Source organism: Micromonospora sp. NPDC051227 (assembly GCF_044455385.1).
GTDB lineage: Bacteria > Actinomycetota > Actinomycetes > Mycobacteriales > Micromonosporaceae > Micromonospora.
Genome location: NZ_JBITET010000010.1, coordinates 95,679 through 150,677 on the forward strand (window position 1 = coordinate 95,679; position 54,999 = coordinate 150,677).

Here is a 54,999-nt window from a genome sequence, read left to right on the forward strand (position 1 = left end):
GTGCGGGGCTCGCAGGATCGGCTCACTCCTCGCGCTCACGGTGCAGCCGGTTCGCGACTGCGGGGCTCGCAGGATCGGCTCACTCCTCGCGCTCACGGTGCAGCCGGTTCGCGACTGCGGGGCTCGCAGGATCGGCTCACTCCTCGCGCTCACGCGGCGGCCACCCGGCGGCGGGGCACCCGATGGCGCAGTTCGGCCAACGGCGGGCGCTCCTCGATTGACACATCGCTGACCACGATCTCGCGGTCCAGGTTCGGCAGCGTGTCCGAACCACCGCGACGGAACTGGGTCAACAACGCCTCCGGCGCGAACCCGGGGGTCGCCCAGCCGCGCCGTTGCAGCCGGGACCAGGCGGTCAACATGATCTGCGCGGACATCCGGCCCAAAGCCGCGGTGTCCTGGTGGCGGTGCTTGCGTTCACCGAGGTCGACCTGCGCCAGCGCGTCCAGACCGACCAGCTCGAGCAGGTCGATCATCATGGCCGTCTCCACCCCGTATCCGGAGACGAACGGCACCTGGGCCAGCACGTCCCGGCGGCCGGCGTACTCGCCGGCGAGCGGCTGCACGAAGCCGGCCAGCTCGGGCCAGAAGAGGTTGAGCAGCGGTCGGGCCATCAACTCGGTCACCCGGCCCCCGCCGTCCTGCTCCACGCTGGCGGTGCCCACCAGGGGCCGGTGGTAGAAGCCCTTCACGAAGTCGACCGACGGGTCGGTCAGCAGCGGGCCGAGCAGCCCGCTCACGAAGTGCGGCCGGAACTCCCGCAGGTCGGCGTCGATGAACGCCACCACGTCTCCCTCGGCGGCGGCCAGCCCGGCCCAGAGCGCGTCGCCCTTGCCGGTGAGCCGCGGCAACCCCCGGGTCATCGCGTCCTGACTGACCACCTCCGCGCCGGCGGCACGGGCCACCTGCGCGGTCCGGTCCGTCGAGCGGGAATCCACCACGATCAGCTCGTCGACCAGGGCCACCCGATCCATCAGGTGCTCCCGGATGGTCGACACGATCGCGCCGACGGTGGCCTCCTCGTTGCGCGCCGGCAGCACCACGCTGACCCGGGTCTCACCCTTGGCACGCATCAGCCGACGGGTCGGCCAGTCCGCCGCCGACGTCGTCCGGTACGTGGCCCACGCCTCCACCACCGGTGACACGCTCGATGTCGCATCCCGCACGGGCACCCCTCCGTTCGTGCGTGAAAAAACCAAAATTGGTTGTTCCCATTCCTCATCACGCGCTAACCGCATTCTCGGCAACAGCTTGATCACAGTGGTGACGACAATGCGTTCCCGGGTGATGAACGTTTGATTGCGCACACCTCAGGGGACTGGTCCCACCGCAGATGAAAAGTCTTCGAAGGGGTGTCGGAATGCGGAACTGCCGGGTGGGTCTGGTCGGAGCCGGCGGCGTGGCACAACGCCACGCGCGGGTACTGGCCGGGTTCGACGACGTCGAGCTGGTCGGCGTCACCGACGTCGCGCCGGAGGCCGCGTCCGCGCTGGCCGCACAGCACGGCGGGCGGGCCTGCGCCGACGTCGCCGAGCTGCTGGCCACCGAGCTGGACGCCGTGTACGTCTGCGTGCCACCGTTCGCGCACGGCCCCGCCGAGGAGGCGGTGGTCGAGGCCGGGGTGCCAATGTTCGTGGAGAAGCCCGTCGCGGTCGACCTGAGCACCGCCGAGCGGATCGCCGACCTGGTCGCGCGGCGTGGGCTGCGCACCGCCGTCGGACACCACTGGCGCTACCTGAGCGTGCTCGACCAGGCCCGCGACCTGCTCGCCGACCGTCCGGTCCGGATGGTCAGCGGCGCCTGGCTGGACAAGGTGCCCCCGGTGGCGTGGTGGTCGCGGCGGGACCGCTCCGGCGGGCCGGTGGTCGAGCAGGCCGCCCACGTGCTCGACCTGATCCGCGTGCTGGCCGGCGAGGTAACCGAGGTCACCGCGTATGGCAACGGCACCCCACCGCCGGTCGACGGCGCCGACATCGACTCGGTGACCACCGCTGCGCTGCGCTTCGCCGACGGCGCGGTCGGCACGCTCAGCGCCGCCTGCGTCCTCGGCTGGAAGCACCGCGCCGGCCTGGAGATCCTCGCCGACGGGCTGGCCCTCGCGATCACCGAGGACGGGCTGTCGATCCGCGACGCCGACGGCGAACGACACGTCCCCGCCGACCCGGAAGCCGCCCGGGTGGCGGTGGACCGCGCCTTCGTCGACGCCGTCCGCGGCATCGGCGACGACGTGCGCGTCCCGTACGCCGAGGCCCTCGCGACCCAGCGCCTCGCCCTCGCGGTGGCTGACTCGGCCCGGACCGGCGCCACAGTGCGGCTCGCCACCGCGACCGCGTCGGTGGTGCTCAGCAGCGGGGTGACCGTCGATGCGTGACAAGGTCGTGGTGGTCACCGGCCCCGGCCGGGTCGACCTCGTCGAGCAGGACGCCGCCCCGCTGCGCCCCGGCACGTTCCGGGTCGAGACGCTGTTCAGCGGCGTCTCCGCCGGCACCGAACTGAGCTACGTCAAGGGCACGAACCCCTACCTGAACGTCACCTGGAACGCTGACCTGGGCCTGTTCCAGCCGGGCGCCGCCAGCACGCCCTACCCGGTGACCCGACTCGGCTACATGCAGGTCGGCCGGGTGGTGGAGAGCGAGACCCCGGCCATCGCGGTGGGCACCGTCGGCGCGATGACGTACGGGCACCGCACCGGCTGGCTGGCCGACCCGGTCGCCGAACGGTTCGTGGCGCTGCCCGACGACCTGGACCCGCTGCTCGGCGTCTACGTCGCGCACATGGGCCCGATCTGCGCCAACGGTCTGCTGCACGCCGCCGCCGACCTGCACGGCACCGACGTCCGCACGCTCGCCGACGGGGTACGCGGCCGACGGGTAGCCGTCGTCGGCGCCGGTGTGGTGGCGCTGCTGACGGCGTTGTTCGCCCGGCGCAACGGCGCCGCGTCGGTGGTGGTGCTCGACCCCACCCCGCAGCGCCGCCAGGTCGCCGAGGCGCTCGGTTTGGAAACCCTCGACCCCGACGCGGACGACCCGGCGGTCGTGCTCAAGACCCGTTGGGCGCACACCGCCGGCGACCGGGGCGCCGACGTGGTGTTCCAGTGCCGGGGGCAGGCGTGGGCGTTGCACCTCGCCCTGCGGCTGCTGCGGCCCCAGGGCACGGTCATCGACCTCGCCTTCTATCAGGGCGGCGCGGACGCGGTCCGCCTCGGTGAGGAGTTCCACCACAACGGGCTGTCGCTGCGCTGCGCCCAGATCGGCCGGGTGCCGCGCGGGCTCGCGCCCACCTGGGACCGCGAACGGCTCTCCGCCGAGACCGTCGACCTCCTCAGGACGTACGGCGACGCGATCCGCAAGCACCTCGTCTCGGCGGTGGTGCCGTTCGACGAGGCGCCTGGCCTCCTCACCGACCTGGCCGACCGTCGCCGCCAGGAGCTTCAGGTGGTGCTCGCGACCTGACCCGCCTTCGCCGCGTGCCAGGGGCGGCTACCGTTCGCGACATGAGCACCGTGCAGGACCGGCCGGTTTCCGGCGACACCTCGACCGACCGGCCGGTCGGCGGCAGCCCAGGGGGCCGGTCGGTCGGCCTGGCCGCGTTGCTGCCGTACCTGCGGGAGCACCGCGGCACCCTGGTCGTGGTCGGCGCGCTGTCGCTGATCGGCTCGGCGGCGTCGCTGGCGCAGCCGCTGCTCACCCGGTCGGTCCTGGAGCGGATCGGCGCCGAGCAGGGCGTGTCCCGGCTGGTGGCGGTGCTGGTGGTCCTCGTGGTGCTCGGCGCGGCGATCGGCGGGCTGCGCGACTACCTGCTGCAACGCACCGCCGAGGGAGTGGTGCTGGGCACCCGGCGCCGGCTGGCCAGCCACCTGCTGCGGCTGCCCATCGCCGAGTACGACCGCCGACGCACCGGCGACCTGCTCTCCCGGGTCGGCTCGGACACCACGCTGCTGCGCGCCGTCGTCACCTCCGGGCTCTTCGAGACGGTCACCGGGGCGGTGACGGTGGTCGGCGCCGGCACGGCCATGGTGCTGCTCGACCCGTTGCTGTTCGGCGTCACCCTGCTCGGGGTGGCGCTGGGCCTGGCCTTCGCCGCCACCTTCGCCCGCCGGGTCCGGGCGCTGGCCCGAGTGGCCCAGGAGCGGATCGGCGAGATGACCTCGGCGGTGGAGCGGGCCATCTCGGCGGCCCGCACCATCCGGGCCAGCCGCGCCGAGACCCGGGAGACGGAGACCGTCACCGGCAGCGCGCGGGAGGCGTACGCGGCGGGGCTGCGGGTGGCCCGGGTGCAGGCGTTTGTCGGCCCGATCGGCTCGGTCACCGTGCAGGGCGCGTTCCTGCTGGTACTCGGCATCGGTGGGGCGCGGGTCGCCGCCGGGGCGATCTCCGTCGGCGACCTGGTCGCGTTCGTCATGTACCTGTTCCTGCTGGCGCTGCCGTTGGGTCAGGTGCTGCGGGCGTACACCCAGTTGCAGTCCGGCCTGGGCGCCCTCCAGCGGATCGAGGAGATTTTGGCCGTGCCCGCGGAGGGCGCGGACGACGGCCCGGCGCCCGCCGCCGCGACGGCGACCCCGCGCCGTCCGACCCCGATGATCGAGTTCGACCGGGTGGGTTTCGGCTACCCGAGCGGCGAGCCGGTGCTGCACGAGGTCAGCTTCGCGGTCCCCGCCGGCACCCGGACCGCCCTGGTCGGTCCCTCCGGCGCGGGCAAGTCCACACTGCTGGCCCTGGTCGAGCGCTTCTACGAGGTGAGCGCCGGCGCGGTCCGACTCGACGGCACCGACGTACGGGACCTGCCCCGCGACGCGCTGCGGGCCCGGCTCGGCTACGTCGAGCAGGAGGCTCCCGTGCTGGCCGGCACGCTGCGCGAGAACCTGCTGATCACCACCCCGGACGCCACCGACGACCGGTTGCGCGACGTCCTCGACGAGGTCAACCTGGGCCACCTGGCGCAGCGCACCCCGCTGGGCCTCGACGTGCAGGTGGGGGAGGGTGGTGTGCTGCTCTCCGGAGGTGAGCGGCAGCGGCTGGCCATCGCCCGCGCGCTGCTCGCCGGCCCGCCGGTGCTGCTGCTCGACGAGCCGACCAGCAACCTCGACTCCCGCAACGAGGTCGCGCTGCGCCGCGCCATCGACGCCGTGGCCGTCCGCCGGACCCTGTTGATCGTGGCGCACCGGCTGGCGACCGTGGTCGACGCCGACCAGATCGTCGTCCTCGACGGCGGCCGGGTGGTGGCCGTGGGCACCCATGCCGAACTGACCGCCACCGACCCGCTGTACCGGGAACTCGCCAGCCACCAGCTGCTGGTCGGCTGACCGCGCCCCAGGAAGGCCAACTTGCCGGGCGGCCGGGCCGCGCGCGCCGCCCGGAATCGCGTACCGTTGCCGCTCATGGGTGTGTCGCAACGGTTCAAGAGCAAGTTCCGGCGGTTCCTCCAGCGCCCCGGCTCGACCGTGGATCTTGCTCCGCTGGAGAAACTGCTCCCGGCGATCGAGGCGCGCGAGGCTGAGCTCACCGCGCTCGACGACGCCGAGCTGACCGCCGCCGCGGGCGCCGCCGCTGGTTACGAGGAGATCTGCGCCGTCGGCCGCGAGGCCGCCCGCCGTGGCCTCGACCAGCGGCCGTACGACGTGCAGCTGCTCGGCGCGATGTCGCTGCTCTCCGGCAAGGTCGCCGAGATGGCCACCGGTGAGGGCAAGACACTGACCGCCACGATCGCCGCGTACGGGCACGTCCGGTTGGGCAACGGCCCGGTGCACGTGCTCACCATCAACGACTACCTGGCCCGCCGCGACGCCCAGTGGATGGAGCCGGTCTACACCCTGCTCGGCCTCACCGTCGGCTGGGTCAACGAGGCGTCGACCCCGCAGGAGCGGCGCGACGCGTACGCCTGCGACGTCACCTACGTCTCGGTCAGCGAGGCGGGCTTCGACTACCTGCGCGACCAGCTGGTCACCGACGTGGAAGACCGGGTGCAGCCCGCGCTGACCACCGCCATCGTCGACGAGGCCGACTCGATCATGATCGACGAGGCCCGGGTGCCGATGGTCCTGGCCGGCGCGGTGCCGGGCGAACAGGACCCGGTGCACGCCGCCGCCGCGTTGGTCCGTGGCCTGCGCAAGGGCAAGCACTACACGGTCGCGGAGGACGGGCGGAGCGTGGCGTTCACCTCCGCCGGCCTGGCCGCCATCGAGGCCAAGCTCGGCATCGACCTGTACGACGAGGAGCACGTCGCGCAGCTCTCCGCGGTCAACGTGGCGCTGCACGCGCACGCCCTGCTGCACCGTGACGTGGATTACATCGTCCGGGACGGCTCGGTCGAGCTGGTCGACGAGATGCGCGGCCGGGTGGCCCAGCGCCGCCGCTGGCCGGACGGCCTCCAGGCCGCGGTCGAGGCCAAGGAGGGGCTGGACGCCACCGCCGAGGGCGAGGTGCTCGGCACCATCGCGATGCAGGCGTACATCGCGCTCTACCCGAAGGTCTGCGGGATGACCGCCACCGCGGTGCTGGTCGGCGACCAGCTGCGGGAGTTCTTCGGCCTCGAGGTCGCGGTGATCCCCCCGAACACCCCGTGCATCCGCGAGGACGAGCCGGACCGCATCTACGCCACCCGGGCGGAGAAGGACGAGGCGCTGGTCGACGAGATCCAGCGCTGGCACGCCAAGGGGCGGCCGGTGCTGGTCGGCACCCTGGACGTCAAGGAGTCCGAGGGGTTGGCCGCCGGGCTGAACGCCGCCGGGGTGCCCTGCGTCGTGCTGAACGCCAAGAACGACGACGAAGAGGCCGCGATCATCGCCGAGGCCGGCGCGTACGGTGCGGTGACCGTGTCCACCCAGATGGCCGGCCGTGGCGTCGACATCCGCCTCGGCGGCAGCGACCAGAGCGACCAGGAGCGGGTCGCCGAGCTGGGCGGGCTCTACGTGATCGGCAGCGGCCGCCACGACAGCCGCCGGGTGGACGACCAGCTGCGCGGTCGGGCCGGCCGGCAGGGCGACCCGGGCGGTTCGGTCTTCTTCGTCAGCCTGGAGGACGACCTCGTCGTCCGGCACGCCGCCGACTCGGTGCCGGCCTCGCCGCGGATGAACGCCGACGGTCTGGTGACCGACGAGCAGGTCGACTACGCGGTGGAGCACGCCCAGCGGGTCGCCGAGGGCGTCAACCACGAGATCCACCGCAACACCTGGCGCTACAGCGTGGTGATCGAGCAGCAGCGCAAGGCCCTCGCGGCACGCCGGGAGCGGCTGCTGACCAGCGACGTGGCCGCGGTGATGCTGTTGGAGAAGGAGCCCGAGAAGGCCGGCGAGATGGACGAGGACCTGCTCGCCCGTGCCGCCCGGTCGATCGCGCTCTACCACCTGGACCGGCTCTGGGCCGAGCACCTGGCCGAGCTGTCGGAGGTCCGCGAGGGCGTGCACCTGCGCGCGCTGGGCCGGCTCGACCCGCTGGACGAGTTCCACCGGGCCGCGGTGCCGGCGTTCAACGACCTGATCCCGGAGATCGAGGCCCGCACCATCGCCACTTTCAACGAGACCGAATTCGATGAGGACTGGCAGCCCGACGACGGCACCCTGGTCCGGCCCACCGCCACCTGGACGTACCTGGTGCACGACAACCCGTTCGGGTCCGAGCTCGACCGTCTGATCGCGTCGATCGGGCGGCGGCTCAGCGGCGCCTCGCGCTGACGTACCGACCGTCGGGGCCCCGGTCGCGCCCTCCGCGCGCGACCGGGGCCCCGATTTACGCCGTTTCGACCCAGCTTTCCCAGGGTAGTAGGGCTGGTCGGTCGAGTCGGGAGAGAGCAGACGATGACACAGGTGACGATGCTTGCCGCGCAGGCGCGAGACGGCACGGAGGCTGCGAACCGGTGAACCTCGACACGCGGGAACCGGTGGTGCACACCCTCGGCGTCCTGGAAGCAGCCGCACTGTTACGGGAGCTGACCGCCGGGCTGATCGCCCTGACCGACTTTGATGAGGCGCTGCTGGCCCTGGTCCGGGTCACTCGGGACGCCGTCGCCGGGGTGCGCTGGTGCGGGTTCACCGCCCTGCGGGCCGGCGAGCCGGCCGGGGTGGCCGCCTCCGACGAGGGGCTGGCCGGGCTGGACGACCTGCGACACGGGCCGGACACGCCGGCGATGAGCGCGATCCACCGCCGCGAGATGATCCTCGCCGCCGACCTGACCGGTGAGCTCCGCTGGCCGGCCTGGACGGCGCACGCCCGCGACCTCGGCGTACGCGGGGTGATCTCCGCACCGGTCGACATCGACGACCAGGTCATCGGGGCGATCAACCTGTACGCCGCCGCGCCGGACCTGCTGACTCCGCAACACCAGTTGACCGCCATGCTGCTCGCCGAACACGCCGGTCTGCTGCTCGCCGCCGTCCGCGACCGCAGCCGACAGCTCACCCTCGCCGGGGAACGGGACGCCTCACTCCTGCACGACGGGGTGGTGGGCCAGGCCATCGGCGTGATCATGACGCAGCGCGGCTGCCCGCCGGCCGAGGCGCTCGACGTGCTGCGGACCGCCGCCTCGTCGCTGGACATCCCGCTGCGCGAGGTGGCCGAGCGCCTGGTCCGGACGGTCTCCCGCCAACGCGACAACTGACCCTGGCCGCTGGAGCCGCGCGGGTCGCTCCGGCCGCGTCGGCGGTGTGATCAACTCGGGTTCCTGGAAATCGCGGTGTCACGGGTCGGCGGACGCCCCGACTTCCTGAAACCCGAGTCGATCACCCGCCGGTCTGGCCGTCCGGCCTCGGCGGGCGCGGCCACGGTGCCCGTTCTCCCTGTCGGCGGCGAGTCGGGCGGCATCGTTTCGCCTCGACCGGCCCCGGGTAGCACTCTGGTCAGGTGAGCTGCGCCGACCTGGGGGAGGACCGATGCAGAGCCGGCTGCGGGTGCAGGGGCACCCGATCCAACCGATGCTGGTGACGTTCCCGCTCGGGCTGTTCGTCAGCGCCACCGTCTTCGACCTCACCGACGTGATCGGGGGGCCCGCGTTCCTCGGCGAGGTCGGCTACTGGACCGGCGTCGCCGCCCTCGTCGCCGCCGCGCTGACCGCCGTGGCCGGCATGGTTGACCTGTGGGACGTGCCGGGCGACCGTACCCGCCGCACCGCGGTCGCCTTCAACCTGGTGAACGCGGTGATGGCCGCCATGTTCCTGCTCACCTGCCTGGTCCGGTCACACTCCCCACAGCGCGGCGCGTCGGTGGCGATCCTGGTCACCGAGCTGGTCGCGCTGGCCGCCGGCGGGGTCGGCGTGCACCTGGGCGCCCGGCTGATGCGTCAGTTCGACAGCGGCCGCGCCGAGGCCGGCGGTTTGGACGCGCTCGCCGGCTCCACCGGCGAGATCGTCCGCCCCTGACCCGACCTGCCGGTGGGTCTCGTCTCTGACCCCGAGCAGGCCCGCTCACCGGACCCCCAGGACTCGCCCCTGACCCCGCCCGCGAGACCGGCCCGCCGTGACCCGACCCGCTGGGCGTGCCGGCCCCGCTGGGCGTGCCGGCCCCGCTGGGCGTGCCGGCCCCGCTGGGCGTGCCGGCCCCGCTGGGCGTGCCGGCCCCGCTGGGCGTGCCGGACCCGCCGGGCGCGCGTCCGGCCGGCAAGTGGGGCTGGTTTTTGCGGGGCCGGCGTCCGTGCGACTGGTCGGTCTACCATCCCCGGATGACCTCCTCTCTGGACACGCTTCCGAAGATCGGCGCGCCCGCCACCAGGGCCCTGCACGGCGCCGGCTACACCGCGCTGCGCCAGCTCGCGGGTGTTCCTCGGGAGGACCTGGCCAAGCTGCACGGCATGGGCCCAAAGGCGCTCGGGATCCTCCAGGCGGCCCTCGAAGAGCACGGGCTCGGCCTCGGCTGAGATCCACCGCGGACTTCCCGACCGGGCGGCGGCAAATAAGTTGCTGGGCCGGGTGACCGGCCGCGAAGCTGACCGCCATGACCGCTGAGCGTGACGCCGAGGACTTGGTCGCGGAGGCCGCCGCCGCGCCCGTCGATGGTTGGGGCTTCGACTGGCTGGCCGGCCGGGCCACCGAGGAGCGCCCACCCTGGGGGTACGCCCGGCTGGTCGCCGACCGGATGGCGCGGGCCGACGCGGCGCTGGACGTGGACACCGGCGGCGGAGAGGTACTCGCCGAGGTGCCGCGTCCACCGAAGCTGCTGACGGCGACCGAGGCGTGGCCGCCGAACGTGGAGGTCGCCCGCCGGACCCTGCGTCGGATCGGCGCGTCGGTGGTCGCGGTCGCGCCGGACGGGCCGCTGCCGTTTCGCGACGCCTCGTTCGACCTGGTGGTCAGTCGGCATCCGGTGCGTACCGACTGGGTTCAGACGGCGCGGGTGCTGCGGCCGGGCGGGACGTTCCTGTCGCAGCAGATCGGGGCCGGCACCATGCGGGAGCTCAGTGAGGCGATCCTCGGGCCGTTGCCGCCGCCGACCCAGCGGCACCCCGAGCACGCGGTCGCCGCCGCCGAAGCGGCTGGCCTGCGGGTGGTCGACCTGCGTCGGGCCACGCTGCGGGCGACCTTCGCCGACATCGGCGCGGTGGTCTGGTTCCTGCGCAAGGTGATCTGGACGGTGCCAGGGTTCACGGTTGGCCGCTGCCGCGCACCACTGCGCGACCTCCACCACCGCATCGCCAACGAGGGCCCCTTCGTCGCCCACGCCCAACGCTTCCTCATCGAGGCCACCCGCCCCTGACGGACACCCCCCACCCGTCGATCTTGCACTTTCGGTGCCCGCGAAAGCTGCCAAACCGGGCAACTCGACCGCCGAAACTGCAAGATCGGCGGGGGGAGGGGCGGGGGGCGAGGGGCGGGGGGCGAGGGGCGGGGGGCGAGGGGCGGGGGTGGGGGTGGGGGTGGGGGGAGTTAGTGGGGGTGGGTTTGGTGGTGGGTTGCTAGGACGTCGGCGCCGAAGTCGCTGGCGGGGCGGCGTAGCACGGTGTGTGCGTGGTTGCCGTCCGCGGTGGTGTTGTCGTACTCGATCAGCAGGTCGTCGCCCTGCACCCGGTAGTAGTGCCGCCGCCCGGGGTGGGTCGGGCCGGCCCAGGCGAAGTGCAGTGGGCCGGCGTCCAGTTCGGTCGCCTCCCGGATGGCCAGCTCGGGCGGCAGCCGGTCGAGGTAGAGGGCGACCACCTGGTCGAGTAGCGCGCGGCCGGTCGGTCCCAGCCGCTCCGCCGGTACGCCGAGGGGCTCCAGCGGCGCGTCGACCCGCCCGCGGGTGGCGCTGATGATGTCCGCGGGCGCTTCGTCGGCGATGATCGCGGCGGCCCGCTCGGCGGGGCCGAGCGCGTCGAGCAGGGCGCGGGCCAGGTCCTCCTCGACACCGAGTGGGCGGGAGACCGGCCGGCCGGCGTAGCGGACCGCGGCCGGGTTGGCGCCGAAGAAGATCGGCGCGGGGGAGACCTGACCGTCCACCACGGTCATGTTCACCGACAGGTGGTGCCCTTCGAGTCGCCACGCCCAACGGTCGTCGCGCGCCGGGTCGCCGAACACGGCCACCCAGTAGTCGGCGCTGTGCCGCCCGCGCTGCCAGCCCTCGGCCCGGTCCAGTACCTCCTCCAGCGAGATGATCGCCATCGCCTGTGCGTACGCCGCGGGGCTGAGCGCGGTGGCCAGCAACCGGTGGGCGGCCTTGCGGGCAGTGACGTCGAGCTCGGCGAGGCAGACGCCCGGTCGGGGCCGGGGCCGGTATTCCAGCCAGCGTCGGGCCGCCTCGTCGTCGAACGAGTGCACGGCGCTCTCGCGGGCGGCGGGGTCGAGCGCGGTCAGCAGCGCGGTGGCGGCGGCCCGCATCTGCTCCGGCAGAGGATCTTCCACCGACCCTGTATACCGCTCGGCCGTGCCGGTGTCAGCCGGCGCGCAGCAGCTCTGTCATCTCCGGCAGGTCGAAGAAGCGCGCGGTCTCGACGGCCGACGGGTTGCCGTGTGCCGGATCCGCGCCGGCGGCGAGGAGCGCGCGGACCGCTTCGGTGCTGCTGCGGAAGACCGCCGCTGCCAACGCGGTCTGACCTCGGTCGTTGGCCCGGGTGTGGTCGGCGCCGCGGCTGAGCAGGGCGGCCACCGTGTCCGGGTGGGCGTGGTACGCGGCCAGGACGAGCAGCGTGTCGCCCTTGTCGTTGGTGAGGTTGACCGGCAGGCCGGCGTCGATCTGCGCCGCCAACTCGTCGGTGGCGCCGGCTCGGGCCAGGTCGAACATCCGGTGCGCGAACGCCAGCGTCTCGGCGTCGAGGTTCTCGGTCACCGGTCCAGGTTAGCCACACCGGTCCTGATGGCTTGCCCGGCCGGCGCGCTGGGGGAGGTCCGATGGGTGAGACCGGGTGGAGTTGCCGGACCGGACGGTACGGCTGGCCGTGCCGGGCGACTACGTGGTGCGGGCCCGTGGGGTGGACCATTCCTGGTTCGCCGAGCGCGCGTCGGTGGTGTTGACAGTGCGCTGGCCCTCGTTGCCGGGCTACCGCGCGGACCCGCCGTTGCTGCGCTGATTCACCCGAGCGGCTGACCCTGCGTCCCACCAGACGGAATTACCTACTAAACCTATAGGCTTTGCCGTCTAGAGTACGAGGGCACCCCGCCGAACGACCCGCGAGGAACCGCCATGACGCACCACCGTCCGGAGCCCGACCTGCTCGCCGTTGCCGCCGGATGGGCCGACCCGGCCGGCTGGCCGGTCGCGCTGCGTTTCGACCCCGCCGAGCGCTGGTACGCCCGCCTCGCCGTCAGCGACGAGCACGAGGTGTGGGCGCTGAGCTGGCTGCCCGGGCAGGGCACCGACCTGCACGACCACGGCGGCTCCTCCGGAGCGTTCCGGGTGGTCAGCGGCGCGCTCACCGAGGAGACGGTCAGCGCCGGGCGACCACGTCCCCGACTGCTGCCGGCCGGCGCGGGCCGCCGCTTCGGCCCCCGGCACGTGCACCAGGTGACCAACCGGGGCGCGGCGCCGGCGGTCAGCGTGCACGTCTACCGGCCGGCGCTGCTGCGGATGACCCGTTACCACCTCCTGGACGGGCGGCTGCGGGTCGCCGAGGTCGCCGAGGCCGGCCGGTCCTGGTAGCCGCGCGCACCGAGAACCTCCTTGTCACCGGAAGGAACCCGAGAATGCGGATAACCGCCGAGCACTGTCCCGTTCCCGTGCCGCCACCGGGCTCCCGGGGCATCGACGAGATCCTGGCCGCCGCGCGCGCCCGGCTGCGCCGGCTGGACCCGGAGCGGGCGCACCTGGCGTACCGGAGCGGAGCGCTGCTGGTCGACATCCGCCCGGCCGCGCAACGGGCCGCGCACGGTGTGGTGCCGGGATCGCTCATCGTCGAGCGCAACGTGCTGGAGTGGCGCTTCGACCCACGCTGCGCGGCCCGGCTGCCGCAGGCCGTCGACTACGACGTGCCGGTGGTGATCCTCTGTCAGGAGGGCTACACCTCGTCGTTGGCCGCCGCCGCGTTGCGGGACGTCGGCCTGCACCGGGCCACCGATGTGGTCGGTGGGTTCGCGGCCTGGCGGATCGCCGGCCTGCCGGCCCTCGGCCCGACCCCACTGCACCACCCCTCTCCCCACGCGTCCCCGGTCAACGCCGGCGGGGCGCGCAACTGACCGCCACGCCACACCCGGCGTGGCGGCCGCACCGCCACTCAGGAGGCACCATGTCCGTCGTCGCCGTCCCCACCCGGCGCCACCCCGGCGTGCGCCCGCCGGCCCGCCCGCGCACCAGCCCGACGCTGACCATCACCCTCGACCTCGTCCCCGGGCCGCTGAGCCCCCGGCTGGCCCGGCTGGTGCAGCTGCTCGGCGAGCTGGCCGAGTCGGGGGAGGGCCAACCGCGTGCCGTGGAGGAGCCCGCGTCGGGGCCGCGACCGGCCCCGCGCCCAGTCGTGCCGCCCGCCGCGCCGGACCACGTCCGCATCCTGGCCGGCTCGCGGATGGTCCGCCAGGGCGACCGGGTCATTCCGCTGACCCGCATCGAGTACGAGCTGCTGCTGTTCCTGGCCGAGCGGCCCCGCCGGGTCTTCACCCGCCTGCAACTGCTCTCCAGCGTCTGGGGCTACGAGCACGCGGTGGCCCGGACGGTGGATGTGCACGTCCGTCGGCTGCGCGCCAAGCTGGCCGGCTCGGAGGTGGTCACCACCGTCTACGGCGTCGGCTACCGGCTGGCCGACGAGGCCCCGATCAGCGTGGATCACAGCAGCTGAGCCCTGGTCGGGCGGCGATGTGACCGCCTGGTGAACCGGTCGGGGACCCCCGTAACGGGGCATCTCGACGACTCTGCTGTAATCATCAGGCCTCGTACGCAGAGCGAGCATCTGGCTCCGATGCGTTCGTCAATTGTCACATTCATGCAACGCAGCCGCCTCTTGACCCTCGCCCAGGCGCCGGGAAGCATCGATGAAGCGGCGTCCCGGGCCGTGGGGAGATACCCGGACCAGCCCAAGGAGGACCATGTCGGTCAGCCCCGCCTCGTCGCGCGCCGGATGGCATACGTCCCAACCCGCGGTGCCCGGTCGACCTCCCGGCGGCCAGCGTCGCCCGGCGAACACCGCCGCGCCCGTGCTCACCGTGACGCTGTCCATCCCGCTGGCCTGTGAGGAGTCGCTGACCCCGGCGGCGCGCCGGCTGTTGGAGGCCGCTCGCGAGATGCTGGAGCGGGGCGAAGGCGTGATCGTCGGCTCGGTTCCGGCCGAACGCCGTCCCGACCAGGCGCCCGCCAACCGGTCGCCGGCCCGCCCGATCAGCCCGGCCATTCCCGCCCTGCACATCCTCGCCTCGTCGCGCTCGGTGCTGCGCGACGAGGAACCGCTGCCGCTGACCCGGCTGGAGTTCGATCTGCTGCTGCACCTGGTCGCCCACCCGCGCCGGGTGTTCACCCGGCTGCAACTGCTCAACGCCGTCTGGGGCTACGAGCACGCCGGCGTGCGCACCGTCGACGTGCACGTGCGTCGGCTGCGCGGCAAGGTCGGCGTGGACGTGCCGCTGGTGACCACCGTCTACGGCGTGGGCTACCGGCTGGCCGACGACGCCCGGGTCACCATCGACCGCAGCGGCTGACCGGCGGCACCGACGCAGCCGACGCGGGGCAGGATGGTCCGGTGCGCATCCGCCCCATCTCGCCCGACCTGCTCGTCACCGAGCTGACCGGCCGGCTGGCCGACGCGGCGACCCGCGCCGCGAGCGCCGCCGCCGGGCCCGCCCGCCTGCGGGTGGCCGTGGACGGCGCCCCCGCGGCCGGCGCCGACGAACTGGCCGCGGCGCTGGTCGACCCGCTGCGCGCCCAGGGCCACCCGGTGCTGCACGTCCGTGCCACCGATTTCCTGCGCCCCGCGTCGCTGCGCTTCGAGTTGGGGCGCACCAACCCGGACTCCTTCTACGAGGCCTGGGTCGACGAGGCCGGGCTGCGCCGGGAGGTGCTCGACCCGGCCGCTCCGGGCGGCAGCGGCCGGCTGCTTCCGTCGCTCTGGGACGCCGACGCCGACCGGGCCAGCCGTGCCCGCTACGTCGACCTGGCACCCGGCGGCGTCGTCCTGGTCAGCGGCTCGCTGCTGCTCGGCGGCGGTCTGCCCTTCGACGTGACCGTCCACCTGGAGTTGTCCCCGGCGGCGCTGCGCCGACGCACCGTACCGGCCCAGCAGTGGGCGCTGCCGGCCTTCGACCGGTACGCCGAGGAAATCGTCCCGGCGAGCTTCGCCGACGTCGTGGTACGCGCCGACGACCCCCGCCGACCGGCGCTCGTGGAGACCGGCGGCAACGACTGACAACAACCGAGAATTCGTCGGTTTGCGCGCCTGATCGGGCGGGTACTCGCCCGGCTCACAGAGCGCGGGTGATCGCCCGCGCACCGAACGCGACCGTGACCGGGGCCCCGCGCCGCCGGCACCCGGTTCACCTTGAGCCACAGGCCCAGGAAAGGCAGGCAGCGATGCTCGTCCACGACACGGTCGGTACGACCCGGTCCCAGACGGAGATCGATCAGATCCGACAGTCGCTCCAGGCGCGCTACGACGAGCTGACCGCGGAGTACGACCAGGCGGTGCTCCAGAGCCAGGTGCTGCGGCTGGTGGAGGTCGGCGACACCGCCGGCGACGACCAGGCCGACAGCGGCACCAAGACCGCCGAGCGGGACACCGCCCAGTCCCTGTTGCGCACCATCCTCGACCGCCGCGCCCAGTACGAGCACGCCCTCGGCCGGCTCGAGGAGGGCACCTACGGCTGGTGCGAGGGCTGCTCGGCGGCGATCCCGGTGGAGCGGCTGGAGATCTTCCCGTCCGCCACCACGTGTGTGACGTGCAAGCAGACTCGCGAGCGGCGGGCGGCCTGAGCCACGCCAGCGGTTGCCGGTCGGTCCGCGACGCGATGGACTTCCACGATGGGTGACATCCTCGTGGGCACCGCGTCCTGGACCGACCGCACGCTGCTGGACTCGGGGTGGTATCCGCAGACCGCCGACACCCCGGAGAAGCGGCTGGCCTACTACGCCCGGCAGTTTCCGCTGGTCGAAGTGGACGCCACCTACTACTCGCCGCCCGCCGAGGCGACCGCGCGGCTGTGGGCCGAGCGCACGCCGGCCGGCTTCACCTTCAACATCAAGGCGTTCAGCCTGCTGACCGGGCACCCCACCCGGGTCAGCGCGCTCTACAAGGACCTGCGCCCGGAGACCGACAAGAAGAACGTCTACCCCGACGACCTGCCCGCGCAGTCGTACGAGGAGGTGTGGACGCGGTTTCTGTCCGCGCTGGACCCGCTGGTCGAGGCCGGCAAGCTGGGCGCGCTGCTGTTCCAGTTCCCACCCTGGTTCACCATCAAGCGGGCCAACAAGCAGTACCTGCTGGAGGTGGCGAAGCGCTGCGCGCCGCTGCGCCCGGTGTACGAGTTCCGGCACGCCTCCTGGTTCGACGGCGACAACGCCGACGAGACCCTCGCCTTCCTGCGCGAGCACAAACTGCCGTACGTCTGCGTGGACATGCCGCAGGGCCACCGCTCGTCGCTGCCTCCGGTGCTGGCCGCCACCGCGGACCTCGCGGTCATGCGCTTCCACGGGCACAGCGACAAGTGGACCAGCAAGGACATTCACGAGAAGTTCGGCTACCACTACTCCAAGCGGGAGTTGGCCGACTGGGCGCCGAAGCTGCGCGAGCTGGCCGACGAGGCCGGGCAGACCCACGTGCTCATGAACAACTGTTACCGGGATTACGCGCAGACCAACGCGAAGACCCTCGCGGGTCTCCTCGACGCCGACTGACCTCACCCGATCAGGGCGGGGACGCCTCACCCCACTGGCGGGCAGGGTGGACGCGGTGGGTACGGCCGCCCGTGGACGGCCGACGCCGGAGACGACACGGAGGTGACGGGGATGACGGTTCGACTGGTGACGGATCGACGGCGTGGTGCCGTCCTGCACGTGGTCGGCACGGCCGACAACGCCCGGCGCGCCCCGCAGGGCAGCCCGGTGCGGGCCCGCCGTGGCCCGGTGGGGCCGCCGCGCCGCGCCGACGACCGACGGTGGGACACCACGGAACGGGGGTCGACCGATGGCTGACTCGATGATCTCAGCGTTCGAGTCCTCGCTGGACAAGACGAACCTCATTCTCAAGGACATCGAGAACGCCTACGGCTGGCCGAAGGACCGGCGCAACCAGTCGTACGCGGCCCTGCGCACGGTGCTGCACCTGCTGCGCGACCGGCTGCCGGTGAACGAGAGCGTGGAGTTCGCCCAGCAGTTGCCGGTGCTGGTCCGGGGCATCTACTTCGACGGCTGGGTGCCGTCCGATGTGCCGATCAAGCTCAACCGTGACGACTTCCTCTACGAGGTGCGGCAGGGCTTCCCGTACGACGCGGAGGGTGGCGCGGAGCGGGTGACGCAGGTGGTGCTGGACACGCTGCGCCGCCACGTCACCCAGGGTGAGTGGCAGGACGTGAAGGACACCATGCCCAAGGACCTCGCCACGATGATGCCGTGACGGCCTGACACCGCGAGCCCGCCCGACCACTGTCGGGCGGGCTCAGTCGTCGGCACCGGCCGCCTCGGCGGCGGTCGGCACCCGGGACACCGGGTGCCCGGCCGTTCGGGCCAGCGCGGCGAACGCCACGGCGTCCACGATCGCGGCGCCGCCCGGATCGTTGTTGAAATAGACGTACGCCGGCTCGTCCGCGCCGAAGGTGTCGGTCAGCCGGCGCACCCAGGACCGCAGCGCGGCCCGACCGTAGCGGGGCCACGGCCGCGCCCGACCCTCGTGCAGCCGCAGGTAGCCGAAGTCGGTGGTGCGCCAACGGGGGGCGACCGGGCGTCCCAGTCGGTCCGCCCAGACCAGCGCTGCCCGACGCCGCTCCAGCACCGCCCTGGTGGCGTCGGTCCACCAGGAGGGGTGCCGGGGCTCGACCGCCACCCGCACCTGCGCCGGGAACAGTCGCAGCGTCGCGTCCAGCGCCTCGACGTCCGCTCGCAGGTTCGGTGGCAGTTGCAGCAGCACCGGGCCGAGCCGGTCACCGAGCGCTGTGGCGCGGCCGAGGAAACGGGCCACCGGCTCCTCCGGGTCACGCAGTCGCTTGATGTGGGTGAGGTAGCGGCTCATCTTCACCGCCACGCAGAAATCCGCCGGCGTGCGCGCCCGCCAGGCGGCGAAGGTGTCCCGCTCGGGCAGCCGGTAGAAGGCGTTGTTGACCTCGACCGTGGCGAACCCGGCCGCGAAGTGCTCCAGCCAGAGCCGCTGCGGCAGCCCCTGCGGATAGAAGCGGCCGCGCCAGTCCCGGTACTGCCAGCCGGACGTGCCCACCAGGATCACCACCCCATCCTGGCACTCTCCGCCGCCGCTCGCGAACTGCCCGTGTCGCCCCGGTTCGGCGTCTACGGTGAGGGTTAGAGAAGATCGCGCGTGGGGTACCACCCGCAGCACGACGGACCCCGGCGTACGGCGGGGCGGCACACCCGAGGGAGTACCGATGGCACTCAACGATGACGACATGCAGACCACCGGCGGCGGCGGCGCGGAGGGTCCGGCCGACGGCGGCGCGACCCCCGGTCAGCACGACGGTGGCGCTGACGGTGGCGCGGAGGGTCCCGCCGACGGTGGTGCCACTCCCGGTCAGCACGACGGTGGCGCTGACGGTGGCGCGGAGGGTCCGGCCGATGGCGGTGCCACCCCGGGCCAGCACGACGGTGGCGCCGACGGCAGCGCGGAGGGTCCCGCCGATGGCGGTGCCACCCCGGGCCAGCAGGACGGTGGCGCTGACGGCAGCGCCCGGTAGCGGCTCGCCATGACCTACCTCGACCCGCCGGGCGGCCACCACGGCCGCCCGGCGGTTCCGTCCGCCGAGGCCACCGCGGCGCTGGCCCGCTGCGTCTCGGTCGAACCGGCCAAGTTCGCCGCCGCGCACTGGGGGCACACCCCGCTGCTGTCCCGCGCCGCCGAACTGCCCGACCCGGCCGGCTTCACCGACCTGCTCAGTCCCGCCGACGCCGACGAGTTGCTGAGCCGGCGCGGCCTGCGTACCCCGTTCCTGCGCATCGCCAAGGACGGCCAGTTGGTCGCGGCGTCGCGCTGGACCGGCGGCGGCGGCGCGGGCGCCGAGATCGGCGACCAGGTGCTCGACGAGCGGGTCCTGGAGCAGTACGCGTCCGGGGCCACCCTGGTGTTGCAGGGGCTGCACCGGATCTGGCCGCCGCTCGTCGATTTCGCCCGCGACCTGGGCCTCGCGCTCAACCAGCCGTTGCAGATCAACGCCTACCTGACCCCGGCCGGCAGCCAGGGCTTCGCCACCCACTACGACACCCACGACGTGTTCGTGCTCCAGGTCGACGGCCGCAAGCACTGGCGGATCCACCCGCCTGTGCTGCCTGACCCGTTGGAGAAGCAACCGTGGGGTGGGCGCGCCGACGAGGTCGGTGCCACCGCGCAGGGCCCGGCCGCGCTGGACGTGGTGCTCGCCCCCGGTGACGCCCTCTACCTGCCCCGGGGGTGGCTGCACAGCGCGCAGGCGCAGGACGCCAGCTCCCTGCACCTGACCGTGGGCATCCGCGCGCTCACCCGCTACGCTCTGGTCGAGGAATTGTTGGCGCTGTCCGCCGAGGACCAGCGGCTGCGGGCCAGCCTGCCGTTCGGCACCGACGTCGCCGACCCGGACGCCATCGAGCCGGAGCTGACCGAGACCGTGGAGGCGTTGCGGGACTGGCTGCTGCGCGCCGACCCGGGCGCGGTCGCCTCGCGACTGCGGCAGCGGGCCTGGCCGGCGGCCCGCCCGGCGCCGATCCGACCGCTCGCCCAGGCCGACGCGCTGGCCGCCCTGGACGCCGACTCCCGCGTCACCCTGCGTCCCGGCCTGCGCTGGCAGTTGGTGCCGCATAAGCCGGACACGGTGGCGCTGCGGCTCTTCGACCGCATCATCACCCTTCCGGTGAGCTGCGAGCCGGCCGCCCGCGCGCTGCTCACCGGCACGATCACCCGGGTTGGTGACCTGCCCGGCCTGCCCGACGACGCCGACCGGGTCACCCTGGCCCGCCGCCTCCTCCGCGAGGCAGTGCTCGTCCCGGCCTGAGACCGCCAGGGCACGGCGGGAGGGCCAACCGGGCGGTGTGCGCCGGCGGGACCGCCGCGCGCGGGGTCAGGGGCCGAGGATCAGCAGCAGCACGGTGGTCAACAGGCCGGCGCCGAGGACCACAGTGATCGGTCGGGGGCCGAGCACCGCGTGCCGGCGGTCGGCCAGCACCCGGGCCGGCACCAGGCCGACCAACGGCCCGAGCAGCGTCACCACCAACGCCAGCACCGGTAGCCCGACCGCCAGGTCCCCGCCGTACCCGACGCCGAGCGCCCGGGCGCCGGCGCCCAGGGCGTACGCCAGCACACCGCCGGCCACCCCGCAGAGCGCCAGCAGCGGGTTGACCGAGCCCGGCAGCTCGCCCGGCTGACCGGCCCGGTCGAGCAGGTCACGGGCCTTGGCGAGCAGCAACACCGGGTCGGTGGCCCCGACGCCGTTCGCCGGGGCGGGTGGGGCGCCGAGACGGCGGGCACCGAGGCGTGAGCGGACCTGCTGCCACAGGTGGGCCACCTCGGCGTCGACCCGTTCCTGCTGCTCACGGGCGGCGACCAGCTCCTCCTCGGCGCTCTGGAGCTGGTCGGCCGCCTCGGCGACGGCCCGCTCGGCGGCAACGCACTGCCGCTCGTGCCAGGTGTGCGCCTCGGCGCGCTGCTCGCGCACCCGCGCGGTGAGGTCGGCCAGCCGCCGCAGCTGCGCCGCGTACGTTCCGCTGGTCACCGGTTCGTTCATCGTGTCGGCCCATACGGGATGATCACCTGTCCGGTGCGGTGCACCGCCCGGTCGAAGAAGAGCCCCCGCCAGGGGCGGGGATACCAGTCCGGGCCGCCGGTGCCCGGGTAGAGCGACGAGCCCAGCTCGCCGCCGTGCGCGTCCAGGGCCACCCAGGCGCCGATCTGGTCGGTACGGGCGGCCGGCCCACCGAGATCGGCGCGCATCCGGGCCACACCCCGCCACCAGGCCAGCACGTGCGTGCGTCGTTCCGGCCCGTCGTGCATGATCCGGCGCAGCTGCTCCAGGCCGGTACGCCGACCCGCGCGAGCGGCCAGCGCACCCGCTGCCGCGTCGACAGCGAACAGCAACAGGTAGTGCGGGCTTCCCGGGCCACTGAGCCCGTCGGCCGTCTCGGCCATCAGCTCACCGACGGTCTCCTCGTCGTACCAGGCGGCGTCGTCGGCCAGGTCGTCGTAGAGGGCGCGGGCGATCGGGTCGGCGTCCGGGTCGAGGCAGGCGATGGAGAACCGGGCGGTGCCCGGCGGGTGCTGACGGGCCAGCGACCGGGCCGCCGCGTCCAGCACCGCGCAGGCCTCGTCGACGCGGGTGCCGAGCACCGCGAGGTTGCGGCCCGGGGCACGCGGCAGCCGCAGCGACGCCGAGCGGGACTGCACGTCGATGATCTCGCCGAGCAGGGCCACCGGGTTGCGGGGCACGGTCCCGTCCGGGGGGACGGCGAGCGCCCGGAAGTCCGGGGCGTCCGCCAGCCGGGGGATCGCGTCGCCGTCGAAGAGCCGGGCGGGCGCCGCGTCGGGGGCGCGCATCCGCCACAGCCGGTGCTGCAACCCGCTCCAGGTCTCCCAGTCGCTGGCCGACGGGATGCGGGCCACCTCGTTGCCCTCCACCATGCCCGACTCGGCGTTGACCACGGCGTGCCAGCGCGGCAGCGACTGCGCCGCGTCGTTGCGTTCGGCGAGGATGCGCAGCGCCTTGGGCAGCGCGATGCGCAGGGTGAACTGGGCGACCAGCGCGGGGCGGCCCCAGAGCGCCTCGATGCCCCGCACGTCCTGCGAGGCGAGGACCAGGTGGATGCCCTGGGAGCGGCCGCGCCGGGCCAGGTCCTCCAGCAGGTCGGCCGCCTCCCGGGCGACCACGTCCCGGCCGGCCAGCAACATCTGGAACTCGTCCACCACCGCGACGATCCGGGGCCAGTGCCCGGTCGGGTCGACCGCCCGCAGCTCGGCCAGCTTGGTCACCTCGTGCTTCTTGGCCGCGTCGGCGCGTCGTCGCAACTCCTCGGCGAGGAAGCGCAGCAGCGCCAGCCCGAACTCCCGGTCGGTGTTGACGTTGATGCCCACCAGGCGCATGTGCGGCAGCCAGCTCGGATCACGCCGGCCCTGCGCGAACCGCGCGAAGGAGACCCCCTCCTTGAAGTCCAGCAGGTAGAACTCCAGCTCGGCGGGGGAGTAGCGGGCCGCCAGGGCGCCGATCCACGCGAAGATCAGGTTGGTCTTGCCGGTGCCGGACGGCCCGCCGATCAGCGCGTGCGGTGGATAGTCGCCCAGTGTCAACCGCACCGGACGACCGTGCGGGCCCTCACCGATCGGCGCGGTCAGCCCGTCGGCGGAGTCCTCCCGCCACATCAGCTCCGGCGGGGGCAGCAGGTCGGTGAAGGGGGTCGGCGGCGGGCCCGCGTTCACCCGGGCGGCGACGTCCCGGCAGGTCTCGGTGACCAGCGTCGCCGGTGGCGGTGGATCGAGTCGGACCGGCAGCCCGGCCGAACCGCCGATCCGGGCACCGGACACCCCGGCCACCACCCGGGTGACCGTCGGATCCTCCGGCAACGGCACACCGTGCACCACCAGGTGTACGCCGCAGGCCGCGCCGGCACGCACCACCCGGTCGAGTTGTCCGCGCTCGTGCCGGTTCAGCTCCTCACCGCCGAGCAGCACCGCCACCCGCCACGGTTCGGGTCGTCGGCCGGTCGCCGCCGCCAGTTCGCGTAGCGACGCGTACTCGCCGGCGAGGACCGTCTCGTTGATCCGGCGGATCTGTTCCACCAGGTCGTCCAGCAGTGGGCCCAGCCCGCCCGGGCCGACGAAGGTGAGCAGCCCGGCCGTGCCCAACGGGGCGAACCCGGCCAGGCCGCCGCCGAGCTGGTCCGGGTCGTACCCGATCAGTCGTACCGCCCCGGGGTCGGCGCGGCCGACGGCCCGCAGCAGCAACGCGGACACCACCGCGTCGCAGCCGGCGCGGTCGTCCCCGGAGAGGTGGACGTGCCCGGCGTCGAGCAGCGGCACCAGCGCGGGCACCGGGTCGACGCCGTCGATCCGGACCGTGCCGACGCGCAGCGCGCCGGGCGGCTCGGCCCGGCGGGCGGGGGTCCGCGTCCACCCGGCCCAGTCGGCCCCCGCGCAGCCGGGCGCCTCCTGCCGGGCCGCGTCGGCGGCCCGCCGGGCCAGCTCCGCGATCCGGGTGGAGTAGCGGGCGTCGATCTCGGCGATGCGGCGGTCCCGTTGGGCGCCCACCCGCTCCGGTACGGCGGCCGCCGCCCGCTGGACCCGGGCCAGTCGTTCCCGCCCGGCGCTCAGGTCGGCCTGGGCGGCGGACAGCCGGGTACGGGTGGCGCCCAACGCCTCGGCGAGGGTGTCCCGGACCCGGCTGGCCAGCTGACCGCGCCGGTCAGCCATCGGAGCCCCGGCGCGTCGGCGCGTCCCGCCAGGGGCTGCCGGAGCGTGGGGGCAACCCACCGGGGCGCGGCGGCGGCCCGTCCGAGCGTGGCGGCAGGCCACCGGAGCGCTGCGTGGTGGTGCCCGGCCGCTGCACCGCACCGCCCGCGCGGGGAGTCGCGCCCGGCCGCCCGGTCCCGCCCGGTTGCTGCGCGCCCGCCGGCTGCCCGGCCCGCGCCGGCTTCTGCGCGTCGCCTCGCTGCCCCGCGCCCGCCGGTTCTCCGGCAACCGCCGGTTCTCTCGCGCCGGTCGGCAGGTCCCGGCCCAGGCGGGCGAGCAGCAGCCCGGTCGCCACCCCGGCGGTGACCGCCGAGTCGGCGGCGTGTGGTGGTTCCCCGGAGGCGCGCGGCGGCGGCATCCGGCACACCCGGGTCAGCAGCGTCTCCAGCACCGGCGGCGGCAGCCCGGGCAGCAGGTCGCGGACGCGTCCGTCCAACTCGCCGCGCAGCCGCCCGAGGTCGGTGGCGCGCGGCGGGTGCCCGAGCAGCTCACCGGCCAGTTCGCGCAGCAGCGGCGGCGCCAGCGCCGCCATGCCCAGCCCCACGTCGGCCGGGGCTCGGCGCAGCTCCTTGCGGAGCCGGTCCCGGTCGCCGGAGCGGACACCACCCACCACTCGGCGCAGCAACTCCTGGGTGTCGTCCACCCGCTCGTCGGGTTCGTCGTCGGTGCCCTCGCGTCCGCCGGTCAGCTCGGCCACCCGCACCGACCACCAGCGGCGCATCCGCACCTGCTCGGCCGGCTCCGGCGCGACCGTGGCGGGCGCGGACGCCGGTGGCGTGTCGTGTCGGGGAGCGCGTTGCTCAGGGCGGGGTGCCGGGGCGCCGTCCGCGCCGAGCCCGATCGCCGTCAGGTAGGCCGACAGCTGTTCCTGGGCCACCCGCAGCGCGTAGCCGGCGCTCTCGGCGTGTTCGGTGGCGGCGGACAGCTCGGGCACCCCCATCGGGTTGGCCGACTCCTGTCGTACCCAGCGCAGCCGCTCCGCGGCCAGGCCGAACTTCTCCAGCGCCTGCCCGAGCAGGGCCACCGGGAACTCCTCGGTGGCGGCACGGACCTGCCCGCCGACATCCTCGATGATGGACATGGCGGCCTACAGGGTGGAGACGTAGAGCTGCGCCTGCTCCACCGCGACAAGTGTCGCGGCGAGACACTCCTCCAGCTCCTGGCTGGCCTGGGTCAGCGACGCCTGGGCCGCCTCCACCGTCTCGTGCCCGCTGCCCTCCAGCGCCCCGGCCAGGGTCTGCTGTGCCTCGGAGAGCTTCTCGCCGGCCGCCTGCACGGCTGTCTGCCCGTCTCCGATCTGTTGGAGGGCGACATCGATGGCAGCCTTCAGCTCGGCGACGCTCGCCACGGCGGAACCTCCTGGGGGCGGGGAGATCTCCATTAGAGCCTATCGGCGGTCCCGAAAGAACATCCGCCCTGTCGGTGTTCCTGCCCGCCTGTCCGGAAGGCCCTCGGAAGTGCCGGGAGTCCGATCTGTGGGAGTCCCAGTGCGAGAATTTCTCAGTTGCTGGTTGGTTCTTCGCGGAGCCAGCGCGGGCCGTACACCTCGGCGCCCAGCGCCGTCACCCGCCCGCGCAACTCCCGGTCGGCGGTGACCACCAGCCGCCGACGGAGCGGCGCGCCCTCCACCAGCTCGACCACCGTGTCGTCGCCGGAGCCGGCGGCGGAAACCACCCGCACACCCTCGGTGCCCGGCACGTCCCGCGCGGCCCCCTCGACCACCAGGACCACCTCCACCGGGGCGGTCAGCCGGGCCGGCAACCCGACGCTCGCCACCGGGGCGAGCGAGTCACGCAACCGGGCGGCGGCCCCGGCCCGGTCACGCCACCACCCGTTCGGGCGCGAGCCCACCACGTTGGCGCCATCCACGATCAGCAGCGGGGTCTCATCCATCCCGCCAGCCTGCCGCCATCGGCCAGCCCCGGCCCGACGCCACTCCCGGAATGCCGGTCCTCCGCCACCTGCGGCGTTTGTCGGGGCGCGCGCCGGGTAGCCCCTGCCGACCGTGCCGAGCCCTACTGCGGAGGACAGACATGATGGGACCCGGTGACATCGGCTCCGACCCGTGGGACGAATTCCTGGCCAGGTACTTCGGCCGGGGCGAGGGAGGGCGCCGACCGCCGCACCGGGTCGACATCACCCGACTGATGACGGCCGACGCCCGGGAGATGCTGGCCGACGCGGCCCGGCGGGCCGCGCAACGGCAGAGCAGCGACCTGGACACCGACCACCTGCTCTGGGCGGCGCTGCAACGCGAACCGCTGCGTGACCTGGTACGCCGGGCCGGGGCTGACCCGGACACCCTGCTCAACGCCCTCGGCGGGAAGGGCGACGGCGCGCCGCGCGGGGAGGTGCCGCCCAACCTGTCGTTGACCCCCGCCGCCAAGCGGGCGCTGCTCGACGCCCACCAGCTGTCCCGGGCGATGGGCGCCAACTACATCGGCCCCGAGCACATCCTGATGGCGCTGCCGCTCAACCCGGAGTCGCCGGCCGGGCGGATGCTGGCCGCCGGCCGGATCCAACCCGAGTCATTGCAGGCCGCCAACGCCGAGCGCGGGCCGATGACCGGCCCGAAGCCGGACCGCGGCACCCCCACCCTGGACCAGTACGGGCAGGACCTCACCGACCTGGCCCGCAACGACCAGATCGACCCGGTGGTCGGGCGGGCCGACGAGATCGAGCAGGCCGTGGAGATCCTGTCCCGGCGGACCAAGAACAACCCGGTGCTGATCGGCGAGGCCGGTGTCGGCAAGACCGCCATCGTCGAGGGGCTGGCCGAACGGATCTGCGACGGCGACGTACCGCAGACCCTGCTCGGCAAGCGGGTCGTCCAGCTCGACCTGGCTGGTCTGGTCGCCGGCACCCGCTACCGGGGCGACTTCGAGGAACGGCTGAAGAAGGTGATCGACGAGATCCGGGCGCACCGGGACGAGCTGATCATCTTCATGGACGAGATCCACACCCTGGTCGGGGCCGGTGGCGCCGGCAGCGAGGGCGGAATGGACGCGTCGAACATGCTCAAGCCCGCCCTCGCCCGCGGCGAGCTGCGGGTGATCGGCGCGACGACGCTGGACGAGTACCGCAAGAGCATCGAGAAGGACGCCGCGCTGGCCCGGCGCTTCCAGCCGGTGCTGGTGCCCGAGCCGAGCGTCGACGACACCATCGCCATCCTGCGCGGGCTGCGCGACCGGTACGAGGCCCACCACCAGGTGCGCTTCACCGACGAGGCGCTGGTCGCCGCCGCCGAGCTGTCCGACCGGTACGTCACCGACCGGTTCCTGCCGGACAAGGCGATTGACCTCATCGACCAGGCCGGCGCCCGGGTGCGGCTGCGCACCCGCACCCCCGCGTCCGACGTGCGGGAGCTGGAGCAGCAACTCGACGAGGTACGCCGGGACAAGGAACAGGCCGTCACCGACGAGCAGTACGAGCGGGCCTCCGCGCTGCGCGACCGGATCGCCGAGTTGGAGGAGGACATCCGACGGGCGAACGGCGAGGACGGTTCGTCCGGCTCCCAGGTGCCCGAGGTGGGCCCGCAGGAGATCGCCGAGGTGGTCTCCCGGGCCACCGGCATCCCGGTCAGCCAGCTCACCGAGGAGGAACGCGACCGGCTGCTGCGCCTGGAGGGCCACCTGCACCAGAAGGTGGTCGGTCAGGACGACGCGGTCACCGCTGTCGCGGAGGCGGTGCGCCGCTCCCGGGCCGGGCTGGCCGACCCGGAGCGGCCGATGGGCAGCTTCCTGTTCCTCGGCCCGACCGGCGTCGGCAAGACCGAGTTGGCGCGGGCCCTGGCCGAGGCGTTGTTCGGCGAGGCGGACCGGATGGTCCGGGTGGACATGAGCGAGTTCCAGGAGCGGCACACGGTCAGCCGGCTGGTCGGCGCGCCGCCCGGATACGTCGGCTACGAGGAGGCCGGTCAGCTCACCGAGGCGGTGCGGCGCCGCCCGTACGCGGTGGTGCTGCTCGACGAGATCGAGAAGGCCCACCCGGACGTGTTCAACATCCTGCTCCAGGTGCTCGACGACGGGCGGCTCACCGACAGTCAGGGTCGCACTGTGAACTTCAAGAACACCGTCCTGATCATGACGAGCAACCTCGGCTCCGAGCTGATCACCGGCGCTCAGCGCTCGGTCGGCTTCGGCACCGGGGACGTGGGCAGCGAGCAGGAGAGCAACGAGCTGCGGGAGCGGCTCATGCGCCGCCTGCAGGAGAACTTCCGCCCGGAGTTCCTCAACCGCATCGACGAGGTCATCATCTTCCGCCGGCTGGAGGCCGAGCAGCTGCGCGACATCACCGCGCTGCTGCTGGAGGAGACCCGCCGCCGGATGCACGCCCAGGACCTCCAGGTGGAGTTCACCACCGCCGGCATCGACTGGCTCGCCGAGCACGGCTACCAGCCGGAATTCGGTGCTCGCCCGCTGCGCCGGGTGATCCAGCGGGAGGTGGACAACCACCTGTCCCGGATGCTGCTGGAGTCGGCGATCTCGCCGGGGCAGAAGGTCACTGTGGACGTCCGCGACGGCGCACTCACCTTCGACGTGACCGCGGGCGAGCGGGGGTACACCGCCGCCACGACCACACACCCGCGATGAGCGGGCCGGCGCGGAAGGACGAACACGAGGACCCGCACCAGCCCGCGGAGTCCGCGAAACCCCGGGACGAGGACGACCATCCCGACCCGATCCTGGCGCCGCCCACCGCGAACCCCCGTCGGACGCGGGTGCCCGCGGAGGGCCTGCATCCGAAGACCGACCAGGACGACCCGGAGACGTCCGGGCCGCCGCCTGCGAGAGGAGACCTGATGGTACGCGAAGCGCGGCTCGACCCCGAGGTGGAAGTGCTCTGGGAGGACTTCCACGCCGAGGTCAACGTCCCGTCGGAGCAGCTGCGAACCTGGCTGCTGACCCGGGGTTCGGGAGAGGACTCGTTCAGCCCGAACCCGAACCTCGACCTGCCCCAGCCCGGCCGGGAGATCCTCAAGGTGCTCAACAAGCGCAAGGTGGACCTCACCCCGGAGGACATCGAGGTGATGCGGGAGGCGGTCGAGCGGATCCGCGAGCTGATGGACGCCAAGCCGTCGCGCGGCAACGCCGACGACAGCTGGCGGCACTCCCTGCTGGACCTGGGCCACGACCCGCTCGTCGAACGCTGAGCGACCGCACGACGGTGCCGTCCCGGGTAGGGACGGCACCGCTCGTCGTCCTGCTACTGGCCCTTGTCGGATTCCAGGCTTGCGATGGTCAGGCCCGCCGCGTCCGCAGCGGCGTCCCGGTCACCGCGGGTCTGGTCCTCCCGGGTGAGCAGGTTGGCGTACTCGGTCACGTCGGCCGGATCGGGCACCGCCGGTAGGCGGCGCAGGAAAGCCTCCACCTCGCGGGTGGCGGCGGTGTGCGCGGCAGCCGCCTGGCGCAGCAGTTCGCGGTCGTCGGCGGGCGGGTAGAGGTCGGTCATGTCCGCCAGATACCCGGCCCACGGCGGTTCGCACCGGCAGCGGCCGGGAATACCGGCCGCTCAGCCCGGCCGTACCCCGGTGGGACGCCGGACGCCGAACCCCGGGTTGCGGGGCAGCCAGGCCAGGTACGCCGGGTGCGGCGCCAACGAGTCGACGTAGGCCGCCTTGGCCGTCTCCAGCACCAGCGCCGCACCCTGGGCGGCGTGGGAGTCCGGATGCCAGCCGAGCAGCAGCCGCCAGCGCAGCGGCGTCCCGGCGAGTTGACGGGTGACCAGACCGCTCACCGGGCGGAACGTCGCCTGGCACAGGGCCACCGCAACGCCTGCCTCCACCAGGTCGACGCAGCCGCGGATGTCGGTCTCGTACACCTTGCGGGGGGTGAAGCCGGCGCGGGCGCAGGCGGCGGCGAAGCAGTCGGCGAAGCAGCCGTCACCCGGTGCGGCGACCCACTGCTCGTGGCGCAGGTCGGCGAGGCGGACCTCGTCCTGCGCCGCGAGGGGATGGGTCTCCGGCAGCAGCACCAGCACCGGGTCGACGGCCACCTCCTGCCAGCTCAACCCGAACCCGGCCGACGGGCTGGCGTCACCGCACACGCCGGCCAGCGCGAAGTCCAGCCGACCGCCGGCCACCAACTGCGCCAACTCGTCCACGGACCAGGACGCGTACGTGGTGATCTGGGCGGGTGGCTGCTCGGCCGCCAACCGGTGCACCAGTCGACCCAGGATCGGGCTGTTCACCCCACCGAACCGGTAGCACGGTGGCGTGTCGCCCGCCCCGGCCAGTCGGGCGGCCTCGTCCTGCAGCCCCTTCATCGCCGGCAGCAGCACCCGCGCGCGGGCCAGCACCAGCTCACCGAGCGCGGTGGGCCGGGCCCCGCGCCGGTCGCGGTCGAACAGCGGGCCGCCCAGCGTCCGTTCGATGCGTTGGAGCTGGGCGGTGAGCGCCGGCTGGGCCAGGCCGAGCGCCGAGGCCGCCTTCGTCACACTTCCCGTCTCCGCGATCGCGCAGACCACCCGCAGGTGACGCAGCTCCAGGTTCATAGGGTGACGGTAGGACTACGTGTCTGCTGGCGGAATAGCCCGAGCGGATCGGTGATAATGAATGCATTGCCGGCGGTCCCGTCGGTCACCTGTCGCGCGGTGGCTCTGGCAGGTCCGCCAGGTACGTCGGCCGGCGGGTCACCGCGTCGAGGACCTTGTCCACCACCCCGACCGCCGGCTCCACGATCCGGTTCCACGGAGGGGTGGCCGGCGTGCCCGGGTGCGGTCGGGTCGGCGCGGCCTCCTCGGCGATCTCCAACCGGTTACCGAGCCGGATCAGCTCCTCCTGGGTTGCCACCGCGCGCAGCTCGGTGACCAGCGCGCCCACCCCGTCGACATGCCGGCGGACCCGCTCGGCGATCTCGGTCAGCGCCTCGTCCGTCAGCCCTTTCAGGGCGCTCAGCAGGGCCGCGTCGGCGTTGATCTCCGCGTCCACCCGCTCGGTGGCCGCCGGCAGCGCCGCGCGGACCGCCGGCAGCAGGTACTGCTCCTCGGCGGACAGGTGCCGCGACAGCGCGGCGGTGAGCACCGCCAATCCCTCCTGCGGGCTGGTGTCCGGGCCGGAAAGCTGGTCCAGCAGCGCCAGTAGTTGCCGGTGCTCCCGGTCGACGATGTCGGCGATGCTGATACCGGCGGGCCGGTAGCCCTCCTCGGGTACGGGCGGCAGCGGCGGCAGGGGAACGGCGGACATGGTGCCCTCCTCGACTGGCGGGCGGAAGCTCCGGCAGGGACGTACGGTCGTGGGCGGCGGTACCCGAACGCGGCCAACGCGAAACCGAGCCGTCGATGCGTCCACCCGCGCCGGCCTGTCGAGCGGCCCGGGCTGGTATGAAGAGGCGATGACGAGCGATGCCGCCTCCGCCCTGCCCGACCCCACCGCAGAGGTCGTGGACCTCTGCCGCGACCTGCTGCGCATCGACACCACCAACACCGGTGACAACGACACCAGCGTCGGCGAGCGCCGCGCAGCCGAGTACGTGGCGGAGAAGCTCGCCGAGGTGGGCGTGGAGTCCGTCCTGCACGAGTCCGCGCCGGGCCGGGCGAACGTGGTGGCCCGCATCCCGGGCACCGACCCGAGCCGGGGCGCGCTGCTCGTGCACGGCCACCTGGACGTGGTGCCCGCCGACGCCGACGAGTGGTCGGTGGGTCCGTTCTCCGGCGAGCTGCGCGACGGCTACCTCTGGGGCCGGGGCGCCATCGACATGAAGGACTTCGACGCGATGGTGCTCGCCGTGGTGCGGCACTGGCAGCGCACCGGCGTACGACCCCCGCGCGACATCGTGCTCGCGTACACCGCCGACGAGGAGGCGGGCAGCGACTACGGCGCGCGTTTCCTGGTGGACAACCACCGGGGCCTCTTCGACGGCTGCACCGAGGCGATCGGTGAGGTCGGCGGCTTCTCCTACTCGGTCAACGACAGCCAGCGGCTCTACCTCATCGAGACCGCCGAGAAGGGCATCGACTGGCTGCGGCTGCACGCCAAGGGTCGCCCCGGGCACGGCTCGATGATGCACGACGACAACGCCGTCACCGCGCTCGCCGAGGCGGTCGCCCGGATCGGCCGGCACCGCTTCCCGGTGGTGGTCACCGACACCGTGCGGGCCTTCCTGACCGAGGTCTCCGACCTGCTCGGCATCGAGTTGGACCCGGACGACCCGGAGACGGCCATCGCGAAGCTCGGCCCCATCGCCAACATCATCGGCGCGACCATCCGCAACACCGCCAACCCGACCCGGTTGAGCGCCGGCTACAAGGACAACGTCATCCCCGGCCGGGCCACCGCCACCATCGACTGCCGCAGCCTGCCCGGGCAGTCCGAGCTGCTGGAGCGGCAGCTGCGCGAGCTGGTCGGCCCGGACATCGCGATCGAGTACGTCCAGCGGCAGCCGGCGCTGGAGACCACCTTCGACGGTGACCTGGTCGAGGCCATGTCGGCGGCCCTGCGCGCGGAGGACCCGGGGGCGCGGCCCGTCCCCTACATGCTCTCCGGCGGCACCGACGCCAAGGCGTTCTCGCAGCTCGGCGTCCGCTGCTTCGGGTTCGCCCCGCTGCGGCTGCCCGCCGACCTGAACTTCTCGGCGTTGTTCCACGGCATCGACGAGCGGGTTCCGGTGGACGGACTACAGTTCGGCGTGCGGGTTCTCGACCGGTTCCTCCGCACCTGCTAGTCGTGTCCGGCGGTGGCCGCCGGCGCGCAATCTCCCCATCGTGAAGGGACTGCCCCACATGACCGACCAGCATGGTGAGCTGGACGCCGCTCTCGAGCGGGTGATCGAAGCGGCCCGCCACCACCTGGCCGCCGTACGCGCCGCGCAGGGCCGCGTCGACGACGACGACGTCTGGCAGGCGTACGTGGCGTTGAACAACGCCTCCTTCGCGTACGACGAGCGACTGCTCGACGCCTTCGGCGAGGTGACGCCGTGGGATGTCGACTCGATCGACCCGGACGAGGCCGACGAGCGTTTCGGCGGCGGCGAGGGTGCCGAGGCCAGCGACCCGCACCCCCGGGTGATCTCGGTGCGTCAGCGTCGTGACTACCGGGTGCCGAGCGTCGCCGCGCTGCTGCGGGTGGCAGAGGCGGCCCGCCGCGAGGGCACCCCGGAGGACGACGAGCCGGCGCCGGTGGAGGGCGTCGGCGAGGCGGTGCTGGAGCTGCTGCAGAGCGGTGACGGCTCGCTCGGCGCGTTGGACGTCCCCGAGCTGGAGCCGCTAGACGGGGTGGTCATGGTCAGCGAGGTGGGCACCCCGGTCGATCTGGAGTCGTTCGACGACGACGACGCGGTCGGCCCGTTCCAGCCGGCTGCCGACGACCGGCTGGTCGGTCGGCTCGACGAGCACCCGTTCCTGGAGCTCGACGACGACCACGACCACGCCGGGCACCAGCACTAGGCCGGGTGCCGCCCGGGGCCGACTCCGGCCTCGGGCGGCACCGCCCGGTGGTCAGTACGACAGACCCGGCTGCGGCTGGTTGACCCGCCGACGCCGCAGCACCACCTGTCGCGTGCCGTCCCGGTACAGCCGCACCCGGGCCAACTCCCATCCGGAGAACTCCGCCTGGATCGCCAACTGCGCCGCGGCGGTCAACCGGTCGACGTTCGGCGGCAGCCGCAGTGGCGCGTACTCGTAGTCCATGCCCTCCATGCTGCCCAGCCCAGCGGCCGTTCGCCACCCCCTCCGGAGTGACCAACGACGCGGCCATGGGCGGTTCGTGCCACCCCGTGCCCATCACGCCGATCTTGCGGTCTCGGTCGCCGACATGCCCTCGGTGCCCCTTATGCGAGTGCAGTAAGTGCAAGATCGCTGAACCGACCAGCCTCGGCCGGTCGTCTTCGGGCAGCCGCCGGCGGGTCAGCCGGCGGGCCGCTAGAGAGGAACGCGTGATGTCAGGGGAGCGAGGCCGGCTCGGTCGGTTCACCGACGCGGTGCTCGGCGGCGCGCGGACCGCCCGGGACAAGGCCCGTGAGCTGCGCGACGAGTTCCGCACCAGCGACGAACCCGAGCGTGCCCTCGTCGCGCCACTGCTGCCCGGGCAGGAGCTTCGCTATGTGGGGCTCGGCCCGGTCCGCGCCCCGCAGACCCACAAGGCCGGTCGGCAGCTCGCCGATGTGATGGCCGACGAGTTTGTCGACTCGCTCGACCCGAAGGTGCTGTTCGGGTTACTCAACATCGTCAACCCGGTGGTCTGGGTGGACGCGGTGCTGACGCCGGTCCGGCTGGCCGCGGGCGTGCTGCTGCTGCCCGGCAAGGCCGGTGCCATCGCCGCCGGTGTGCCGGAGGCGGCCGAACCGGAGCCGGCCCCACCACACCAGCGGGTGCAGCGGGATCCCATCCCGCTCACCGAGGAGCAGGAGGCGTTCCGCGCCCTGTTCCGGCTCAGCCTGTACCGCCCGCTGGCCGAGCAGCTCGCCGAGATCGCCTACCGTCGCCGGTTCGTCTTCAGCGGCGACCTCGCCACCCTCGCCGGCAGCCTGCTGCTCTTCCTGGAGCGTTACAGCGGCACCCCGCTGGCGGTGACCGACACCCACCTGCACCTGCTGCGGATGGGCCCCCGTCCGGACGCCGACCGTCCCGACCGACGGCAACCGCGGGTGCTGTGGAGTGTGCGCCGCGACCGGGTGGCCCGGGTCGACTCGGAGCGCGGCGCGACCGGGCTCGTCCAGCTGACGTCCACGATCGTCTTCGACGACGGCTCGTGGATCCGGCTCACTCAGCCCGCGCTCCGCGACGACCAGTCGCGCTTCCTGACCGCGATCCACGACCTCCCCGGGCAGCGCCCTCAACCGTGACCCGGCCTGCGGGGCCAGCCGTGACTCGGCGCGCTGGGTCAGCCGTGACCTGGCCTGCTGGTCAGCCGTCGCGTTCGGGGTAGCCGACCGGCACAGCGGAGACGTCGTCCAGTGCGGTGGTGATCTCCTCGGGCAGGGTGATCCGTTCCACGGCGAGCGCGCCGAGCAGTTGCCCCACCGTGCGGGCGCCGAGGATCGGCGCGGTCACGCCGGGCCGGTCCCGGATCCACGCCAACGCCACCTCCAACGGCGACACCCCCAGCCCACCGGCCGCGGTCGCCACCGCCTCCACGATGCTGGAGCAGCGCGGCTCCAGGTACGTCGAGACGAACCGTTCGAAGTGCGGCGACGCGGCCCGGGAGTCGGCCGGGCGGCCGTGCCGGTACTTGCCGGTGAGCACGCCCCGGCCCAGCGGCGACCAGGGCAGCACGCCGAGGCCGAGCGCGTCGCACGCGGGCAGCACCTCCCGCTCGACGCCCCGCTCCAGCAGCGAATACTCCACCTGGGACGCGACCACCGGCGCCCGCCCCGGCCAGGCGGTCTGCCAGGCGGCGGCCCGCGCGGTCTGCCAGCCGGAGAAGTTCGACACCCCGACGTAGCGGACCTTGCCGCTGGCCACCGCGTGGTCCAGGGCGGCCAAGGTCTCCTCCAGCGGGGTGTCCGGGTCGTACCCGTGCACCTGGAACAGGTCGACGTGGTCGGTGCCGAGCCGGCGCAGCGACGCGTCCAACGTGCGCAGCAGGTGCCCCCGGGAGCCGTCCCGGCGGCGGCCACTGCCGGGGCGCAGCCCGGCCTTGGTGGCGATCAGCAGCTCCTCGCGGGGGACGAGAGAGCCCAGCAGCGAGCCGATCACCGACTCGGCGTCGCCGTCGCCGTACACGTCGGCGGTGTCGATCAGGTTGCCGCCCGCGTCGAGGTAACTCTTCAGCTGAGCGGCCGCATCGTCGGCGTCGGTGTCCCGGCCCCAGGTCATGGTGCCGAGCGCGAGCCGGGAAACCGCCAGCCCGCTTCGGCCGAGCGGTCGCTGTTGCATGGGTGAACCTTATTTCGAACCTGCCGCCACGGATATCCTCGCTCCCGTATCTCTGCCGGTTCTGCCGGTTCCGCCGCCCCGGGCTGCCCCGATGGAGGGGGGATCAACTGTGTCGAGCCGGTGATCGAGTCCGTTATCGGCATTGCGTAACCTGGGGCGACCTGTGCCACGGATGGGGGAGGACCAGTGCGACTCGGGCTCAGTCTCGGATACCAGACGGCGTGGAGCACACCGGCCGACCACCTGGCGCTGGCCCAGGAGGCGGACCGGCTGGGCTATTCGGTGGTGTGGGCGGCGGAGGCCTACGGCTCCGACTCGCCCAGCATGCTCGCCTGGATGGCCGGCCAGACCGAACGGATCGACGTCGGCGCCGCGGTGATGCAGATCCCCGCCCGTACGCCGGCGGCCACCGCCATGACCGCCGCCACTATCGACGCGCTCTCCGGCGGTCGGTTCCGGCTCGGCCTGGGTGTCTCCGGCCCGCAGGTGTCCGAGGGCTGGCACGGCGTGCGCTTCGCCAAGCCGCTGGCCCGGACCCGCGAGTTCGTCGACATCGTCAAGCTGGCCATCGCCCGCAAGGAGGTGGCGTACGACGGCGAGCACTACACGCTGCCGCTGCCGGACGGCCCGGGCAAGGCCCTGCGACTGGGCTTCCACCCACCCCGCGAGCACATACCGATCTACCTGGCCGCGGTCGGCCCGAAGAACCTGGAGCTGGCCGGCGAAATCGCCGACGGCTGGCTGGCCGTGTTCTACGCCCCGGAGTTCGCCGAGGAGCAGCTCGCCTCGGTGCGCGCCGGGCGGGCCAAGGTCGGCAAGGAGTTGGCCGGTTTCGACGTGGTGCCGTCGGTGCCCGTGGTGATCGGCGACGACGTGGCCTCCTGCGCCGAACTCGTCCGCTGGTACGCCGCGCTCTACGTGGGCGGCATGGGCAGCCGGCAGCAGAACTTCTACAACCAGCTCGCCACCCGGATGGGCTACGGCGACGCGGCCCGCGAGGTACAGGACCTGTACCTGGCCAAGCGGCAGCGCGACGCCGCCGCCGCCGTACCCATGGAGTTCATCGACCGCACCTCGCTGCTCGGTCCGAAGGAGCGCATCGCCGAGCGGATGCGGGAGTACGCCGCAGCCGGCGTCACCACGCTGTCGGTGACCCTCTTCGTGGCCGACCGGGACAGCGGTGTGCAGACCCTGCGTACCGTCGCCGAGGCTCTCGACCTCTCGGGAGTCGGCGAGTGACCTGGGTCGAGGCCATCGTCCTGGGCATCGTTCAGGGACTGACCGAGTTCCTTCCGGTCAGCTCGTCGGGGCATCTGCGGATCACCTCGGCGATCTTCTTCGACCGGGACGCCGGCGCGTCGTTCACAGCGGTCACCCAGCTCGGCACCGAAGCGGCAGTGCTGATCTACTTCGCGAAGGACATCTGGCGTATCACCAGGACCTGGCTGGTGGGCATCCGGGACACGTCGGTCCGCTCCAGCCTCGACTACCGGATGGGCTGGTACGTGATCGTCGGCTCGATCCCGATCGGGCTGTTCGGTTTCGTGTTCAAGGACCAGATCAAGACCGCCGGGCGCAACCTGTGGGTGGTGGCGACCACGCTGATCGTGTTCGCCTTCGTGTTGGCGTTCGCCGAGTACTGGGGGCGGCAGACCCGCACCCTGGAGAACTTCCGGATGAAGGACGGCATCGTGATGGGCTTCGCCCAGGCGATGGCGCTGGTCCCCGGGGTGTCCCGCTCCGGCGGCACGCTCACCGCAGGGCTGCTGCTCAACCTGACCCGGGAGGCGGCGGCACGGTACTCGTTCCTGCTGGCCATTCCGGCGGTGGTGATGTCCGGCGTGTTCAGCCTCGGGGACGTCTTCGAACCGTCCGCCCCGGGCACGTCAGTGCCCACGGTGGCCCAGACGATCGTGGCCACCCTCATCGCGTTCGGCATCGGCTACGCGGCCATCGCCTGGTTGTTGCGCTACGTGGCGCACCACACCCTGTACGTCTTCGTGCTGTACCGGGTGGCGCTGGGCACCCTGGTCCTGGCCCTGCTGCTGACCGGCGCTATCGACGCCACCTGACCGATCTGCCGACGGCCCCCAGCTCCGCCCGCAGGCGGAGCCGGGGGCCGCACTCGTCATCCCGCCGCCCGCGACGGCCCGGCGCGGGGCACAGGTCATAGGGTGGTCCCGTGGCGACCCTTCTGCTTCTGCGACACGGCCGAACCACGGCGAACGCCGATGGCGGTCTGGCCGGCCGCCAGCCTGTCGAGTTGGACGACACCGGGCGCGCCCAGGCCACAGCGGTCGGCGAGCGGCTGCGGGCGGTGCCGCTGGCCGCCGTGGTGACCAGCCCGCTGATCCGCTGCCGGCAGACCCTGGAATTGGCGCTCCCGCAGGCCACCCCGGTGGTCGAGGACGGCCTGATCGAGTGCGACTACGGCAGCTGGGAGGGGCAGCCGCTGAAGAAGCTGGCCAAGGAGCCGCTCTGGCCGGTGGTCCAGCAGCACCCCAGCGCGGCGGTCTTCCCGGGTGGGGAGGCGATGGCGGCGATGGCGGCACGTGCAGTGGCGGCGGTTCGAGCCTGGGACGCCCGGGTGAACGCCGAACACGGGCCCGCGGCGGTCTGGTTGGCGTGCAGCCACGGCGATGTGATCAAGGCCATCGTGGCGGACGCGCTCGGCGTACACCTGGATGCCTTTCAGCGGATCGTGGCCGACCCGGCGTCGGTGACGGCGATTCGGTTCACGCCGCTGCGTCCGTTTCTGGTGCGGCTCAACGACACCGGTGGCGACCTGGCGGCGCTGGTGCCGCCGCCAGCCAAGCGGCGTCGGCGCGCGAACCGCGTGGCCGACTCGGACGCGGCCGTCGGCGGTGGAGCGGGTGCGTCACGGTGAGGCGCGTCACGACACCACCCCCGGCCGGAGCGTCAGCGCACGCCGGAAAGGCCGCCACGCCCGGGTATAGCCCCTCGTACGCCGGGCGCGCCGCCGCTGCGGCGATTCGCGTCGGTGGGGTGCGCGGTGCCAGGGCGGGCCGGATAGGGTCGTGGGTATGACCCACCAGGTGCACGCCTTCGAACCGCCGGAGCGGTTCGTCGCCGGGACTGTCGGGCCGCCGGGGGAGCGCACGTTCTTCCTGCAGGCCCGCGGCGGCGGCAGGCTGGTCAGCGTCGCGCTGGAGAAGGTCCAGGTGTCCCTGCTCGCCGAGAAGCTTGAGGAGCTGCTCACCGAGGCCCAGCGTCGCTTCGGGGTGGACCTGCCCGAGTTGGCGCCGGTGATCGGCGACAACGAGCCGCTGGACACTCCGGTCGACGAGGAGTTCCGGGTCGGGACGCTCGGGCTGGCCTTCGACGTGGACACCGCGACAGTGGTGATCGAGGCGATCGCGACGGGCGAGGTGGAGCCCGAGGTCGAGCTCGGCGACGACGACGAGGACGACGACGAGGACGAAGAGCCGGACGAGGACCTGGATCGGCTCCGGGTCCGGCTCACCCCGCAGGCGACCCGCCAGTTCATCGAGCGGGCCCGGCGAGTGGTCAACGCGGGCCGGCCACCGTGCCCGCTCTGCGGCCAACCGTTGGACCCCGCCGGGCACCTCTGCCCGCGGCACAACGGTTATCACCGGTGACCTCGTCCGACCTTCAGCCTCGCCAGGACGGCGACGCCGCGCTGCGGCTGCTGCGTGACGGCGTCCTCGACCTGGAGGGTCGGCTGGTCGACGCGTCGAACACGACGCTGCGCGGCATCCTGACCCTGGACGGGTTGACCGCCCGCTGCGTCTACAAGCCGGTCCGGGGCGAGCGCCCCCTCTGGGACTTCCCCGACGGCACGCTGGCTGGTCGGGAGGTCTCGGCGTACCTGGTCTCCCGGGCCACCGGGTGGGACCTGGTGCCGCCCACCGTGCTGCGGGACGGCCCGTTCGGCCCCGGCTCCTGCCAGCTGTGGATCGACGAGCCGGAGGACGCCGAACCGCTTGTCGGTTTCCTGCCCGCCGGGGAGTTGCCGCCACGCTGGATCCCGATCGCCGCGGCCCGGGACGACGACGGCGCCGCGTACGCCCTCGCGCACGCCGACGACCCGCGGCTGGCCCGGCTCGCGGTGCTCGACGCGGTGCTCAACAACGCCGACCGCAAGGGCGGTCACGTGCTCGTCGGTGCCGACGACCGGATCTACGGCGTGGACCACGGGGTGAGCTTCCACGTGGAGGACAAGCTACGCACGGTGCTCTGGGGTTGGGCCGGCAAGCGGCTGCCCGCGGACGCCGTGGAGATGCTCGACGCACTGGCCGGGCAGGTCGCCGGTGGGCTCGGCGCGGAGTTGGCCGACCATCTGACGATCAGTGAGGTGGCCGAGGTGGCCGCCCGGGTCGACCGGCTGCGCGAGACCGGCTGCTTCCCCCAGCCTCCGGAGGACTGGCCGGCGATGCCCTGGCCGCCCATGTGACCCGCTGTCATCTTGATCACCCGTGAGGTGCTCCGGGGTCGTCGCCGGGCTGGCTAGGCTGATCCCATGGAGTCTTGGGCGGGACACGAGGTGCCACGGCTGCCGGGCAGGGGCGAGCCACTGGCGTTGTACGACTCGGCGCGGCAGGGCGTCCACCCGAGTGAGCCGGCCGACGCGGGAAGCATGTACGTCTGCGGCATCACCCCGTACGACGCCACGCACCTCGGTCACGCCGCCACCATGATCACCTTCGACCTGGTGCAGCGGATGTGGCGCGACGCCGGCCGCCCGGTGCGCTATGTGCAGAACGTCACCGACATCGACGACCCACTGCTGGAGCGGGCCGCCCGCGACGGCGAGGACTGGGTGGTCCTGGCGATGCGCGAGACGGCGCTGTTCCGGGAGGACATGGAGGCGCTGCGGATCATCCCGCCGGCGCACTACGTGGGCGCTGTCGAGTCGATCCCGGACATCGCCGACAAGGTCGAGGTGCTGCTCAAGGACGGCGCCGCGTACCGGCTCGACGACGGCACCGGCGACGTCTACTTTGACATCTCCGCCACGCCCAGCTTCGGCTACGAGTCGAACCTGACCCGCGAGCAGATGCTGGAGATCTTCCCCGAGCGCGGCGGCGATCCCGACCGGGCCGGCAAGCGGGACCCACTTGACCCGCTGCTGTGGCGCGGCGCCCGCGAGGGCGAACCGTCCTGGCCGGGCGGCGAGCTGGGCCCGGGCCGCCCCGGCTGGCACATCGAGTGCGCGGTGATCGCGCTCAACCTGCTCGGCGACCGGATCGACGTGCAGGGCGGCGGCAACGACCTGCTGTTCCCGCACCACGAGGCATCCGCCGCGCACGCCGAGCGTCTCACCGGCCAGGCGCCGTTCGCCGAGCACTACGTGCACGCCGGGATGATCGGCCTGGACGGTGAGAAGATGTCCAAGTCCCGCGGCAACCTGGTCTTCGTGTCCCGGCTGCGCGCCGACAAGGTCGACCCGATGGCGATCCGGCTGGCGCTGATCTCCGGGCACTACCGCAGCGACCGCACCTGGACCGACGACCTGCTCACCGCCGCGTACGAGCGCCTGGACCGTTGGCGGCGGGCTGCCGCCGCCCCTGCCGGGCCGTCCGGGGCTGAGCTGCTGGCCGAGGTACGCGCACGCCTGGCCGACGACCTGGACACCCCCGGAGCCCTGGCCGCAGCCGACCGTTGGGCGGAGGCGACCCTCGCCGGCGCCACCGACGACCCGGATGCCCCGGCCTTGTTCGCCAAGACGGTGGACGCCCTCCTCGGCATCCGCCTGTAGCCCAAACGCGCTGGCTGGCGTGCCCGTGCTGGCTCGCGTGCCCGTGCTGGCTCGCGTGCCCGTGCTGGCTCGCGTGCCCGTGCTGGCTCGCGTGCCCGCGCTGGCTCGCGTGCCCGCGTGCTCGCGTGCCCGCGCTGGCCCGCGTCGATCAAGGAGTTGTGGTGGCCGGTGTGAGGTGCTGTGCCCCTGATGCGGGGCACCGCAACTCCATGATCGACGCAGCGGTCCGGGAGGGCCGTGTCGCTGTGGGCCGCGCTCCCGCGCCTCGCCGTCGATCTTGCACTTTCTGACGTTACGAAAGCCGCCAGGCGGGGCAAAAGGGCAGCAGGAAGTGCAAGATCGCCGGGCCGGGCCGGGCCGGGCCGGAGCGGGCTGGGCTGGGGCTGGGTGCGAGGTTGGGGTCAGCCCAGGACCAGGCCGGGGTCGGGGTCCGGGTCGGGGGTCTGGCCGGGGATCTTGTACTCCTCGGTGAGGGTGGTCATGGGGCCGGGCCAGGTCGCCTGGGACACCTCGATCGGCTTGCGGTGCGCGTCGTACGCGACGTGCAGCAGGTGCAGCACCGGGGTGTCCGGCCGGATCTGGAGCGTCTCGGCCTCCTCCCGGCTCGGCTGGCGGGCGCTGATCGTGTCGGTGGCCGAGATGTAGCGCCGTCCGGTCGCTTCCTCGGCCTCCTGGTAGAGCGGCCGGCCGAACGCCTCGGTGCGCTCCAGGGAGGTGCCGGCGGTGTCGCGGGGCAGAAACCAGGAGGCGCCCACCTCGACGGGAGAGTCGTCGGTGCGGACGAGGTGCCGACGGCAGAGCAGGTTGGTGCCGTCGGACACGCCGAAGGCGTCGGCCACCTCGGCGGGGGCGGGGGCGTGCCCAACGGAGACGAGCTGTTGGCGGTATCGGGCGGCCAGGTCGGTGTGGTAGCCGCGGAAGCCGCCGTACCGGCCTCGGGAGAGGCGGTTGAGGCGGCGGCGGGTGCCTCGGACGTACGTACCGGAGCCGGGTTTGGTGATCAGGATGCCCTCGACCCGCAGCTGGTCGACGGCGCGTTGCACGGTCTGCTTGGCGACGCCGAACATCTCGGCGATGGCCGGGATGGACGGAAGCCGCTCGCCCGGCCCCCAGTCCCCGCGGCGGACCTGGGCCTTGAGTTGCGCGGCGATCTGTCGGTGCGGGAACTCCGCGGCCCCGGGATTGATCTGCACACTCGCCTCCTTGATCACATCTAGGTTCCTAGGATGCCCTAGCGGGTGTGACGGCGCCACCCCGGACACGCCAAAACGGGCCCCCGAACCACAAGAGGTCCGAAGGCCCGCAGCGAAGCAGTGCTACCAGGAGCCGGCGGTGGGGCCGGCCGAACCGCCCCGGCGGCGCAGGTACTTCTCGAACTCCTGGGCGATCTCGTCACCGGTCAACGGGGTGATCCCCTCGTCGCCGACCCGTTCTTCCAGCTCGCGGACGTACTCGCCCAACTCGGCGTCCTGCTCGGCGGCGCTGCGCACCCGCTGCTCCCACTCGGCGGACTCCTCGGCCAGGTCGGCCATCGGCACCGGCAGGTCGACGACCTCCTCGACCCGGTGCAGCAGGGCGAGGGTGGCCTTCGGGCAAGGCGGGTTGTTGGCGTAGTGCGGCACGTGCACCCAGAACGAGACGGCGTCCACCTCGGCGCGGGTGCAGGCGTCGTGCAGCACGCCGACGATGCCGGTCGGCCCGTCGTACCGGGTGGGGGTGAGTTGGTAGCGCTCGGCGGCCTGCGCGTCGGAGGCGCTGCCGCTGATCGGCAGCGGCCGGGTGTACGGCACGTCGGCCAGCAACGCGCCGAGCAGCACCACCCGTTCCACCTCCAGACTGTGGCAGATCTCCAGCACCTGCTCGCAGAACGTCCGCCAGCGCATGCTCGGCTCGATGCCGCGGATCAGCACCACGTCACGGTCGGTGCCCTCCGGGCTGGCCACCATGAACCGGGTCGTCGGCCACTCCACCCGCCGGGTCTCCCCGTCGGCCATGGTGATGGTGGGCCGGCTGACCTGGAAGTCGTAGAAGTCCTCCGGATCCAGCTCGGCGATCTGCCGGGCGTTCCAGACCTGCTCCAGGTGCTCGACCGCGGCGGTGGACGCGTCGGCGGCGTCGTTCCAGCCCTCGAACGCGGCGATCGCCACCGGGGACCGCAGCACCGGCAGTCCGTCGAACTCGGTCACGCCGTCACCTCACCCTGCTCGTCGCGGCTGGCGCCGGGACCGCGCCCGGTCGTCATACCGTGTGGCACGGCGGCGTCCCTGTTGTCCTTCACGTCCGTCAGCCTACGTGCAGGGCAAGGGTGCGGCCCGTCGGCCGCGCCGGTCGGCCGCTCCGGCAGCAGGTCATACCCGAACGAACCAGACAGGGTGATCCCCGTGACACAATAGGGGATCGCTCGAGGATGGTCGTGGAGTCCGGCCGAATCGCACTAACCTGAACGGGTGCGGACTTCATTGATGGATGTGCTGGCTGATCGCATTCTCATCGCCGACGGCGCGATGGGCACGATGCTTCAGGCCGCGGACCTCACGCTCGACGACTTCGACGGGCTGGAGGGGTGCAACGAGATTCTCAACGTCACCCGTCCGGGCGTGGTGCGCGGGGTGCACGACGCCTACCTGGCCGTCGGTGCCGACTGCGTGGAGACCAACACCTTCGGGGCCAACCTCGCCAACCTCGCCGAGTACGACATCCCGCACCGCATCCGCGAGTTGTCCGAGGCGGGCGCCCGGATCGCCCGGGAGGCCGCCGACGCGGCCAGCACCTCGGAGCGGCCCCGGTTCGTGCTCGGCTCGATCGGGCCGGGCACCAAGCTGCCCACCCTCGGGCACGCCGGTTACGCGACGCTGCGCGACGCCTACCAGGAGAACGCCGCGGGTCTGATCGTCGGCGGCGCGGACGCGCTGATCATCGAGACCTGCCAGGACCTGCTTCAGGTCAAGGCGGCCGTGGTCGGGTCGAAGCGGGCGATGGCCGAGCTGGGCCAGTCGGTGCCGATCATCTGTCACGTGGCGGTGGAGACCACCGGCACCATGCTGGTCGGCAGCGAGATCGGGGCGGCCCTCGCCGCGATCGAGCCGCTCGGCGTGGACCTGATCGGGCTCAACTGCTCGACCGGCCCGGCCGAGATGAGCGAGCACCTGCGCTACCTGTCGCAGCACTCCCGCATCCCGCTGTCGGTGATGCCGAACGCCGGCCTGCCGGTGCTGACCGCCGACGGGGCGTACTTCCCGCTGACTCCAGTGGAGCTGGCCGAGGCCCTGGAGCGGTTCATCACCGAGTACGGCGTGGGGCTGGTCGGCGGCTGCTGCGGCACCACCCCGGAGCACATCCGGGTGCTGGCCGAGCGGCTGCACGGCGTCACCGCCCCGGCCCGCGAGCCCCGGCACGAGGCGGGCGTCTCCTCGGTCTACCACCCGGTGCCGTTCGCCCAGGACGCGTCGGTGCTGATGGTGGGGGAGCGGACCAACGCCAACGGCTCGAAGGCGTTTCGGGAGGCGATGCTCGCCGGCGACTGGCGGGCCTGTGTGGAGATCGCCCGCAGTCAAGCGCGCGACGGCTCGCACCTGCTCGACCTGTGCGTGGACTACGTCGGCCGCGACGGCACGCAGGACATGCGGGAGCTGGCCGGCCGGTTCGCCACCGCGTCCACCCTGCCGATCATGTTGGACTCCACCGAGCCGAACGTGGTGGAGGCCGGCTTGGAGATGCTCGGCGGCCGCTGTGTGGTCAACTCGGTGAACTTCGAGGACGGCGACGGCCCCGAATCCCGGTACGCGCGGGTGATGCCGATCGTCCGTGAGCACGGCGCGGCGGTGGTGGCGCTGCTCATCGACGAGGAGGGCCAGGCTCGTACCCAGGAGTGGAAGGTCCGGGTCGCGGCGCGGTTGATCGACGACCTGACCGGCCGGTGGGGCATGGACCGCGCCGACATCCTGATCGACGCGCTGACCTTCCCGATCGCCACCGGGCAGGAGGAGACCCGCCGCGACGGCATCGAGACGATCGAGGCGATCCGGGAGATTTCCCGCCGCTACCCGGGTGTCAACTTCACCCTGGGCATCTCGAACATCTCGTTCGGGCTCAACCCGGCGGCCCGGCAGGTGCTCAACTCGGTGTTCCTGCACGAGTGCGTGCAGGCCGGCCTGACCTCGGCGATCGTGCACGCCAGCAAGATCCTGCCGATGTCGAAGATCCCCGACGCGCAGCGCGAGGTCGCCCTGGACCTGGTGTACGACCGGCGCCGCGAGGGGTACGACCCGGTGCAGCGTTTCCTGGAGTTGTTCGAGGGCGTCGACGTGACCAGCGCCCGGGCCAGCCGCGCGCAGGAGTTGGCGGCGCTGCCGTTGGACGAGCGGCTCAAGCGGCGGATCATCGACGGTGAGCGCAACGGCCTGGAGGCCGACCTGGATGAGGCGATGGCCGGCGGCCGGTCCCCACTGTCCATCATCAACGACATCCTGCTGGACGGCATGAAGGTGGTTGGCGAGCTGTTCGGCTCCGGCCAGATGCAGCTGCCGTTCGTGCTCCAGTCCGCCGAGGTGATGAAGACCGCGGTGGCGTACCTGGAGCCGTACATGGAAACTGCGGAGGACGGCGGCAAGGGCCGCATCGTGCTCGCCACCGTGCGCGGCGACGTGCACGACATCGGCAAGAACCTGGTCGACATCATCCTGTCCAACAACGGCTACGAGGTGGTGAACATCGGCATCAAGCAGCCGATCAGCGCCATCCTGGACGCCGCCGAGCAGCACCGCGCCGACGCGATCGGCATGTCCGGGCTGCTGGTGAAGAGCACGGTCATCATGAAGGAGAACCTGGCCGAGATGGCCACCCGCGGGGTCGCGGAGCGTTGGCCCGTCCTGCTGGGTGGGGCGGCGCTGACCCGCGCGTACGTCGAGGACGACCTGCGCTCGACGTTCCCCGGGCAGGTGCACTACGCGCGGGACGCGTTCGAGGGTCTGTCCCTGATGGACCGGGTGATGACCGCCAAGCGCGGCGGCGCCCCGGTGATCGACCCGGAGCGGGAGGCGGCTCTCGCGGCCCGGCGGGCGCGCCGGGAACGGCAGCGCTCGATGGTCACCACGTCGCTGCCGGAGCTGCACGACTCCTCGGTCCGCTCCGACGTGGCCGCCGACGTGGCGGTGCCCACCCCGCCGTTCTTCGGCACCCGGGTGGTCAAGGGCGTGCCGATGGCCGACTACGCGGCGCTGCTCGACGAGCGGGCCACCTTCTCCGGGCAGTGGGGGCTGCGCGGGGCCCGGGGCGGCAGCGGACCCTCCTACGAGGAACTTGTCGAAACCGAGGGCCGGCCGCGTCTGCGGTACTGGCTGGACCGGCTGATCGCCGACCAGGTCCTTGAGGCAGCCGTGGTGTACGGCTACTTCCCCGCGTACTCCGAAGGCAATGACCTGGTGGTGTTCGACGAGAACGGGCACGCGGAGCGCGCCCGGTTCTCCTTCCCCCGGCAGCGGCAGGAGCGGCGGCTCTGCCTGGCGGACTTCTTCAGGCCCCAGGGCGACCAGCTCGATGTGGTCGCGTTGCAACTGGTCACCGTCGGCCAGCCGGTCAGCGAGTACGCGGCGAAGCTGTTCGCCCGCAACGAGTACCGCGACTACCTGGAGGTGCACGGGCTCTCGGTGCAGCTCACCGAGGCCCTCGCCGAATACTGGCACCAGCGCATCCGCGCCGAGATGACCCTGCCCGACGGTCGCCCGCTGGGGCACGACGACCCGGCGGACCTGGCCGGCATCCTGCACAACGACTACCGGGGCTGCCGGTACGCGTTCGGCTACCCGGCCTGCCCCGACCTGGAAGACCGGGCGAAGATCGTGGACTTGCTCGGCGCCGACCGGATCGGGGTCGAGCTGTCCGAGGAGTTCCAGCTCATGCCGGAGCAGGCCACCGACGCGATCGTGGTCCACCACCCGGAGGCGAACTACTTCAACGCCAAATGACATTCAGCGGCGGTGCACGTGCTCTGAGCTGCGCAAACATTGATCAAGCCTCCTTCGCGGGGCGCGAGCGGGGCACATCCCGGCGGAAAGCATCGTCGATCGCCTGGCGCGACCGGTCGTCGTCGTCCGGCCATAGGTGCGCGTAGACCCTCAACGTCATCGACGCGTCCTTGTGGCCGAGCAGCTTCGCCACGATCTTCGGTCCCAGGCCAGCCCGGATAAGCAGCGACGCGTACGTGTGCCGCAGGTCGTGCATCCCCGCCGCCGGTACGCCGGCCGCCTTCCGTGCCGGGTTCCAGACGTCGGCGTTGAAGGCGCTCCGGAGCAGCGGCTGCCCGGCGCCGTCGGTGAACACGAGCCGGGCCTTCCGGCGGACGGGTCGCTTCCCAGTGACGTCGAGCACCTCGACTTCCCGCACGGGGAACTCGGCCAGGTGCGCGGCCAGCTCGTCGACGACCACCTGGCCGACCGGCACCGTCCGGTGGCTGTGCCGGTTCTTCGGCGGGCACACCTTCACACCGCCGCCAGCGGTGGGCTGGACTTGCTGGCTGACGGTGATCTCGCGGCGTAGGAAGTCGATGCCGGGCACCTCCAGGCCGAAGATCTCGCCCTGCCGTAGTCCGGATCCGGCGTCGGCCGCGATCAGCGCGCGATACCGGCTCGGTACGGCGCCCGCGAGCGCGTCGACCTGGTCGAGCAGCAGAGGCACCACCTCGGCGAGGGGGAGTTCCGGCAGCTTCACCCCGATGCACGGGTCGTGACCGATGGCCCGGTCGCGCACCGCCGCGCGGAAGATCGCGCGCAGGGTCGCCCACACCGGGCGCACCGACGACGGAGCGAGGTCGAGCGAGGTCACGAACGCCTGCAGCTCGCTGTTACGGACCGCCGCCATCGGCCGGTCGCCCAGCCGGGGGTAGACGTGACAGTGAAGCTGGCTCTTCGTGCGGCTCGCGGTGTTCTCCCGGTGCACCGCGGCGGCGCGCCACGCCTCGGCGTACTCCCGCAGCGTGACTTTGCCGGCCTTCGGGTCGATGTACTGGCCGGTGTTCAGCTTGTGCTCGACCTCGGCCCGGTAGCGGTCAGCGTCGGCCTTGCGGGCGAACGACTTCTTGCGCTGCTGCCCGGCCTCGTCGCGCCACCGGCAGACGTATCCCGGGCGGCCGTCCTTCCGGCGCTCAACGCTCGCCATCGTCGGCAGCCTCTCCGGGCTGCCAGCGCGACCCGTGGCCGAACCGCTGGCGGAAGGTCCGCTCGTCAACCTCGCTGAAGAACACCCGGATGTCGGTCTCGGCGAGAGGCTGCTCACCGCCGAACCACCGCCGAACGTCGTCGGCGTGCACCTGGGGGTACGTCTCTCCGGCCGCGTCGGGCCGGGGTGAGGCTACGACCGTGACGGTGCTTGCGCGCGGCGGGACGAACAGGTGCACCGGTGCGACGTCGAGAACGTAGGCGAGTGCGACCGCCTCGTCGAGGCTGACGGACTGGCGCTGGCCGTTCTCCAGCTTCGTCACGACCTGCCGCTCCCACGGCACACCGACGGCCGTCATCTCTTCGGCGAGGCGTTGCGCCGACCAGCCGCGGCGCTTGCGCAGCTCACGTACGCGCTCGGAGACGTTCGCGGTCCAGGTCATCGGTTGCCGTTCCCTTCGGTTGGTCGCTGAAAGAACATTCTCGCTCTATCTTGACGCATCCGCAAGGGGTCCACCATGATCTCTCTGAGACGTTTTCAGATCCTCGAAGGGACAGGGATGGTCGACAGAAGATCGTTGGCAACGCCCGGGGAGGTGGGCGTGTACCTCGGTGTGCCGGAGAAGACGCTCACGCAGTGGCGCTACCTCCGCAAGGGACCGCGGTTCACGAAGGTCGGGCGGCACGTCCGATACCGGTGGAACGACGTCGAGGCGTGGCTCGACACCCAGTCGTCGGCGGGACCCCGTGCCGCGTGACGACGTCCCGCCGCGACCGGGCGGTCGTGACACCGCCGCGACGCCGGACCAGTGGGCCGAGACGTACCGCGACGCTGAGCGGTGGGTGGACTGGACAGCGCGCCGCCGGTGGCCGGCGTTCCCGGTGAACAACCAGATCTGGGCGATGTCCGTCGCCAGTTGGTACCAAAACGGCCGGTCGGGACGTGCCGCGTGACGGACCAGCTCGCCGTCGACGTCGACCAGGCCGACCCGGCCGTTGAGGCAGAGCGCTTCGTCCTCGGTGCGCTGCTGATCGAGATCGACCGGAACCCGGGCGCTGACGATCTGGTCGGCACTGACTTCTACCTCCCTCGGCACGCGGTCATCTTCAAGGCGATCCGCGAGGGCCTGGCCGCCGGCGACCCGGTCGACCCGATCGCCGTTGGCGATCGGCTGCGCGAGACCGGGGACCTCCAGCGGTGCGGCGGCCTGCCGTACCTGCACCAGTGCGCGTCAGTCGCGCTGGGCAGTGCTGGGACCGTCGCGTACCACTCCGGGATCGTCCGGGCCGCGGCGGCGAGGCGGGCGCGTGAGCGCCTGGTCGCGCAGCTCGGGCAGATCGTGGCCAGCGACGACCAGTGGGTGAAGCGCGGGCCGGACCTGCTCGAGCAGCTCGCCGGCCAGCGCGTCGCCTTGACGACAGAGTCCGACGACGAGGCGCTCGACTGGTCGACGTTCCTTGCGCAGGATCTCGCCGCCGCCGACTGGGCTGCGGGCCAACTCATCGAGAACGGTCAGCAGGCGGCACTGGTCGGTAGTGGCAAGGTCGGCAAGAGTCTGTTCAGCCTCGACTGGGCGGTGCACCTCGCCGCTGGCCTGCCGTTCCTCGGCGACCAGGCGCGGCCGCCGGCCAACGTCCTGTACGTCGATCAGGAGAACGCACGCGACGAGATCCAGCATCGGCTCCACTCGTTGGGCCACGGCCCTGACCGGCTCGGCCGACTCACCTATCTGTCGTATCCGCGCATCGGCCCGTTGGACACCCGGGAGGGTGCTGCCGCACTGCTGGCCCGCGTGGACCGATACCAGCCTCGCTGGGTCTTTCTGGACACCGTGAGCCGGTTCATCTCCGGCAAGGAGAACGAGTCCGATACCTGGCTCGCGCTCTACAGCCACACGTTGCAGCAGTTGAAGGCGCGCGGGATCGGCTGCGTCCGGCTCGACCACTTCGGTAAGGACGAGGGGCGGGGCGCCCGCGGCAACTCGGCGAAGACGCAGGACGTCGACGCGGTCTGGGAGCTGACCGGGTCCGGGAAGGATCTGCGGCTGCGCCGCACGCACACGCGGGCCGGCATCGGTGACGACGATGTGTGGCTGTTGCGCCACGGCGCACCCCGGCAGCCTGCGTCGACCTGGCACGAGCGGGTCAACGCGCCGGCGCTCGAGGAGGGCCCCGGGTGGATCCTCGCCCAGCAGATCTCCGCCCGGCTGGACGCCGCTGGTGTCGAGCGATCCGCCGGCCGCGACCGACTAAAGGAGGCCGGCAAGCCCCTCGGGATCAAGGTCAGCAACGAGGTCTGGTCGGAGGTCGCGCGGCTCCGGAAGGCGGGCGGAGGTAGTCCCGATGCGCTGCTCTGAACTGTCCGGGACAGGTCCCAAGATCAGGACAGGTCAGCGGCTGTCCCGAGCGATCAGGACAGGTCACGCATCAGCCCAGCTCAGACCTGTCCCGGACAGGTTCAGGACAGGTTCAGGACAGTGCAGCCCTGACCTGTCCTGTCCCCACCCCACTCGAAGAGTGGGGACAGGTCGGGGCACCCATCAAGGATTTGGAGTAGTCAATGACCGAGAAAGAGATGCAGCAGTGGATCCAGCGCCTGGAATCCAGCGTGGCTAAGACCATGAAGCGGCGCGCCGACCGGCGGCAGGTCCGCGCACAACAGGCCGCAGCCCGCACCGCCGGACTCGTCGAGCGCCACCGCGCACGCCTCAACCGCACCACACCCGCACCCGACGGACCGGAAGCAGCATGAGCACCGACGTCGACGACCAGGGCGTGCCGCGCCCACAGCCGCCCTGCTGCCGCGACTCCGGCCACCCCGACGGGTGCCCCCAACACAACCAGGCGCTCTCGGTGCTCGACCCGCGCCGCGCCCGCCGACGGCGCACCACCACACCCAAGCAGACCACGCCCCCACCCGACGGACCGGAGGCAGCGTGACCGACCTGACCCGCACCGCCGCGCTGCTCTGCGCAGCCCTCGACGACGACGACCCCGAAGGCGCGGCGGCCATCGCCCTGCAAGCCGACCCGTTCGATCGGGACCCGTGCCTACGGCAGCGAGCAAGCGCTGCGCGCTGCGCTCAGAGACGCGCTCATCGGACCGATAGGGGGTCCGGAATGACGGAGAGTGAAGGGTCGGCCACCCCAAGCGAAGCTATGAATTCGCGCTGTGCATCGCGGATGTTCGCGTCACGTGACGTATCGCGTGACGCGCGACAGGGAGGACGAACCCGTGACGCGATACGCGCCGCGTATCGCACCGAGGAAAACGCGCCCCTGCCGATCGAGCGCGGGGAGAGATCTCGCCACGGCACTACTGGGGTGGCCGTGCTCCTCGTGATCGTCGCTGACAACCCGCATCCCCCCGTGACACCCGAGAGGACTTTTCCGTGACCGTGACATCGACTGTGACTCTGGTCAGGACCCGCGCGCAGGCGGTCGACTGGCCGCGCGTCCTGCTGCTCGCGCTGATCATCTGGCCGCTGGTGCTCTTCGCCGCGGCGCGGTACGTGCTGCGGGCGGCCGGTTGGGTGGCTTCGCACCTGTGGGCGGCGGGCATGGTCGGCTGGGACCTCGCTGGTCCGGAGAGGCCGCCAGGGTCGCCGCGGAGCGCCCCGCAGGCTCGGCCGGTGAGCGGGTGGCAGCGATGAGGCGGGACCTGCCGCTGTGGCCGATGGACGCGCCCGCGTGGCGGCTGCTGCACAGCCACTACGTGGACGCTGTGGCCGCGCGCCGGCTCGGGGGTCTACCCAGGGACCTCGAAGGCTTCCTGACCGCTGTGATGGCCGGTGAGGTGGGCGTGGTGGCCACGGTGACGGCGGACGGCCTGGCGTACGTGGTGATGCGCCGGACGGGCGGCGACGTCGCGACGGTGCCGGTGACGACCAGGCCGATGGACTCGACCGGGCCGGCCGGCGGGGCGTTCGTGCCCGTGGTCGGCGGTGGCCGGCAGGTGCCGCTGTGTCGGGTGCGCGCGAAGGAGCTGGGTCTGTCGCGGCGGCTGGTGGAGTCGGAGACGGCACGGGTGGAGCTGATGCGCGCTACCGACAACGTGCCGGACGACCTGTCGGGGTTGTCGGGGTCGGCGCTATGATCATCGGAGTACCGGCAGCGGGTGAGTGCTCCGCACCCCGCAGCACCGGACCTGTGAGTGCTCCGCACCGGGTCAGGACGCCGATACGGAACGGCGCTCGCCGCGCATCAGCCGCGCGGGCGCGACTCTTCCGTCACTCGCACCTGACCTGTTGGAGCACACCATCATGAGCATCCCCACCGCCGACGAGCTGCGTCGGCAGATCGACGTCGAGCACCCCACCGCCGAGGACCTGGCCCGCGTGCGCACCGCGATGGGTCAGTGGGCCAGCGAGATCATGGCCAGCAACCGCGAGCTCGGCGACCGCGAGCCGATGGCCAGTGAGCAGCGAGCGCGTACGAAGCTCGCCAACGATGCGTACGCCGTGGACAACCTGATCCGCGAGATCGAGGCCAAGCTGCCGATGGACCCGGCTGACCGGAAGATCCGGTTCAGTCAGGAGTCGGACGTTGCCGGGCAGGACCCGGGCAAGGTCGGCGCCGGCGGCCGGTTCGGTGGTGACTGCGGCCAGGCGCTGCGGACCATCGACGGCATGCGCAACGTGCCCGATGAGGGCCGGGAACTGCTCGCCCGCGCGATCGACGACGCTGCGAGCCTCGAGCTCGTCGACGAGCTCGACCAGCTGTCCCGGTACGTGGTCGTCGCCTCGAACCCGCACTACGCCCGCGCGGTGGGCAAGCTGTTCCGTGACCCGCTCAACGGGCACCGCGAGTTCACCACCGACGAGCTGCGCGCCTACCAGGCCGCGCAGGCCTACCAGCGAACCGCCGCCCGGCACGAGCGGGCGATGGACTCGACGGTTGGTAGCTCTGGTGGGTTCATGCTGCCGACGCACCTCGACCCGAACGTGATCCTGACCAACGCCGGTGTCGTCGACCCGATGCGGCTGCTCGCCCGCAAGGCGCTCATCTCGACGCTGGTGTGGAACGGCGTCACCTCGGCCGGCGTCACCGCGTCGTGGGACGCGCAGAACGCGCAGGTTTCCGACGACACCCCGGTTCTGGCCGACGCGAGCGTGCCGACGCACAAGGGCTCGGCGTTCGTCGCCGCGTCGATCGAGACGGCGCAGGACACCAGCATTGCCGGGCAGCTCGGCGAGATGTTCGTCGACGCGAAGATGCGCCTGGAGGGCACGGCGTTCACCACCGGCAGCGGTACGGGTGAGCCGACCGGCGTGATCACCACGCTCGGTGGCAGCTCGCAGGAGGTCGCCCCGGCGGTCGCGGAGACGTTCGGCCGCGCCGACGTAATCGCCGTGCAGGAGGCGGTGCCGGCCCGCTGGCGGCCGAACGCCAACTTCATGGCCCACCTGGCGATGCTCAACAAGATGCGGGACATGCCGCGGCTGCCGTCGGGCACCGAGGTGCCCCTGGTGGACGACTCCGGCCCGATCCCGCGGGCGCGGGGCTGGTCGATCTACGAGAACTCCGGCATGGACGGGGCGATCAACCCGGCCGCGACCGCGTCGAACTACGTACTGCTCGGTGGTGACTTCCGGCAGTATCTGGTGGTCGACCGGGTCGGCGCGACGGTGGAGTACATCCCGCACCTGTTCGGAGCGAACGGCCGCCCGACGGGCACCCGTGGCTGGTACATGTACTGGCGCACCGGCGGCGAGGTTCTCGTGCCGGACGCGTTCCGCCTCCTGGACGTGGTCACCACCGCCTGACCCCACCCGATCTCTGCGACGCGGCGCGTCAACCTCACCGCGGCTTTGGCGAACCCCAGGGCCGGGCAACGGATGGAAGGCGCCGAGGGCTAATCCTTTGAGGGCCCGCTGACGCGACCTGCGCGCCGCGTCGCAGCACCCCACCGGGCCGGGAGGGCTCATGGCTCACAAGCGCGCACCGGCACCCATGCGGGTCGCCGGCGCCGGCCCAGCCGGCGCAACTGGCCCACGGCCAGGCGGACCACCGCGACCGACCGGACCGGCCGGACCGCGGCCGAAGTAGGCAGGCGCCCACCGGCTGGCTGATGGCCCGCTGGTGGGCGCTACTCGTCTGGCCCCTCGACGAACACGCCAGCACCCGGGACGCCGTAGGTCAGGCCGCGCTCCCGCAGCAGGATGTGCACCTTCGCGATGGTGCCCACCGCCACCGAGTACAGCTCAGCGAGCTCACGGCTCGACGGCAGCTTCGTGTGGGGCGGGTACTCGCCGGACGCCATCCGGGCCGCCAGATCGTTCGTGATCTGTTCGTAGGTCATCCGGCGAGCGGGCGTCATGGTGGTTGCTCCTGAGCGTTGATCGGCAGGCATTGCACCATGTGG

57 protein-coding genes and 1 pseudogene are annotated in these 54,999 nt (G+C 72.7%); 39 read left to right on the forward strand and 19 right to left on the reverse strand.

Going from position 1 to position 54,999, the window contains the following annotated elements:
• Nucleotides 1-149: 149 nt before the first annotated feature.
• Entirely contained in the window at nt 150-1,133 is a 984-nt protein-coding gene (locus tag ACIA47_RS23310) for a glucosyl-3-phosphoglycerate synthase (protein WP_396710805.1), read from the reverse strand.
• Between the two features lie 227 nt (nt 1,134-1,360).
• Between ACIA47_RS23310 and ACIA47_RS23315 the strand changes: the two genes are divergently transcribed.
• The 8 genes from ACIA47_RS23315 to ACIA47_RS23350 all read left to right on the forward strand — a co-directional run bounded on the left by ACIA47_RS23315 (nt 1,361) and on the right by ACIA47_RS23350 (nt 10,679).
• Entirely contained in the window at nt 1,361-2,371 is a 1,011-nt protein-coding gene (locus ACIA47_RS23315; protein ID WP_396710630.1) for a Gfo/Idh/MocA family protein, read from the forward strand.
• On the forward strand, nt 2,364-3,452 hold the full coding sequence (locus tag ACIA47_RS23320) for a zinc-binding alcohol dehydrogenase (RefSeq protein WP_396710632.1): 1,089 nt from the start codon (nt 2,364-2,366) through the stop codon (nt 3,450-3,452). The genes ACIA47_RS23315 and ACIA47_RS23320 overlap by 8 nt, the downstream gene beginning before the upstream one ends.
• A 41-nt stretch (nt 3,453-3,493) precedes the next feature.
• The gene (locus ACIA47_RS23325; protein ID WP_238411021.1) at nt 3,494-5,302 is read left to right on the forward strand and encodes an ABC transporter ATP-binding protein; all 1,809 of its coding nucleotides are present in this window, start codon (nt 3,494-3,496) and stop codon (nt 5,300-5,302) included.
• A 75-nt stretch (nt 5,303-5,377) separates the two neighbouring features.
• Entirely contained in the window at nt 5,378-7,669 is a 2,292-nt protein-coding gene (gene secA2, locus ACIA47_RS23330) for an accessory Sec system translocase SecA2 (protein WP_203121327.1), read from the forward strand.
• 182 nt (nt 7,670-7,851) lie between these two features.
• Nucleotides 7,852-8,592 (forward strand): GAF and ANTAR domain-containing protein, encoded by a 741-nt coding sequence (locus tag ACIA47_RS23335; RefSeq protein ID WP_203121326.1) that lies wholly within the window; start codon nt 7,852-7,854, stop codon nt 8,590-8,592.
• Between the two features lie 271 nt (nt 8,593-8,863).
• Complete coding sequence (locus ACIA47_RS23340) at nt 8,864-9,349, forward strand: DUF2231 domain-containing protein (RefSeq protein WP_203121325.1); 486 nt, start codon at nt 8,864-8,866, stop codon at nt 9,347-9,349.
• A gap of 116 nt (nt 9,350-9,465) precedes the next feature.
• Complete coding sequence (locus tag ACIA47_RS23345) at nt 9,466-9,843, forward strand: hypothetical protein (RefSeq protein WP_396710636.1); 378 nt, start codon at nt 9,466-9,468, stop codon at nt 9,841-9,843.
• Between the two features lie 77 nt (nt 9,844-9,920).
• Nucleotides 9,921-10,679 (forward strand): class I SAM-dependent methyltransferase, encoded by a 759-nt coding sequence (locus ACIA47_RS23350; RefSeq protein ID WP_396710638.1) that lies wholly within the window; start codon nt 9,921-9,923, stop codon nt 10,677-10,679.
• A gap of 170 nt (nt 10,680-10,849) precedes the next feature.
• On the opposite strand, the gene ACIA47_RS23355 is transcribed toward ACIA47_RS23350, so the two are convergent.
• Complete coding sequence (locus ACIA47_RS23355) at nt 10,850-11,800, reverse strand: DUF3500 domain-containing protein (RefSeq protein WP_396710640.1); 951 nt, start codon at nt 11,798-11,800, stop codon at nt 10,850-10,852.
• 31 nt (nt 11,801-11,831) lie between these two features.
• A complete protein-coding gene (locus ACIA47_RS23360; protein WP_396710807.1) occupies nt 11,832-12,179 on the reverse strand; it encodes an ankyrin repeat domain-containing protein in 348 nt (115 codons plus the stop codon).
• A 118-nt stretch (nt 12,180-12,297) separates the two neighbouring features.
• Here ACIA47_RS23360 and ACIA47_RS23365 point away from each other — a divergent pair.
• From ACIA47_RS23365 to ACIA47_RS23410, 10 genes and pseudogenes are all read left to right on the forward strand, one after another.
• Nucleotides 12,298-12,465: pseudogene (locus ACIA47_RS23365) on the forward strand (signal peptidase I); the annotation flags it as partial.
• Between the two features lie 113 nt (nt 12,466-12,578).
• Nucleotides 12,579-13,034 carry a cysteine dioxygenase gene (locus ACIA47_RS23370; RefSeq protein ID WP_396710642.1) on the forward strand — a complete coding sequence of 152 codons (456 nt, stop codon included), beginning with the start codon at nt 12,579-12,581 and terminating at the stop codon, nt 13,032-13,034.
• A 44-nt stretch (nt 13,035-13,078) separates the two neighbouring features.
• Nucleotides 13,079-13,567, forward strand: a complete 489-nt coding sequence (locus ACIA47_RS23375; RefSeq protein ID WP_396710644.1) for a rhodanese-like domain-containing protein — start codon at nt 13,079-13,081, stop codon at nt 13,565-13,567.
• A 50-nt stretch (nt 13,568-13,617) separates the two neighbouring features.
• Complete coding sequence (locus ACIA47_RS23380) at nt 13,618-14,163, forward strand: winged helix-turn-helix domain-containing protein (protein WP_396710646.1); 546 nt, start codon at nt 13,618-13,620, stop codon at nt 14,161-14,163.
• Between the two features lie 247 nt (nt 14,164-14,410).
• Nucleotides 14,411-15,016 (forward strand): winged helix-turn-helix domain-containing protein, encoded by a 606-nt coding sequence (locus ACIA47_RS23385; RefSeq protein WP_396710648.1) that lies wholly within the window; start codon nt 14,411-14,413, stop codon nt 15,014-15,016.
• Nucleotides 15,017-15,057: 41 nt separating this feature from the next.
• The gene (locus tag ACIA47_RS23390) at nt 15,058-15,720 is read left to right on the forward strand and encodes a uridine kinase (protein ID WP_396710650.1); all 663 of its coding nucleotides are present in this window, start codon (nt 15,058-15,060) and stop codon (nt 15,718-15,720) included.
• Nucleotides 15,721-15,884: 164 nt separating this feature from the next.
• A complete protein-coding gene (locus ACIA47_RS23395; RefSeq protein ID WP_091408390.1) occupies nt 15,885-16,283 on the forward strand; it encodes a TraR/DksA C4-type zinc finger protein in 399 nt (132 codons plus the stop codon).
• A gap of 48 nt (nt 16,284-16,331) precedes the next feature.
• Complete coding sequence (locus ACIA47_RS23400) at nt 16,332-17,204, forward strand: DUF72 domain-containing protein (RefSeq protein ID WP_396710652.1); 873 nt, start codon at nt 16,332-16,334, stop codon at nt 17,202-17,204.
• A gap of 111 nt (nt 17,205-17,315) precedes the next feature.
• Nucleotides 17,316-17,501: a hypothetical protein gene (locus ACIA47_RS23405; protein WP_112587444.1), complete on the forward strand. Its 186-nt coding sequence runs from the start codon at nt 17,316-17,318 to the stop codon at nt 17,499-17,501.
• Nucleotides 17,494-17,922, forward strand: a complete 429-nt coding sequence (locus tag ACIA47_RS23410) for a DUF2267 domain-containing protein (protein ID WP_396710654.1) — start codon at nt 17,494-17,496, stop codon at nt 17,920-17,922. Before ACIA47_RS23405 ends, ACIA47_RS23410 begins: the two co-directional genes overlap by 8 nt.
• 42 nt (nt 17,923-17,964) lie before the next feature.
• Here the strand turns inward: ACIA47_RS23410 and ACIA47_RS23415 are convergent, their stop codons facing one another.
• Nucleotides 17,965-18,744 carry a DUF72 domain-containing protein gene (locus ACIA47_RS23415; RefSeq protein WP_396710656.1) on the reverse strand — a complete coding sequence of 260 codons (780 nt, stop codon included), beginning with the start codon at nt 18,742-18,744 and terminating at the stop codon, nt 17,965-17,967.
• Between the two features lie 157 nt (nt 18,745-18,901).
• On the opposite strand from ACIA47_RS23415, the gene ACIA47_RS23420 reads away from it, so the two are divergent.
• Nucleotides 18,902-19,207: a hypothetical protein gene (locus ACIA47_RS23420; RefSeq protein ID WP_357258145.1), complete on the forward strand. Its 306-nt coding sequence runs from the start codon at nt 18,902-18,904 to the stop codon at nt 19,205-19,207.
• Between the two features lie 9 nt (nt 19,208-19,216).
• Nucleotides 19,217-20,494 carry a cupin domain-containing protein gene (locus tag ACIA47_RS23425; protein ID WP_396710658.1) on the forward strand — a complete coding sequence of 426 codons (1,278 nt, stop codon included), beginning with the start codon at nt 19,217-19,219 and terminating at the stop codon, nt 20,492-20,494.
• A gap of 66 nt (nt 20,495-20,560) precedes the next feature.
• On the opposite strand, the gene ACIA47_RS23430 is transcribed toward ACIA47_RS23425, so the two are convergent.
• From ACIA47_RS23430 to ACIA47_RS23450, 5 genes are all read right to left on the reverse strand, one after another.
• Nucleotides 20,561-21,223, reverse strand: coding sequence for a hypothetical protein (locus ACIA47_RS23430; protein ID WP_396710660.1), 663 nt, complete (start codon nt 21,221-21,223; stop codon nt 20,561-20,563).
• On the reverse strand, nt 21,220-23,895 hold the full coding sequence (locus tag ACIA47_RS23435; RefSeq protein ID WP_396710662.1) for an FtsK/SpoIIIE domain-containing protein: 2,676 nt from the start codon (nt 23,893-23,895) through the stop codon (nt 21,220-21,222). Before ACIA47_RS23435 ends, ACIA47_RS23430 begins: the two co-directional genes overlap by 4 nt.
• Nucleotides 23,888-25,015 (reverse strand): hypothetical protein, encoded by a 1,128-nt coding sequence (locus ACIA47_RS23440; protein WP_396710664.1) that lies wholly within the window; start codon nt 25,013-25,015, stop codon nt 23,888-23,890. The genes ACIA47_RS23435 and ACIA47_RS23440 overlap by 8 nt, the downstream gene beginning before the upstream one ends.
• A 6-nt stretch (nt 25,016-25,021) precedes the next feature.
• Nucleotides 25,022-25,282 (reverse strand): hypothetical protein, encoded by a 261-nt coding sequence (locus ACIA47_RS23445; RefSeq protein ID WP_030332749.1) that lies wholly within the window; start codon nt 25,280-25,282, stop codon nt 25,022-25,024.
• A gap of 152 nt (nt 25,283-25,434) precedes the next feature.
• Entirely contained in the window at nt 25,435-25,827 is a 393-nt protein-coding gene (locus tag ACIA47_RS23450) for a hypothetical protein (RefSeq protein WP_203123831.1), read from the reverse strand.
• Nucleotides 25,828-25,967: 140 nt separating this feature from the next.
• Here ACIA47_RS23450 and ACIA47_RS23455 point away from each other — a divergent pair, with 140 nt between their 5' ends.
• Both ACIA47_RS23455 and ACIA47_RS23460 read left to right on the forward strand, forming a co-directional pair.
• Complete coding sequence (locus ACIA47_RS23455; protein ID WP_203123828.1) at nt 25,968-28,526, forward strand: ATP-dependent Clp protease ATP-binding subunit; 2,559 nt, start codon at nt 25,968-25,970, stop codon at nt 28,524-28,526.
• Nucleotides 28,527-28,735: 209 nt separating this feature from the next.
• Nucleotides 28,736-29,086 (forward strand): DUF3140 domain-containing protein, encoded by a 351-nt coding sequence (locus ACIA47_RS23460; RefSeq protein WP_396710809.1) that lies wholly within the window; start codon nt 28,736-28,738, stop codon nt 29,084-29,086.
• Between the two features lie 53 nt (nt 29,087-29,139).
• Here the strand turns inward: ACIA47_RS23460 and ACIA47_RS23465 are convergent, their stop codons facing one another.
• From ACIA47_RS23465 to ACIA47_RS23475, 3 genes are all read right to left on the reverse strand, one after another.
• The gene (locus tag ACIA47_RS23465) at nt 29,140-29,385 is read right to left on the reverse strand and encodes a hypothetical protein (protein ID WP_053655798.1); all 246 of its coding nucleotides are present in this window, start codon (nt 29,383-29,385) and stop codon (nt 29,140-29,142) included.
• 60 nt (nt 29,386-29,445) lie between these two features.
• Nucleotides 29,446-30,426, reverse strand: a complete 981-nt coding sequence (locus tag ACIA47_RS23470) for a LysR family transcriptional regulator (protein WP_396710667.1) — start codon at nt 30,424-30,426, stop codon at nt 29,446-29,448.
• A gap of 85 nt (nt 30,427-30,511) precedes the next feature.
• Nucleotides 30,512-31,117, reverse strand: coding sequence for a hemerythrin domain-containing protein (locus ACIA47_RS23475; RefSeq protein ID WP_396710669.1), 606 nt, complete (start codon nt 31,115-31,117; stop codon nt 30,512-30,514).
• Between the two features lie 148 nt (nt 31,118-31,265).
• Here ACIA47_RS23475 and ACIA47_RS23480 point away from each other — a divergent pair, with 148 nt between their 5' ends.
• Nucleotides 31,266-32,594, forward strand: a complete 1,329-nt coding sequence (locus ACIA47_RS23480; protein ID WP_203123824.1) for a M20/M25/M40 family metallo-hydrolase — start codon at nt 31,266-31,268, stop codon at nt 32,592-32,594.
• Nucleotides 32,595-32,652: 58 nt separating this feature from the next.
• Entirely contained in the window at nt 32,653-33,315 is a 663-nt protein-coding gene (locus ACIA47_RS23485) for a hypothetical protein (protein ID WP_091408864.1), read from the forward strand.
• 51 nt (nt 33,316-33,366) lie between these two features.
• On the opposite strand, the gene ACIA47_RS23490 is transcribed toward ACIA47_RS23485, so the two are convergent.
• Nucleotides 33,367-33,558, reverse strand: a complete 192-nt coding sequence (locus tag ACIA47_RS23490; protein WP_013734349.1) for a DUF5703 family protein — start codon at nt 33,556-33,558, stop codon at nt 33,367-33,369.
• A gap of 248 nt (nt 33,559-33,806) precedes the next feature.
• Between ACIA47_RS23490 and ACIA47_RS23495 the strand changes: the two genes are divergently transcribed.
• Nucleotides 33,807-34,712, forward strand: a complete 906-nt coding sequence (locus ACIA47_RS23495; protein ID WP_396710672.1) for a hypothetical protein — start codon at nt 33,807-33,809, stop codon at nt 34,710-34,712.
• Nucleotides 34,713-34,773: 61 nt separating this feature from the next.
• On the opposite strand, the gene ACIA47_RS23500 is transcribed toward ACIA47_RS23495, so the two are convergent.
• Complete coding sequence (locus tag ACIA47_RS23500; protein WP_112587412.1) at nt 34,774-35,745, reverse strand: aldo/keto reductase; 972 nt, start codon at nt 35,743-35,745, stop codon at nt 34,774-34,776.
• Between the two features lie 186 nt (nt 35,746-35,931).
• Between ACIA47_RS23500 and ACIA47_RS23505 the strand changes: the two genes are divergently transcribed.
• From ACIA47_RS23505 to mshC, 6 genes are all read left to right on the forward strand, one after another.
• Nucleotides 35,932-36,984, forward strand: a complete 1,053-nt coding sequence (locus ACIA47_RS23505) for an LLM class F420-dependent oxidoreductase (RefSeq protein ID WP_030332780.1) — start codon at nt 35,932-35,934, stop codon at nt 36,982-36,984.
• Nucleotides 36,981-37,817 (forward strand): undecaprenyl-diphosphate phosphatase, encoded by an 837-nt coding sequence (locus tag ACIA47_RS23510; RefSeq protein WP_203123820.1) that lies wholly within the window; start codon nt 36,981-36,983, stop codon nt 37,815-37,817. Before ACIA47_RS23505 ends, ACIA47_RS23510 begins: the two co-directional genes overlap by 4 nt.
• 110 nt (nt 37,818-37,927) lie before the next feature.
• Nucleotides 37,928-38,632, forward strand: coding sequence for an MSMEG_4193 family putative phosphomutase (locus ACIA47_RS23515; protein WP_203123818.1), 705 nt, complete (start codon nt 37,928-37,930; stop codon nt 38,630-38,632).
• A 157-nt stretch (nt 38,633-38,789) separates the two neighbouring features.
• Nucleotides 38,790-39,365: a DUF3090 domain-containing protein gene (locus ACIA47_RS23520; RefSeq protein WP_396710675.1), complete on the forward strand. Its 576-nt coding sequence runs from the start codon at nt 38,790-38,792 to the stop codon at nt 39,363-39,365.
• A complete protein-coding gene (locus ACIA47_RS23525; RefSeq protein ID WP_203123814.1) occupies nt 39,362-40,180 on the forward strand; it encodes an SCO1664 family protein in 819 nt (272 codons plus the stop codon). The genes ACIA47_RS23520 and ACIA47_RS23525 overlap by 4 nt, the downstream gene beginning before the upstream one ends.
• Before the next feature lie 66 nt (nt 40,181-40,246).
• Entirely contained in the window at nt 40,247-41,485 is a 1,239-nt protein-coding gene (gene mshC, locus ACIA47_RS23530) for a cysteine--1-D-myo-inosityl 2-amino-2-deoxy-alpha-D-glucopyranoside ligase (RefSeq protein ID WP_396710677.1), read from the forward strand.
• Between the two features lie 401 nt (nt 41,486-41,886).
• Here mshC and ACIA47_RS23535 read toward each other — a convergent pair whose 3' ends face one another.
• Nucleotides 41,887-42,678 (reverse strand): GntR family transcriptional regulator, encoded by a 792-nt coding sequence (locus ACIA47_RS23535; protein WP_203124606.1) that lies wholly within the window; start codon nt 42,676-42,678, stop codon nt 41,887-41,889.
• A 123-nt stretch (nt 42,679-42,801) separates the two neighbouring features.
• The gene (locus ACIA47_RS23540; protein WP_030332815.1) at nt 42,802-43,671 is read right to left on the reverse strand and encodes a PAC2 family protein; all 870 of its coding nucleotides are present in this window, start codon (nt 43,669-43,671) and stop codon (nt 42,802-42,804) included.
• A gap of 276 nt (nt 43,672-43,947) precedes the next feature.
• On the opposite strand from ACIA47_RS23540, the gene metH reads away from it, so the two are divergent.
• On the forward strand, nt 43,948-47,448 hold the full coding sequence (gene metH, locus ACIA47_RS23545; RefSeq protein ID WP_396710811.1) for a methionine synthase: 3,501 nt from the start codon (nt 43,948-43,950) through the stop codon (nt 47,446-47,448).
• 43 nt (nt 47,449-47,491) lie between these two features.
• Here metH and ACIA47_RS23550 read toward each other — a convergent pair whose 3' ends face one another.
• Both ACIA47_RS23550 and ACIA47_RS23555 read right to left on the reverse strand, forming a co-directional pair.
• Nucleotides 47,492-48,637: a tyrosine-type recombinase/integrase gene (locus tag ACIA47_RS23550; protein WP_396710680.1), complete on the reverse strand. Its 1,146-nt coding sequence runs from the start codon at nt 48,635-48,637 to the stop codon at nt 47,492-47,494.
• Nucleotides 48,624-49,079 carry a helix-turn-helix transcriptional regulator gene (locus ACIA47_RS23555; RefSeq protein ID WP_396710682.1) on the reverse strand — a complete coding sequence of 152 codons (456 nt, stop codon included), beginning with the start codon at nt 49,077-49,079 and terminating at the stop codon, nt 48,624-48,626. Before ACIA47_RS23555 ends, ACIA47_RS23550 begins: the two co-directional genes overlap by 14 nt.
• Nucleotides 49,080-49,196: 117 nt before the next feature.
• On the opposite strand from ACIA47_RS23555, the gene ACIA47_RS23560 reads away from it, so the two are divergent.
• The 7 genes from ACIA47_RS23560 (at nt 49,197) to ACIA47_RS23590 (ending at nt 54,400) form a co-directional block, all read left to right on the forward strand.
• Entirely contained in the window at nt 49,197-49,394 is a 198-nt protein-coding gene (locus tag ACIA47_RS23560; protein ID WP_396710684.1) for a helix-turn-helix transcriptional regulator, read from the forward strand.
• A 192-nt stretch (nt 49,395-49,586) separates the two neighbouring features.
• Nucleotides 49,587-50,993 (forward strand): AAA family ATPase, encoded by a 1,407-nt coding sequence (locus ACIA47_RS23565; protein ID WP_396710686.1) that lies wholly within the window; start codon nt 49,587-49,589, stop codon nt 50,991-50,993.
• Between the two features lie 203 nt (nt 50,994-51,196).
• Nucleotides 51,197-51,388, forward strand: coding sequence for a hypothetical protein (locus tag ACIA47_RS23570; protein WP_396710688.1), 192 nt, complete (start codon nt 51,197-51,199; stop codon nt 51,386-51,388).
• The gene (locus tag ACIA47_RS23575) at nt 51,385-51,576 is read left to right on the forward strand and encodes a hypothetical protein (protein ID WP_396710690.1); all 192 of its coding nucleotides are present in this window, start codon (nt 51,385-51,387) and stop codon (nt 51,574-51,576) included. Before ACIA47_RS23570 ends, ACIA47_RS23575 begins: the two co-directional genes overlap by 4 nt.
• Nucleotides 51,577-52,027: 451 nt before the next feature.
• Entirely contained in the window at nt 52,028-52,288 is a 261-nt protein-coding gene (locus ACIA47_RS23580) for a hypothetical protein (RefSeq protein ID WP_396710692.1), read from the forward strand.
• Nucleotides 52,285-52,731, forward strand: a complete 447-nt coding sequence (locus ACIA47_RS23585; RefSeq protein WP_396710694.1) for a hypothetical protein — start codon at nt 52,285-52,287, stop codon at nt 52,729-52,731. The genes ACIA47_RS23580 and ACIA47_RS23585 overlap by 4 nt, the downstream gene beginning before the upstream one ends.
• A gap of 166 nt (nt 52,732-52,897) precedes the next feature.
• Nucleotides 52,898-54,400: a phage major capsid protein gene (locus ACIA47_RS23590; RefSeq protein ID WP_396710696.1), complete on the forward strand. Its 1,503-nt coding sequence runs from the start codon at nt 52,898-52,900 to the stop codon at nt 54,398-54,400.
• 323 nt (nt 54,401-54,723) lie between these two features.
• On the opposite strand, the gene ACIA47_RS23595 is transcribed toward ACIA47_RS23590, so the two are convergent.
• Nucleotides 54,724-54,954 (reverse strand): GntR family transcriptional regulator, encoded by a 231-nt coding sequence (locus ACIA47_RS23595; protein ID WP_396710698.1) that lies wholly within the window; start codon nt 54,952-54,954, stop codon nt 54,724-54,726.
• Nucleotides 54,955-54,999 lie beyond the last annotated feature (45 nt).

What these genes read in the sequence shown, in the direction of transcription:
- ACIA47_RS23315 (WP_396710630.1), top strand. Translation starts at nt 1,361, where the DNA reads ATGCGGAACTGCCGGGTGGGTCTGGTCGGAGCCGGCGGCGTGGCACAA.
- ACIA47_RS23320 (WP_396710632.1), top strand. Translation starts at nt 2,364, where the DNA reads ATGCGTGACAAGGTCGTGGTGGTCACCGGCCCCGGCCGGGTCGACCTC.
- ACIA47_RS23325 (WP_238411021.1), top strand. Translation starts at nt 3,494, where the DNA reads ATGAGCACCGTGCAGGACCGGCCGGTTTCCGGCGACACCTCGACCGAC.
- secA2 (WP_203121327.1), top strand. Translation starts at nt 5,378, where the DNA reads ATGGGTGTGTCGCAACGGTTCAAGAGCAAGTTCCGGCGGTTCCTCCAG.
- ACIA47_RS23340 (WP_203121325.1), top strand. Translation starts at nt 8,864, where the DNA reads ATGCAGAGCCGGCTGCGGGTGCAGGGGCACCCGATCCAACCGATGCTG.
- ACIA47_RS23350 (WP_396710638.1), top strand. Translation starts at nt 9,921, where the DNA reads ATGACCGCTGAGCGTGACGCCGAGGACTTGGTCGCGGAGGCCGCCGCC.
- ACIA47_RS23360 (WP_396710807.1), bottom strand. Translation starts at nt 12,179, where the DNA reads ATGTTCGACCTGGCCCGAGCCGGCGCCACCGACGAGTTGGCGGCGCAG.
- ACIA47_RS23370 (WP_396710642.1), top strand. Translation starts at nt 12,579, where the DNA reads ATGACGCACCACCGTCCGGAGCCCGACCTGCTCGCCGTTGCCGCCGGA.
- ACIA47_RS23375 (WP_396710644.1), top strand. Translation starts at nt 13,079, where the DNA reads ATGCGGATAACCGCCGAGCACTGTCCCGTTCCCGTGCCGCCACCGGGC.
- ACIA47_RS23380 (WP_396710646.1), top strand. Translation starts at nt 13,618, where the DNA reads ATGTCCGTCGTCGCCGTCCCCACCCGGCGCCACCCCGGCGTGCGCCCG.
- ACIA47_RS23385 (WP_396710648.1), top strand. Translation starts at nt 14,411, where the DNA reads ATGTCGGTCAGCCCCGCCTCGTCGCGCGCCGGATGGCATACGTCCCAA.
- ACIA47_RS23395 (WP_091408390.1), top strand. Translation starts at nt 15,885, where the DNA reads ATGCTCGTCCACGACACGGTCGGTACGACCCGGTCCCAGACGGAGATC.
- ACIA47_RS23400 (WP_396710652.1), top strand. Translation starts at nt 16,332, where the DNA reads ATGGGTGACATCCTCGTGGGCACCGCGTCCTGGACCGACCGCACGCTG.
- ACIA47_RS23405 (WP_112587444.1), top strand. Translation starts at nt 17,316, where the DNA reads ATGACGGTTCGACTGGTGACGGATCGACGGCGTGGTGCCGTCCTGCAC.
- ACIA47_RS23410 (WP_396710654.1), top strand. Translation starts at nt 17,494, where the DNA reads ATGGCTGACTCGATGATCTCAGCGTTCGAGTCCTCGCTGGACAAGACG.
- ACIA47_RS23420 (WP_357258145.1), top strand. Translation starts at nt 18,902, where the DNA reads ATGGCACTCAACGATGACGACATGCAGACCACCGGCGGCGGCGGCGCG.
- ACIA47_RS23425 (WP_396710658.1), top strand. Translation starts at nt 19,217, where the DNA reads ATGACCTACCTCGACCCGCCGGGCGGCCACCACGGCCGCCCGGCGGTT.
- ACIA47_RS23430 (WP_396710660.1), bottom strand. Translation starts at nt 21,223, where the DNA reads ATGAACGAACCGGTGACCAGCGGAACGTACGCGGCGCAGCTGCGGCGG.
- ACIA47_RS23435 (WP_396710662.1), bottom strand. Translation starts at nt 23,895, where the DNA reads ATGGCTGACCGGCGCGGTCAGCTGGCCAGCCGGGTCCGGGACACCCTC.
- ACIA47_RS23440 (WP_396710664.1), bottom strand. Translation starts at nt 25,015, where the DNA reads ATGTCCATCATCGAGGATGTCGGCGGGCAGGTCCGTGCCGCCACCGAG.
- ACIA47_RS23450 (WP_203123831.1), bottom strand. Translation starts at nt 25,827, where the DNA reads ATGGATGAGACCCCGCTGCTGATCGTGGATGGCGCCAACGTGGTGGGC.
- ACIA47_RS23455 (WP_203123828.1), top strand. Translation starts at nt 25,968, where the DNA reads ATGATGGGACCCGGTGACATCGGCTCCGACCCGTGGGACGAATTCCTG.
- ACIA47_RS23460 (WP_396710809.1), top strand. Translation starts at nt 28,736, where the DNA reads ATGGTACGCGAAGCGCGGCTCGACCCCGAGGTGGAAGTGCTCTGGGAG.
- ACIA47_RS23465 (WP_053655798.1), bottom strand. Translation starts at nt 29,385, where the DNA reads ATGACCGACCTCTACCCGCCCGCCGACGACCGCGAACTGCTGCGCCAG.
- ACIA47_RS23470 (WP_396710667.1), bottom strand. Translation starts at nt 30,426, where the DNA reads ATGAACCTGGAGCTGCGTCACCTGCGGGTGGTCTGCGCGATCGCGGAG.
- ACIA47_RS23475 (WP_396710669.1), bottom strand. Translation starts at nt 31,117, where the DNA reads ATGTCCGCCGTTCCCCTGCCGCCGCTGCCGCCCGTACCCGAGGAGGGC.
- ACIA47_RS23480 (WP_203123824.1), top strand. Translation starts at nt 31,266, where the DNA reads ATGACGAGCGATGCCGCCTCCGCCCTGCCCGACCCCACCGCAGAGGTC.
- ACIA47_RS23485 (WP_091408864.1), top strand. Translation starts at nt 32,653, where the DNA reads ATGACCGACCAGCATGGTGAGCTGGACGCCGCTCTCGAGCGGGTGATC.
- ACIA47_RS23490 (WP_013734349.1), bottom strand. Translation starts at nt 33,558, where the DNA reads ATGGACTACGAGTACGCGCCACTGCGGCTGCCGCCGAACGTCGACCGG.
- ACIA47_RS23495 (WP_396710672.1), top strand. Translation starts at nt 33,807, where the DNA reads ATGTCAGGGGAGCGAGGCCGGCTCGGTCGGTTCACCGACGCGGTGCTC.
- ACIA47_RS23500 (WP_112587412.1), bottom strand. Translation starts at nt 35,745, where the DNA reads ATGCAACAGCGACCGCTCGGCCGAAGCGGGCTGGCGGTTTCCCGGCTC.
- ACIA47_RS23520 (WP_396710675.1), top strand. Translation starts at nt 38,790, where the DNA reads ATGACCCACCAGGTGCACGCCTTCGAACCGCCGGAGCGGTTCGTCGCC.
- mshC (WP_396710677.1), top strand. Translation starts at nt 40,247, where the DNA reads ATGGAGTCTTGGGCGGGACACGAGGTGCCACGGCTGCCGGGCAGGGGC.
- metH (WP_396710811.1), top strand. Translation starts at nt 43,948, where the DNA reads ATGGATGTGCTGGCTGATCGCATTCTCATCGCCGACGGCGCGATGGGC.
- ACIA47_RS23550 (WP_396710680.1), bottom strand. Translation starts at nt 48,637, where the DNA reads ATGGCGAGCGTTGAGCGCCGGAAGGACGGCCGCCCGGGATACGTCTGC.
- ACIA47_RS23555 (WP_396710682.1), bottom strand. Translation starts at nt 49,079, where the DNA reads ATGACCTGGACCGCGAACGTCTCCGAGCGCGTACGTGAGCTGCGCAAG.
- ACIA47_RS23560 (WP_396710684.1), top strand. Translation starts at nt 49,197, where the DNA reads ATGGTCGACAGAAGATCGTTGGCAACGCCCGGGGAGGTGGGCGTGTAC.
- ACIA47_RS23570 (WP_396710688.1), top strand. Translation starts at nt 51,197, where the DNA reads ATGACCGAGAAAGAGATGCAGCAGTGGATCCAGCGCCTGGAATCCAGC.
- ACIA47_RS23575 (WP_396710690.1), top strand. Translation starts at nt 51,385, where the DNA reads ATGAGCACCGACGTCGACGACCAGGGCGTGCCGCGCCCACAGCCGCCC.
- ACIA47_RS23585 (WP_396710694.1), top strand. Translation starts at nt 52,285, where the DNA reads ATGAGGCGGGACCTGCCGCTGTGGCCGATGGACGCGCCCGCGTGGCGG.
- ACIA47_RS23590 (WP_396710696.1), top strand. Translation starts at nt 52,898, where the DNA reads ATGAGCATCCCCACCGCCGACGAGCTGCGTCGGCAGATCGACGTCGAG.
- ACIA47_RS23595 (WP_396710698.1), bottom strand. Translation starts at nt 54,954, where the DNA reads ATGACGCCCGCTCGCCGGATGACCTACGAACAGATCACGAACGATCTG.